Annotated in this window: 51 protein-coding genes and 5 tRNA genes (1 of these 56 only partly in view); 20 read left to right on the top strand and 36 right to left on the bottom strand. The window is 68.1% G+C overall.

The window, feature by feature from the left end; genetic code table 11:
- The 3 genes from IAI58_RS11320 to recG all read right to left on the bottom strand — a co-directional run.
- Positions 1–544: the 5' portion of an ABC transporter permease gene (locus IAI58_RS11320; protein WP_207447451.1), read on the bottom strand. 188 nt of this gene lie to the left of the window's left edge; 544 of the gene's 732 nt are visible here — the first part of the coding sequence; its start codon is at positions 542–544; its stop codon lies beyond the left edge, outside the window.
- The gene (locus IAI58_RS11315) at positions 544–1,272 is read right to left on the bottom strand and encodes an ABC transporter ATP-binding protein (protein ID WP_207447450.1); all 729 of its coding nucleotides are present in this window, start codon (positions 1,270–1,272) and stop codon (positions 544–546) included. Before IAI58_RS11315 ends, IAI58_RS11320 begins: the two co-directional genes overlap by 1 nt.
- A 99-nt stretch (positions 1,273–1,371) precedes the next feature.
- The gene (gene recG, locus IAI58_RS11310; protein WP_207447448.1) at positions 1,372–3,453 is read right to left on the bottom strand and encodes an ATP-dependent DNA helicase RecG; all 2,082 of its coding nucleotides are present in this window, start codon (positions 3,451–3,453) and stop codon (positions 1,372–1,374) included.
- Between the two features lie 34 nt (positions 3,454–3,487).
- Between recG and IAI58_RS11305 the strand changes: the two genes are divergently transcribed.
- Together IAI58_RS11305 and mfd are read left to right on the top strand one after the other, a co-directional pair.
- A complete protein-coding gene (locus IAI58_RS11305; RefSeq protein WP_207447446.1) occupies positions 3,488–3,802 on the top strand; it encodes an FAD assembly factor SdhE in 315 nt (104 codons plus the stop codon).
- Entirely contained in the window at positions 3,799–7,260 is a 3,462-nt protein-coding gene (gene mfd, locus IAI58_RS11300; RefSeq protein ID WP_207447444.1) for a transcription-repair coupling factor, read from the top strand. The genes IAI58_RS11305 and mfd overlap by 4 nt, the downstream gene beginning before the upstream one ends.
- A gap of 208 nt (positions 7,261–7,468) precedes the next feature.
- Here mfd and IAI58_RS11295 read toward each other — a convergent pair whose 3' ends face one another.
- The gene (locus tag IAI58_RS11295) at positions 7,469–8,203 is read right to left on the bottom strand and encodes a DsbA family oxidoreductase (protein ID WP_237182427.1); all 735 of its coding nucleotides are present in this window, start codon (positions 8,201–8,203) and stop codon (positions 7,469–7,471) included.
- A 99-nt stretch (positions 8,204–8,302) separates the two neighbouring features.
- Here IAI58_RS11295 and IAI58_RS11290 point away from each other — a divergent pair, with 99 nt between their 5' ends.
- Positions 8,303–8,929 (top strand): metal-dependent hydrolase, encoded by a 627-nt coding sequence (locus IAI58_RS11290; RefSeq protein ID WP_207447443.1) that lies wholly within the window; start codon positions 8,303–8,305, stop codon positions 8,927–8,929.
- Positions 8,930–8,937: 8 nt separating this feature from the next.
- Here IAI58_RS11290 and IAI58_RS11285 read toward each other — a convergent pair.
- Positions 8,938–9,027: transfer RNA gene (locus tag IAI58_RS11285), tRNA-Ser, on the bottom strand.
- A 129-nt stretch (positions 9,028–9,156) separates the two neighbouring features.
- Between IAI58_RS11285 and IAI58_RS11280 the strand changes: the two genes are divergently transcribed.
- The 10 genes from IAI58_RS11280 to mazG all read left to right on the top strand — a co-directional run bounded on the left by IAI58_RS11280 (position 9,157) and on the right by mazG (position 18,931).
- Positions 9,157–10,167 (top strand): lipid A deacylase LpxR family protein, encoded by a 1,011-nt coding sequence (locus IAI58_RS11280; RefSeq protein ID WP_237182426.1) that lies wholly within the window; start codon positions 9,157–9,159, stop codon positions 10,165–10,167.
- 69 nt (positions 10,168–10,236) lie between these two features.
- Entirely contained in the window at positions 10,237–11,211 is a 975-nt protein-coding gene (locus IAI58_RS11275) for a lytic murein transglycosylase (RefSeq protein ID WP_207447441.1), read from the top strand.
- The gene (locus IAI58_RS11270; RefSeq protein ID WP_207447440.1) at positions 11,208–12,104 is read left to right on the top strand and encodes a septal ring lytic transglycosylase RlpA family protein; all 897 of its coding nucleotides are present in this window, start codon (positions 11,208–11,210) and stop codon (positions 12,102–12,104) included. Before IAI58_RS11275 ends, IAI58_RS11270 begins: the two co-directional genes overlap by 4 nt.
- Before the next feature lie 22 nt (positions 12,105–12,126).
- A complete protein-coding gene (locus IAI58_RS11265) occupies positions 12,127–13,332 on the top strand; it encodes a D-alanyl-D-alanine carboxypeptidase family protein (protein WP_207447439.1) in 1,206 nt (401 codons plus the stop codon).
- A gap of 1 nt (position 13,333) precedes the next feature.
- Positions 13,334–13,969, top strand: coding sequence for a dTMP kinase (gene tmk, locus IAI58_RS11260; RefSeq protein WP_207447438.1), 636 nt, complete (start codon positions 13,334–13,336; stop codon positions 13,967–13,969).
- On the top strand, positions 13,966–14,973 hold the full coding sequence (locus IAI58_RS11255; protein WP_207447437.1) for a DNA polymerase III subunit delta': 1,008 nt from the start codon (positions 13,966–13,968) through the stop codon (positions 14,971–14,973). The genes tmk and IAI58_RS11255 overlap by 4 nt, the downstream gene beginning before the upstream one ends.
- 13 nt (positions 14,974–14,986) lie before the next feature.
- Entirely contained in the window at positions 14,987–16,525 is a 1,539-nt protein-coding gene (metG, locus tag IAI58_RS11250) for a methionine--tRNA ligase (protein ID WP_207447436.1), read from the top strand.
- The gene (locus IAI58_RS11245) at positions 16,525–17,298 is read left to right on the top strand and encodes a TatD family hydrolase (RefSeq protein WP_207447434.1); all 774 of its coding nucleotides are present in this window, start codon (positions 16,525–16,527) and stop codon (positions 17,296–17,298) included. The genes metG and IAI58_RS11245 overlap by 1 nt, the downstream gene beginning before the upstream one ends.
- 55 nt (positions 17,299–17,353) lie before the next feature.
- Entirely contained in the window at positions 17,354–18,100 is a 747-nt protein-coding gene (locus IAI58_RS11240; protein ID WP_207447432.1) for an MBL fold metallo-hydrolase, read from the top strand.
- A gap of 39 nt (positions 18,101–18,139) precedes the next feature.
- Positions 18,140–18,931 (top strand): nucleoside triphosphate pyrophosphohydrolase, encoded by a 792-nt coding sequence (gene mazG, locus IAI58_RS11235; protein ID WP_207447430.1) that lies wholly within the window; start codon positions 18,140–18,142, stop codon positions 18,929–18,931.
- Positions 18,932–18,945: 14 nt separating this feature from the next.
- Here mazG and IAI58_RS11230 read toward each other — a convergent pair whose 3' ends face one another.
- The 10 genes from IAI58_RS11230 to dusB form a co-directional block, all read right to left on the bottom strand.
- A complete protein-coding gene (locus IAI58_RS11230; RefSeq protein WP_207447428.1) occupies positions 18,946–19,773 on the bottom strand; it encodes an inositol monophosphatase family protein in 828 nt (275 codons plus the stop codon).
- Between the two features lie 9 nt (positions 19,774–19,782).
- Positions 19,783–21,087, bottom strand: coding sequence for a GTPase HflX (gene hflX / locus IAI58_RS11225; protein ID WP_237182425.1), 1,305 nt, complete (start codon positions 21,085–21,087; stop codon positions 19,783–19,785).
- Positions 21,088–21,109: 22 nt separating this feature from the next.
- A complete protein-coding gene (hfq, locus tag IAI58_RS11220; protein WP_207447426.1) occupies positions 21,110–21,448 on the bottom strand; it encodes an RNA chaperone Hfq in 339 nt (112 codons plus the stop codon).
- A 121-nt stretch (positions 21,449–21,569) separates the two neighbouring features.
- Positions 21,570–22,235, bottom strand: a complete 666-nt coding sequence (locus IAI58_RS11215) for an HAD family hydrolase (RefSeq protein ID WP_207447424.1) — start codon at positions 22,233–22,235, stop codon at positions 21,570–21,572.
- Positions 22,232–23,104: a D-amino-acid transaminase gene (locus IAI58_RS11210; protein WP_207447422.1), complete on the bottom strand. Its 873-nt coding sequence runs from the start codon at positions 23,102–23,104 to the stop codon at positions 22,232–22,234. The genes IAI58_RS11215 and IAI58_RS11210 overlap by 4 nt, the downstream gene beginning before the upstream one ends.
- Positions 23,105–23,200: 96 nt before the next feature.
- The gene (gene ntrX / locus IAI58_RS11205; protein WP_207447420.1) at positions 23,201–24,601 is read right to left on the bottom strand and encodes a nitrogen assimilation response regulator NtrX; all 1,401 of its coding nucleotides are present in this window, start codon (positions 24,599–24,601) and stop codon (positions 23,201–23,203) included.
- A complete protein-coding gene (locus IAI58_RS11200; protein ID WP_207447638.1) occupies positions 24,591–26,861 on the bottom strand; it encodes a sensor histidine kinase NtrY-like in 2,271 nt (756 codons plus the stop codon). The genes ntrX and IAI58_RS11200 overlap by 11 nt, the downstream gene beginning before the upstream one ends.
- Positions 26,862–26,866: 5 nt before the next feature.
- A complete protein-coding gene (gene ntrC / locus IAI58_RS11195) occupies positions 26,867–28,306 on the bottom strand; it encodes a nitrogen regulation protein NR(I) (RefSeq protein ID WP_207447419.1) in 1,440 nt (479 codons plus the stop codon).
- Complete coding sequence (locus IAI58_RS11190) at positions 28,303–29,439, bottom strand: two-component system sensor histidine kinase NtrB (RefSeq protein WP_207447418.1); 1,137 nt, start codon at positions 29,437–29,439, stop codon at positions 28,303–28,305. Before IAI58_RS11190 ends, ntrC begins: the two co-directional genes overlap by 4 nt.
- The gene (gene dusB, locus IAI58_RS11185; protein WP_207447417.1) at positions 29,436–30,551 is read right to left on the bottom strand and encodes a tRNA dihydrouridine synthase DusB; all 1,116 of its coding nucleotides are present in this window, start codon (positions 30,549–30,551) and stop codon (positions 29,436–29,438) included. Before dusB ends, IAI58_RS11190 begins: the two co-directional genes overlap by 4 nt.
- A 102-nt stretch (positions 30,552–30,653) precedes the next feature.
- Here dusB and IAI58_RS11180 point away from each other — a divergent pair, with 102 nt between their 5' ends.
- On the top strand, positions 30,654–31,802 hold the full coding sequence (locus IAI58_RS11180; protein ID WP_207447416.1) for a bifunctional 2-C-methyl-D-erythritol 4-phosphate cytidylyltransferase/2-C-methyl-D-erythritol 2,4-cyclodiphosphate synthase: 1,149 nt from the start codon (positions 30,654–30,656) through the stop codon (positions 31,800–31,802).
- Here IAI58_RS11180 and trpS read toward each other — a convergent pair.
- Positions 31,799–32,800 (bottom strand): tryptophan--tRNA ligase, encoded by a 1,002-nt coding sequence (trpS, locus tag IAI58_RS11175; protein ID WP_207447415.1) that lies wholly within the window; start codon positions 32,798–32,800, stop codon positions 31,799–31,801. The genes IAI58_RS11180 and trpS overlap by 4 nt on opposite strands.
- A 137-nt stretch (positions 32,801–32,937) precedes the next feature.
- Between trpS and IAI58_RS11170 the strand changes: the two genes are divergently transcribed.
- On the top strand, positions 32,938–35,157 hold the full coding sequence (locus IAI58_RS11170; protein WP_207447414.1) for a VTT domain-containing protein: 2,220 nt from the start codon (positions 32,938–32,940) through the stop codon (positions 35,155–35,157).
- 11 nt (positions 35,158–35,168) lie between these two features.
- The gene (locus IAI58_RS11165; RefSeq protein ID WP_237182424.1) at positions 35,169–35,861 is read left to right on the top strand and encodes an endonuclease/exonuclease/phosphatase family protein; all 693 of its coding nucleotides are present in this window, start codon (positions 35,169–35,171) and stop codon (positions 35,859–35,861) included.
- Here the strand turns inward: IAI58_RS11165 and IAI58_RS11160 are convergent.
- The 13 genes from IAI58_RS11160 to IAI58_RS11100 all read right to left on the bottom strand — a co-directional run bounded on the left by IAI58_RS11160 (position 35,849) and on the right by IAI58_RS11100 (position 46,078).
- Positions 35,849–35,925, bottom strand: a tRNA-Arg gene (locus IAI58_RS11160). The genes IAI58_RS11165 and IAI58_RS11160 overlap by 13 nt on opposite strands.
- A gap of 19 nt (positions 35,926–35,944) precedes the next feature.
- The gene (locus IAI58_RS11155) at positions 35,945–36,268 is read right to left on the bottom strand and encodes an NADH dehydrogenase ubiquinone Fe-S protein 4 (protein WP_207447411.1); all 324 of its coding nucleotides are present in this window, start codon (positions 36,266–36,268) and stop codon (positions 35,945–35,947) included.
- A gap of 30 nt (positions 36,269–36,298) precedes the next feature.
- Positions 36,299–36,375 (bottom strand) — tRNA-Pro (locus tag IAI58_RS11150).
- Between the two features lie 64 nt (positions 36,376–36,439).
- The gene (gene serS / locus IAI58_RS11145) at positions 36,440–37,708 is read right to left on the bottom strand and encodes a serine--tRNA ligase (protein ID WP_207447409.1); all 1,269 of its coding nucleotides are present in this window, start codon (positions 37,706–37,708) and stop codon (positions 36,440–36,442) included.
- Between the two features lie 9 nt (positions 37,709–37,717).
- Complete coding sequence (gene tatC / locus IAI58_RS11140; protein ID WP_237182435.1) at positions 37,718–38,467, bottom strand: twin-arginine translocase subunit TatC; 750 nt, start codon at positions 38,465–38,467, stop codon at positions 37,718–37,720.
- Positions 38,468–38,516: 49 nt separating this feature from the next.
- Entirely contained in the window at positions 38,517–39,080 is a 564-nt protein-coding gene (gene tatB / locus IAI58_RS11135) for a Sec-independent protein translocase protein TatB (RefSeq protein WP_207447405.1), read from the bottom strand.
- Between the two features lie 232 nt (positions 39,081–39,312).
- Positions 39,313–39,903 (bottom strand): SMC-Scp complex subunit ScpB, encoded by a 591-nt coding sequence (scpB, locus tag IAI58_RS11130; protein ID WP_237182423.1) that lies wholly within the window; start codon positions 39,901–39,903, stop codon positions 39,313–39,315.
- Positions 39,890–40,651, bottom strand: coding sequence for a segregation and condensation protein A (locus IAI58_RS11125; RefSeq protein ID WP_207447404.1), 762 nt, complete (start codon positions 40,649–40,651; stop codon positions 39,890–39,892). Before IAI58_RS11125 ends, scpB begins: the two co-directional genes overlap by 14 nt.
- Entirely contained in the window at positions 40,648–41,349 is a 702-nt protein-coding gene (locus IAI58_RS11120) for a site-2 protease family protein (RefSeq protein WP_207447402.1), read from the bottom strand. The genes IAI58_RS11125 and IAI58_RS11120 overlap by 4 nt, the downstream gene beginning before the upstream one ends.
- Positions 41,346–42,350, bottom strand: a complete 1,005-nt coding sequence (gene nagZ / locus IAI58_RS11115; RefSeq protein WP_207447400.1) for a beta-N-acetylhexosaminidase — start codon at positions 42,348–42,350, stop codon at positions 41,346–41,348. Before nagZ ends, IAI58_RS11120 begins: the two co-directional genes overlap by 4 nt.
- A 1-nt stretch (position 42,351) precedes the next feature.
- Positions 42,352–43,137 (bottom strand): SPOR domain-containing protein, encoded by a 786-nt coding sequence (locus IAI58_RS23050; protein ID WP_237182843.1) that lies wholly within the window; start codon positions 43,135–43,137, stop codon positions 42,352–42,354.
- Positions 43,134–44,915 carry an arginine--tRNA ligase gene (gene argS, locus IAI58_RS11105; RefSeq protein ID WP_207447398.1) on the bottom strand — a complete coding sequence of 594 codons (1,782 nt, stop codon included), beginning with the start codon at positions 44,913–44,915 and terminating at the stop codon, positions 43,134–43,136. Before argS ends, IAI58_RS23050 begins: the two co-directional genes overlap by 4 nt.
- A gap of 11 nt (positions 44,916–44,926) precedes the next feature.
- The gene (locus tag IAI58_RS11100) at positions 44,927–46,078 is read right to left on the bottom strand and encodes a deoxyguanosinetriphosphate triphosphohydrolase (RefSeq protein ID WP_207447396.1); all 1,152 of its coding nucleotides are present in this window, start codon (positions 46,076–46,078) and stop codon (positions 44,927–44,929) included.
- 121 nt (positions 46,079–46,199) lie between these two features.
- On the opposite strand from IAI58_RS11100, the gene IAI58_RS11095 reads away from it, so the two are divergent.
- Together IAI58_RS11095 and xth are read left to right on the top strand one after the other, a co-directional pair.
- Positions 46,200–46,553: a HesB/IscA family protein gene (locus tag IAI58_RS11095; protein ID WP_207447394.1), complete on the top strand. Its 354-nt coding sequence runs from the start codon at positions 46,200–46,202 to the stop codon at positions 46,551–46,553.
- 6 nt (positions 46,554–46,559) lie between these two features.
- On the top strand, positions 46,560–47,327 hold the full coding sequence (gene xth / locus IAI58_RS11090; protein WP_207447392.1) for an exodeoxyribonuclease III: 768 nt from the start codon (positions 46,560–46,562) through the stop codon (positions 47,325–47,327).
- A 9-nt stretch (positions 47,328–47,336) separates the two neighbouring features.
- Here xth and IAI58_RS11085 read toward each other — a convergent pair whose 3' ends face one another.
- From IAI58_RS11085 to IAI58_RS11055, 7 genes are all read right to left on the bottom strand, one after another.
- Complete coding sequence (locus IAI58_RS11085) at positions 47,337–47,537, bottom strand: hypothetical protein (protein ID WP_207447390.1); 201 nt, start codon at positions 47,535–47,537, stop codon at positions 47,337–47,339.
- A 35-nt stretch (positions 47,538–47,572) separates the two neighbouring features.
- Entirely contained in the window at positions 47,573–47,869 is a 297-nt protein-coding gene (locus IAI58_RS23465; protein ID WP_408906202.1) for a hypothetical protein, read from the bottom strand.
- A gap of 239 nt (positions 47,870–48,108) precedes the next feature.
- On the bottom strand, positions 48,109–49,833 hold the full coding sequence (gene ilvD, locus IAI58_RS11075) for a dihydroxy-acid dehydratase (protein ID WP_207447386.1): 1,725 nt from the start codon (positions 49,831–49,833) through the stop codon (positions 48,109–48,111).
- A 311-nt stretch (positions 49,834–50,144) separates the two neighbouring features.
- Positions 50,145–52,835 (bottom strand): valine--tRNA ligase, encoded by a 2,691-nt coding sequence (locus IAI58_RS11070; RefSeq protein WP_207447384.1) that lies wholly within the window; start codon positions 52,833–52,835, stop codon positions 50,145–50,147.
- Between the two features lie 58 nt (positions 52,836–52,893).
- Positions 52,894–53,286 (bottom strand): DUF2497 domain-containing protein, encoded by a 393-nt coding sequence (locus tag IAI58_RS11065; RefSeq protein WP_207447375.1) that lies wholly within the window; start codon positions 53,284–53,286, stop codon positions 52,894–52,896.
- A 97-nt stretch (positions 53,287–53,383) separates the two neighbouring features.
- Positions 53,384–54,715, bottom strand: coding sequence for a TolC family outer membrane protein (locus IAI58_RS11060; RefSeq protein WP_237182842.1), 1,332 nt, complete (start codon positions 54,713–54,715; stop codon positions 53,384–53,386).
- Between the two features lie 154 nt (positions 54,716–54,869).
- On the bottom strand, positions 54,870–55,529 hold the full coding sequence (locus IAI58_RS11055) for a protein-L-isoaspartate O-methyltransferase family protein (RefSeq protein WP_207446081.1): 660 nt from the start codon (positions 55,527–55,529) through the stop codon (positions 54,870–54,872).
- Between the two features lie 158 nt (positions 55,530–55,687).
- Here IAI58_RS11055 and IAI58_RS11050 point away from each other — a divergent pair.
- Both IAI58_RS11050 and IAI58_RS11045 read left to right on the top strand, forming a co-directional pair.
- Positions 55,688–55,761: transfer RNA gene (locus IAI58_RS11050), tRNA-Cys, on the top strand.
- 102 nt (positions 55,762–55,863) lie between these two features.
- A tRNA-Asn gene (locus tag IAI58_RS11045) sits at positions 55,864–55,939 on the top strand.
- The last annotated feature ends 408 nt before the right edge of the window (positions 55,940–56,347 follow it).

Raw genomic sequence — 56,347 nt, 5'->3', positions numbered from 1 at the left:
CCACGGGGCTGCCGGCGGCCGTGAAGAGGAAGCAGATGGCGACCGCCAGCACGAAGGCGATGACCTGGTTCTTCGTCAGCGCGGAGATCGCGGCGCCCACCGCCAGGAAGGCGCCGGCCACGAGGAGGCAGCCCGCATAGCCGGCGGCAATGACGCCGTTATCCGGGTTGCCGAGGTAGTTGACGGTGATGACCAGCGGGAAGGTCAGCGCCAGCGCGATGGCGCAGAAGGCCCAGGCCGCCAGGAACTTGCCGACGACCGCCTGCCACTGCGTCAGCGGCAGGGTCAGCAGCAGCTCGATGGTGCCGAGGCGACGTTCCTCCGCCCAGAGCCGCATGGTGATGGCGGGCACCAGGAACAGGAACAGCCATGGCACGAAGCCGAAGAAGGGCGAGAGGTCGGCCGTGCCGCGTGAGAAGAAATTGCCGAGCGTGAAGGTCAGCGCGCCTGACATCACCAGGAAGATGACGATGAACACATAGGCGACGGGCGTGGCGAAATACCCCGCCAGCTCCCGCCGCGCGACGGTGAGGGTGGCGCCCATCACGCACTCTCCTTCGGCATGGTGAGGTCGCGGAAGACCGCATCGAGGGAAGGGCCGCGCCGGGCGAGTTCCACCGGCCTGGCATCGGCCAGCACGCGGCCCCGCGCGATGACGATCGCGCGGGTGCAGATGGCCGAGACTTCCTCGAGGATGTGGGTGGAGATGATGATCGCCTTTTCCGGCGCCATCTGCGCGATCAGCTTCCGCACCTCGTGCTTCTGGTTGGGGTCGAGGCCATCGGTCGGCTCATCCAGCACCAGCACCGGCGGATCGTGCAGCAGTGACTGCGCGAGGCCGACGCGGCGCTTGAAGCCTTTCGACAGGGTTTCGATCGGCTGCAGGCGTACGCCTTCCAGCGTCGTCAACCGCATGGCATGGGCCACGCGGTCCCGCGCTTCCGATCCGCGATAGCCGCGCAGCCGCGCGACGAAGCCCAGGAAGCCGAGGACGGTCATCTCGGGATAGGTGGGCGCGCCCTCCGGCAGGTAACCCAGGTGGCGCTTGGCGGGCACCGGGCGGTCCACCACATCCTCACCGCAGATGCGGGCCGTGCCGCTGCTGGGGGTCACGAAGCCAGCCAGCATCTTCATGGTGGTGGATTTGCCGGCACCATTCGGGCCCAGGAACCCCAGCACCTCTCCCTTGGCCACCTGGAAGGACACATCGTCCACGGCTGTAAAGGCACCGAAACGTTTACTGAGGCGGTCGATCTCGATCAGGGCGGACAAGCGGCAGAACCCCTGCAATGGCGATGAGCCGGAATACGGCACAGGCGGGTTTATACCGGGAAGGGGGCTTTGCAACCCCTTGGCGGGTATCGAACCGTCTCAGCCGGCGGCGAGCGGGGCGAGGGTCAGGTCATGGCTGAAGATTGACAGCAGCAGCCGCGCCGCACGCCCGCGCGGCGTGGCGGACAGCGTCGGGTCCTTCTGCAACAGCAACTCCGCGTCCTTATGCGCCATGCGGATCAGCCCGGCATGGCGCTGCGGGTCCACCAGGCGGCGGCCGATATGGCCGGCCTGGCGCATGCCGAGGGCATCTCCGCCGCCACGGAATTCCAGGTCGGCATCGGCGATGACGAAGCCATCCTCCGTGTCGCGCAGCACAGAGAGCCTGCGCTGCTCGGAGTCGTTCAGTTCGGCGGAGGGCAGCAGCAGGCAGAAGGACTGTGCCGAGCCCCGCCCGACACGCCCACGCAGCTGGTGCAGCGCCGCCAGACCGAATCGTTCCGCCTGTTCGATGATCATGATGGTCGCTTCCGGCACGTCAACGCCGACCTCCACCACCGTCGTCGCCACCAGCAGCTGGGCCCGGCCGGCGGCGAAATCCTGTAGCGCGGCCTCGCGCACCTCCAGCTTCTGCGCGCCATGGGCCAGCCGGACCTTGTCTCCGAAGATGGCCGCGAGTTCGGCATAGGTGGTCTCGGCCGCCACGTTGTCATGGCGCTCGCCTTCCTCCACCGCGCGCACCACCCAATAGGCGCGGTGCCCCGCCGCGAAGGCGGCGCGCAGGCGCGTGGTCAGTTCCCCCCGCCGGTCACGGCTGATGATGCGGGTGACGATCGGCTGCCGCCCGGCGGGGCGGCCGCTGAGGCGGCTGGTGGCCATCTCCCCCCACTGGGTCAGCAAAAGGGTGCGGGGGATCGGCGTGGCGGTCATCACCAGCACATCCGTGGTACCCTTCTCCGTCAGCGCCAGCCGCTGCGCGACGCCAAAGCGGTGCTGCTCGTCCACCACCACCAGGCCGAGGTCACGGAACACCACCCCGTCCTCGATCAGGGCATGCGTGCCGATCACCAGCGGGATGGAGCCATCCGCCAGACCGGCCAGCACCCGCTTGCGCTCCTTCCCCTTCACCGATCCGGCCAGAAGGACGCATTCCACCCCGGCGGCGCCGGCCAGCCGCTGGAAGGTCCGCAGGTGCTGGCGGGCGAGCAGCTCGGTGGGGGCCATGATGGCCGCCTGGGCGCCGCCTTCCACCGCCCGCAGCATGGCCAGCAGAGCCACCAGGGTCTTGCCCGAGCCGACATCGCCCTGCAGCAGGCGCAGCATGCGGGTAGGGGCCGCGAGATCGGCATCGATCTCGGCCACGGCCTTCACCTGTGCCTCGGTGGGAGGAAAGCCGAAGGCGGCGAGGGCGGGCCGGCGGAGATGCCCGTCGCCCAGCAGGCGGCGGCCGGGGCGCCGCATCACGGTCCGCCGCACCAGCCCGATGGCGAGTTGCCCGGCGAGGAGTTCGTCATAGGCCAGCCGGTCACCGGGCGCTTCCTCCGGCAGCTCAGCCGGGGCCTGCAACAGCTGCAGCGCCAGGTCGAAGCTCGGCCAGCGGCGCCGCGCGAGCAGCGGGGCATCATGCCATTCCGGCAATCCGGGCAATTGCTCCAGTGCGGCCGCCATGCCCTTGGCGACGTCCTTCTGCCCCAGCCCCTTGACCAGCGGCCATACCGGCTGGACCTCCGGGATGGTGTCCGGTGGCGATACATAGTCCGGCGCGTCCATCTGCCAGCGGTCACGGAACAGCTTCAGCTTGCCCGAGACGCGACGCTCCGACCCTTCCGGGTAGTGGCGCTCCAGCCAGGGGCCCAGCCAGCGCTGGCGGCCGAAATAGATCAGGTCCAGGGCCCCCGCCCGGGAGTCGCATTGCACGACCCATGGCTGTGAAAGGCCGCGCGGGGCGCAGACCCGGTGGATGCGGACGGGCAGGGTGGCTACCTCCCCCTCGCGAGCCTGGGCGGAACGGCGGTCCTGATAGCGTTCCGGCAAATGGAACAGGAGGTCGAGCAGGCGCTCCCCCTCCACCGCCTGGGCAAGCCGCTTCACCTTTTCCTCGGGGAGCGGCAGGCTGCTCAGGGGTGCGAAAAGCACGAAGTTCCGATCTTGTTCCGCCACTTGGGCTGACACGATTCCCATCGCCCTCTATATGCCAGCCTCCGGAGGCGCCGACATGTCCGATCAAGACAACCCACACCCCGAGCTTTCGCCGCGCCGCCGCCGGCTGCTGTTTCGGGCGCACCACCGCGGCACCAAGGAAGCCGACCTGATGATCGGCCGCTTCGTCGCGCGGCATATCGCCAGCTTCAGCGAAGCGGAACTCGACGAGCTGGAAGGGGTTCTGGAATTGTTGGATGTGGACCTGGCCGAATGGCTCACCGGCCGCAGCCCGATCCCTGCGGAGGTGATGACCCCGATGCTCTCCCGTATGGCCGAGGAATGCTCCCGTTCCGGCGCCGGCCTGCCTGAGGGTGCCCGCCGCGGATGACCGCGCTCACGGTTCATGGGGCACCCGAGGGCTTCGACGCGCTGCTGCTGGCGCGCCGTCGCGCGGAGGCGAAGGGGCATGTGCTGCATGTCTGCCGCGACGACGCCCGCATGGCGCGGATGCAGGATGGCCTGGCCTTCTTCGCCCCCGGCGTCGAGGTCCTGAGTTTCCCCGCCTGGGATAGCCTGCCCTATGACCGTGTCTCCCCGAACGGGGAGCTGGTGGCGGAGCGGGTGGCCACCCTGACCCGGCTGCTGGAGGGCAGCAGCAAGCCGCGCATCGTGCTGACCACCGTCAATGCGCTGGTGCAGCGGGTCCCACCCGCGGAGACCTTCGCCGATGCCACGCTGCACCTGAAGAAGGGCGGGCGCATCGGGCCGGAGAAGCTGGCGGGATTCCTGGAAGCCAATGGCTACGGCCGCACCGCCACGGTGATGGAGCCGGGCGAATACTCCGTGCGCGGCGGGATCGTGGACCTCTATCCGGCGGGCGAGCCGGAACCGGTGCGGCTTGACCTCTTCGGCGATGAGATCGAGAGCCTGCGCCGCTTCTCGCCCGAGACCCAGCGCAGCGGTCAGGAAATCAAGGAGCTATGGCTGCGGCCGGTGGGCGAGGTCGTTCTGGACGAAGCCTCCATCGCCCGTTTCCGCAGTGGCTACCGTGATCTCTTTGGCCCGGCCGCGGGGGATGATCCGCTCTACGTCTCCATCTCCGCCGGCCGGCGCCACCCAGGCATGGAGCACTGGGCCGGGCTGTTCCATGAACGGATGGCGACGCTGCTGGATTATATTCCCGGCGCCTCCGTCAGCCTCGACTACCAAGCCGAGGACGCGCTGGAAGCGCGCCTCGAGATGATCGAGGACCACTACCAAGCCCGCAAGGGGCCCGGACGGGATGGGGAGGTGCCTTATCGGCCGGTGCCACCAGGCCGCCTCTACCTGGACCGGCGCGGCTGGGACGCCATGCTCTCCGGCGGACCCCTGCTGCGCTTCGACCCTTTCCCCAAGGCTGACGGCGCCGAGGGTATCGAGGCCGGCGGCCGGCCCGGACGGCTCTATGCCGAGGTGCGGACGGCGGGAGAGAATGTCTTCGCCGCCTATCGCGAGCAGGCAGAGGCGCAGGCCAAGCAGGGCTTGCGGCCGGTGCTCGCTGCCTGGACCAAAGGGTCGCGTGAGCGTCTGGGCAACCTGCTGCGGGAGAACAAGGTTCCCGCCCAGACCGTGGATGACTGGTCCGCCGCCCGCAAGCTGCCCACCGGTGTGGTGGCGCTGGCGGTGCTGGGCGTGGAGCGCGGCTTCATCGGCCCGGCGGATGAGAAGGCGCTGGCGATCGCCCTGACCGGCGAGCAGGACCTGCTGGGCGACCGCATCGCCCGCCCGCCGCGCCGCCGGAAGCGTGCCGACCAGTTCATCGCCGATGCGACGGAGATCGCCGAGGGCGACCTGGTGGTGCATCAGGACCACGGCATCGGCCGCTATGACGGCCTCTCGACCATCGAGGTCTCAGGCGCGCCGCATGACTGCCTACGGCTGATCTATGACGGCGGGGACAAGCTCTTCCTGCCGGTCGAGAATATCGAGCTGCTCTCCCGCTTCGGCAGCGACAGTGCCGGGGTGGCGCTGGACAAGCTGGGCGGCGCTTCCTGGCAGAACCGCAAGGCCAAGGCCAAGCAGCGTATCGCCGACATGGCCGGGCAGCTGATCCGCGTCGCCGCCGAGCGGCAGATGAAGGAGGCGCCGCTCGCAACGCCGCCTGAAGGAGCCTGGGACGAGTTCTGCGCCCGCTTCCCCTTCGCCGAGACGGAGGACCAGCAGCGCGCCATCGCGGACGTGTTGGAGGATCTGGCCAGCGGCCGGCCCATGGACCGGCTGATCTGCGGCGATGTGGGCTTCGGCAAGACCGAGATCGCCCTGCGTGCCGCCTTCGTCGTCGCCATGACCGGCGCCCAGGTGGCGGTGGTGGTGCCGACTACACTGCTCTCCCGCCAGCATTTCCGCACGTTCTCCGCACGGTTCGCGGGAATGCCCGTCAAGGTGGCGCAGCTCTCCCGCATGGTCACGGCCAAGGAGGCAGCGCAGGTCAAGGCGGGGCTCGCCGATGGCTCGATCAATGTCGTCGTCGGCACCCATGCGCTGCTGGCCAAGGGCATCACCTTCGCCGATCTCGGCTTGGTCATCGTGGATGAGGAGCAGCATTTCGGCGTCTCCCACAAGGAGCGGCTGAAATCGCTAAAGGCCGATGTCCATGTGCTGACGCTCACGGCCACGCCGATCCCGCGCACCCTGCAACTGGCCCTGACGGGCGTGCGAGAAATGAGCGTCATCGCCACGCCGCCGGTGGACCGCCTGGCCGTGCGCACCTTCATCATGCCCTTTGATGCCGTGGTGGTGCGGGAGGCCATCCAGCGCGAGCGCTTCCGCGGCGGGCAGATCTTCTGCGTGGTGCCGCGGCTGGAGGACCTGCCGAAGATGGCCTCCCGCCTGGCCGAGATCGTGCCGGAGGCGCGGACCGTGCAGGCCCATGGCCGCCTCTCGCCTACCGAACTCGAGCGGGTGATGACCGAGTTCGGCGACGGCAAATACGACATCCTGCTGGCAACCAATATCGTCGAGAGCGGGCTGGACATGCCGGCAGTGAATACGCTGATCATCTACCGCGCCGACATGTTCGGGCTCGCGCAGCTCTATCAGCTTCGTGGGCGCGTCGGGCGTGGCAAGCAACGTGGCTATGCCTACCTGACCTGGCCTGCCACCCAGCGGCTGTCGGTTGCCGCCGAGAAGCGGCTGGCGGTGATGCAGACCCTGGATAACCTCGGCGCCGGCTTCACCCTGGCCAGTCATGACCTGGACATCCGTGGCGCCGGCAATCTGCTGGGTGACGAGCAGTCCGGCCATGTACGGGAGGTCGGGATCGAACTCTACCAGCAGATGCTGGAGGAGGCGGTCGCCAACCTGAAAGCCGGCCAGGGCAGGCGTGGCGAGATTGAGGACCGCGACTGGACCCCGCAGATCAACCTGGGCCTGCCCGTGCTGATCCCGGAGACCTACGTTTCCGACCTGCCTGTCCGGCTGGGCCTGTACCGCCGCATCGGCGGCCTCGCCGGCGATGCGGAAGTGGAAGCCATGGCCGCTGAACTGGCGGACCGCTTCGGCCCGCTGCCGCCGGAGGTGGAGAACCTGTTGCAGGTGGTTTCCATCAAGCACCATTGCCGCCAGGCGGGCGTGGAGAAGCTGGATGCCGGCCCCAAGGGCATCGTTATCACCTTCCGCCGCAACAACTTCGCCAACCCGGCAGGGCTGGTGGAATGGGTGACGGCGCAGAAGGGGCTGGTGAAGCTGCGGCCGGACCATAAGCTGGCCATGGTGCGGGAGATGGATCTGCCCACACGCGTCCGGGCGAGCAGGGACATGTTGGCGTCGCTGGCGAAGGTCGCGCGGCAGGTGAGGAAGGCCGCCTGAACGCGGCCTTCGCCGCGACCGCTTTTGGTGGTCGGCTCTACCGGCCAGAGGCGGGGCGTTCCTGGCCGCCACGCCGGCTGCCCATCCACTGAATTCCTCCAGGGCCGAGGCGGGGTTGAAATTGCGGTGGAGCGAGGAGGTAATCGGCAGAGGAGGCGGACAGATTGACCGGTGGGAAACACGAGGCCGCCTGAGTTGAGAGGTCGACTTAGAATTCCGCCGCCTCCGCCAGGGCCACATCCATCAGCCGCTCCAGCACCTCCGGCTCCTGTGCCCCGGCGATGGCATGGCCACCTGCGGCGCCATGGCGACCGGACATGACGAAGCAGGGCACGCCGTTGATGCCGAGGCGGTGGGCCCGCAGGTTCTCGGCATGCACCGCATCGGCGTCCAGCCCGCTGACCAGGAAGCGCCATGCGGCTTCCCGCTCCAGCCCCACCAGCACCGCCAGCCGCGCCAGCACCGAGGGATCGGCGATATCCTGGCCCTGGGTGAAATGCGCCTCGAAGAGCAGGTCCACTGTCGGGGCAGCCATCCCATGCTGCGCGGCGAAGCGTACGAGGCGATGTGCATCCACCGATGGCGGCACGCGGCGCATCAGGTCGAAGCGGAAGCTGATGCCTTCCGCCTTGCCCAGTTCGGCCAGAGTAGCATTCAGGCGCCGAGCCCGCTCCTCCCCGCCGAACTTCCGCAGCATGGACTCCTGCCTCTGGGGCCCGTTGCCGCCATTGTCGGGATTGAGCAGGAATGGCCGCCAGCGGAGTTCCGCATGGATATCGGGCCGGCGTTGCAGCGCGCGCCGCAGCCTGCGGATGCCCAGGAAGCACCAGGGGCAGACGAGGTCGAAGACCACCTCAATCTCGAGCTGGCCGGTGGGAGGGGAGAGCAGGTTCACGCCGCCATCATAGAGCGGCGGCGCCCTGCGGCGGGAGTCTGCATGCAAAGTTTTGTCCGCTGAGCGAAAAGGCGGTTTTTCAGCCTTGTAGTAAAGATTCCTGACTCCTAATTTGAACGATCTTGAGCAGGATCTTGGCAACACCGCATGATGGCGGGCTCGCATATCGCCTTGGGGGCGGCCGCCTGGTTCGTTGCCGCGCCACGCTTCGGCATGCCGGCGCTGGACCCTGTCTCGATCGGGCTGGCGGTCTTCGGATCGCTTCTGCCGGATATCGATCACCCCAAGTCCTGGGTGGGCAAGCGGGTCTGGCCGATCTCGTTGATCTGCGGGCGGATCTTTGGCCACAGGGGCATGACCCATTCGCTCATCGCGATCAGCGGCTGCATTGCCCTGCTGCTCAGTGAGCAGCTCTCGGTAGCTTTCACGGCACCGCTGGTCGTGGGCTATCTCTCGCACCTGGCGGCGGACCTGCTGACACCGGGAGGGCTGCGCCTCGCCTGGCCGCTGAGAGGCGTCTGGTCCTTGCCCCTCTGCCGCACCGGCTCACCCTTCGAGCCGCTGGTGGTGGCGCTGGTGCTCTCCTGGGCCTGGGGCAACACCGCCGAGAAATTCGATCTGAAGGACGGGCTGCGCGCCGCCGGCGTCTGCCGCCTGCTGGCGCCCGAACTGCCCTCGCTCTGCGAGGCGGAAGCCGTTGCCAAGACCCCCCGTTCCGGCTGGCAGGGCCTGGCCTGGGTAGGAGAGACCGCGCCGGCCGTGATCCGCCGCTAGGGGCGTGCTGGCGGATGGGGTGGGATTCGAACCCACGGTAGAGTTGCCCCTACGGCGGTTTTCAAGACCGCTGCCTTAAACCACTCGGCCACCCATCCGGAGGCTGGTATGTGATCGCGCCTTGCCCGCAACCAAGCGGGGCCTTGTGCGTAACGCCCTTGCGGTCAGAAGGAAAGTCTATGCGCGCAAAAGTCTCGGTCCTGCTCTCATTTATGATGGCGGGCGGCATGCCCCTCGCGGCCTCCGCCCAGGACCTCGTCGCGCCGGTCGGGGGAGCGGTCGCTATCGCGCCCTCCATCGCCCCGGACCAGGCACCACCGCCCGATCCACATGGCACCTTCAACTTCTCCGTCGAGAATGACGTCTTCGGGGGCGGCACCGACCGCTATTACACCAACGGCTTCCAGTTTGCCTGGCGCTCTCCCTCGGCCGATCTGCCGCGGCCGCTCGCCTGGCTGAATGACCAGCTTGAATGGGTGCTGGGCCCGGGCACGCTGCGCTGGGGCGCCGCCTTCGGCCAGGCGATCTATACGCCTCAGGACACGCAGAGGCGAAATCCTGACCCGAGGGACCGGCCCTATGCCGGCTATCTCTATGGTGCCGTCGCCCTGAACCGCACGACGGAATTGACCTCCCGCGCCCTGGAGTTGCAGCTCGGCGTGGTCGGACCCTCGGCTCTGGGCGAATTCGTGCAGAACAACTACCACGACCTGCTGAACATCCGGAACACGGAGGGTTGGGACTACCAGCTCAAGGACGAACCGGCCTTCACCGCCATCTATGACCAGAAGCGTCGCTTGCCGATGGGCAGCCTCGGCGGCGTGGATTTCGAGTTCATTCCCTCCGCCACGGTCAGCCTGGGCAATGTGCAGACCTATGGCGCGCTGGGAGGGCTGGTGCGCCTGGGCCAGGGGCTGGATACGGATTTCGGGCCGCCGCGCATCCGTCCGGCCCTGAGCGGCAGCAACTGGGTCCAGCCGCGCGGCCGCTTCGAGTGGTATCTCTTCGCCGGTGTCGAGGGCCGTGCCGTGCTCCGGGACATCTTCCTGGATGGCAATACCTGGCGCGACAGCCGCAGCGTCGACAAGCGGCCTCTGGTGGGGGATTTCCAGGTGGGCGCGGCGGTCGTCTGGCATGGCGTCCGCTTCGCCCTGACCCAGGTCTGGCGAACCGAGGAATTTTATGGCCAGAATGGCAGGCAGCGCTTCGGTTCCCTGAGCGTTTCCTTCCGCTTCTGAGCCGTTGCCGATGTGCGATGTGAAAAGCCAAGGTTGTCCTGCCGGCGGCAGGCGTGGCATTGCTGCGCCATGCTGAACCGCCGTAGCCTGATCGCCCGATTCGGAGTCGTCCCCTTGCTGCTGGTAGGGGGCGCGGCAGAAGCGCAAGCTGCCAGCTTCCAGGAATTCCTGGGCGGCGTCGCCGCCGAGGCGCGTGGGAAGGGGGTTTCGCAAGCCACGCTTCAGCGCGCGCTCGGCTCCATCCGGCCCAACGACAAGGTGCTGGAGCTGGACCGCCGGCAGCCGGAATTCACCCTCACCTGGGATCAGTACCGGGATGGCCGCGTCTCCGCCCAGCGGGTGGAACGGGGCCGTAAGGCCTTCATGGACAACCAGGGGCTGCTGGAGGCGATCGGCGCCCGCTATCAGGTCAGCCCGCGCGTTATCGTGGCCGTGTGGGGGCTCGAGACGAATTACGGCGGCTTCACCGGCAACTTCAATGTCGTCGAGGCGCTGGCGACGCTGGCCTGGGAAGGCCGCCGCGCCAGCTTCTTCCGCGCCGAGCTGATGGCGGCGCTCCGCATCCTGGAGAAGGGCGACGTCACGCCGGAACGGATGCGCGGCAGCTATGCCGGCGCCATGGGCCACCCGCAGTTCATGCCGACCAGCTTCGAGCGGCTGGCGGTAGACTTCAATGGAGATGGGCGCCGGGACATCTGGGATGACCGGGCCGACGCGCTCGCTTCCATCGCCAACTACCTGGCCCGCAGCGGCTGGCGCAGCGATGAGCGGTGGGGCAGGGAGGTGCGGCTGCCCGGCAGCTTCAACCCCAGCATCGCCGGCCGCACCAACCGGCGCCCGCTCCGGGACTGGGTGCGGATGGGCGTGACCGCTTCCGATGGCTCGCCCCTGCCTCCACTGGATATGGACACGGCGATTTTGCTGCCCGGCGGTGCCGGCGGCCAGGCATTCGCGGTGTATCAGAACTTCAATGTCATCCGGCGCTATAATCCCTCGGATTACTATGCACTGGTGATCGGGCTGCTCTCCGACCTCGTGGCATGACGACTTGCCCTCGCCGGCTCGCGCTGTTGCTGCCGCTGCTCGCGGCCTGCACGCCCAGGCCGCCAGGGCAGCAGTCCCAGCCACGCTATACGGTTGGCGGCCCCTATGAGATGGGTGGCACCTGGTCTTATCCGCAGGAGGATTTCGCCCTGCGGGAGACCGGGCTGGCAACGGTGATCCCGGATACGGGCACCGGGCGGGTCACCGCGAATGGGGAGGTCTATGACCCCACGCTGCTGACCGCAGCGCACCGGACGCTGCAGCTTCCGGCCGTTCTGGCGGTCACCAACCTGGAGAACGGCCTGACGCTGCGCGTGCGGGTCAACGACCGTGGGCCGGCCCAGGCCGGACGTGTCGTGGCACTGTCCCGCCGGGCGGCCGACCTGCTGCGCGTGTCGCCTGCTGGCACGCAGGTTTCGGTCGCCGTCGATGCCGAGTCCTCGCGGGCGCTGGCGGCGGGGCTGCCGCAGCCGGAATCCTCCCGCATCGCCATCGACACCGCGCCGCGCGAGGCATTGCAGACGGAGATCCTGGCCCCACCACCCGGTGCACGCATCGCGGAGCAGGTACGCCAGGGCCGCGATGTCATGCCCGCCGCCGCCGCGACGGCCGAGCCGGTTGCCGTAGTGCCGGAGCGCCTGCCGGAACGACTTGTCCAGGGCCACGCGCGGCCAGGGCAGCTTTTTGTGCAGGCCAGCAGCTTCACGACCAGGGACGCGGCACAGCGGCAGGCCGCGCGTCTGCCGGGGGCACGCGTCGAGGCGCTCGGGGCCGGGCGCTCCGCGGAGTATCGCGTGCGCCTCGGCCCCTATGGATCTGTGGCGCAGGCCGATGCAGCACTTGAGATGACACGCCGGTCGGGCGTATCCGGGGCACGCATTCTGGTCGACTGAGTTCAGGGGGAGTTCTTTAGCCATGCCGCATCGCCGCGAACTGTTAGGCGGCACCGCCGCGTTGCTGGCTGCCGGGGCGCTGGGCGGGCCGGCGGTCGCGCAGCGGCGCGCGCCGGCCCGAGCAGCCGCCGCTCCGCCGCCGAGCTCGCCGGCCAGCACGCCGCTGGGGCCAGTCGATACCCAGGCGAAGCAGGCTATGCTGGTGGATTGCGACACCGGAGCCGTGCTGCTGGAGAAGAACGCGGACGAGAGGATGCATCCCTCTTCCATGTCGAAGCTGATGACGATGTATGTCGTCTTCGACCTGCTCAAGCAGGGGCGGCTGCAGATGGAGCAGACCTTCCCCGTCAGCGAGAGGGCCTGGCGGATGGGGGGCTCCAAGATGTTCGTGGAGCTCGGCAGCGAGATCAGCGTCAGCGACCTGTCGCATGGCGTGATCGTGCAGTCCGGCAACGATGCCTGCGTCGTGCTGGCAGAGGGGATCAGCGGCAGCGAGCAACAGTTCGCCGAGTTGCTGAACGAATACGGCAAGCGCATCGGGCTGAAGGACAGCACCTTCCGCAATGCGACCGGCTGGCCGGACCCCGAGCATATGATGACCTGCCGCGACCTCTCCATCCTGGCCCGGCGGCTGATCAACGACTTCCCTGAATATTACTCCCTGTACAACGTCCGCTCCTTCCAGTGGCATGGCATCAGCCAGGAGAACCGGAATCCGCTGCTGGGCCGGGTGCCGGGCGCCGATGGCCTGAAGACCGGCCATACCGAGAATGCCGGCTATGGCCTGACGGGCACCGCAAAGCGCGGCGACCGGCGGTTGATCCTGGTGGTGAACGGCCTGGCCTCCATGCGGATGCGTGGCGAGGAATCCGAGCGCCTGATCGAATGGGGCTTCCGGGAATTCGAGAACGTCACGCTGTTCCGCGCCTCCGACACCGTGGAGGAAGCGCCGGTTTATCTGGGCGACCGCGCCACCGTGCCGCTGGTGGGCGGACGTGACCTGGTGATGACGCTGCCACGGCAGTGGCGCCGCAACCTGACAGTCAAGCTGCGCTATGACAGCCCCGTTCCGGCGCCGATCGCCAAGGGGCAGGAACTCGGCCAGATCGAGATCTCCGGTCAGGGCGTGCCGCCGATGGCACTGCCGCTCTATGCCGGAGCGGATATCGGGCGCCTCGGCGTGATCTCCCGCATCCCGGCGGTTATCGGCCGCTGGGTCTCGGGCTGACGTGGCGACTTCCAAGGCGCGCTTCATCACGCTGGAAGGCGGGGAAGGCGCTGGCAAGACAACCCTGGCGCGCCGGCTGGCCGGGGCGCTCGCCTCGCTCGGCCTGCCTGTGCTTCGCACGCGCGAGCCGGGCGGGGCGCCGGGCGCCGAGGCGCTGCGCGGATTGTTGCTGCATGGCGGCGTTGCCTGGGACCCGGTTGCCGAGGCCATGCTGATGTTCGCCGCCCGGCGGGAGCATCTGGCCAAAACCATCCAGCCGGCCCTGGAGGCCGGGATCTGGGTGATCTGCGATCGCTTCGCTGATTCCACGCTGGCCTATCAGTGCCACGGTCATGGGCTCGATCCGCAGGTGTGGCACAAGCTGGCCGAGGTGGCGCTCGGTCCCTTCGCGCCGGACCTGACGCTGGTGCTGGACCTGCCGCCGGAGCAGGGGATGGCACGCGCCCAGGCTCGCGGCACGCCGGACCGCTTCGAACGTCTTGGCGCGGAATATCATGCACGGGTGCGCGAAGGGTTCCGCGCCATCGCCGCCGCCAACCCTGAGCGCTGCACGATCATGGATGCCACGCAGGGGCCGGACGAGGTCTTCGCAGCTGCAAGTCTGGCGCTGCGGGAGCGGCTGGGGCTGGCGCTATGAATCTGCCGCCGGAACCCCGGTCCAATCCCGACCTGGCTGGTCATGACCATGCGGCCCGGGCCCTGGCGGATGTCGCCAATTCCGGGCGGATGCACCACGCATGGCTGCTGACCGGCCCCAGGGGCGTGGGCAAGGCGACGCTCGCCTTCCGCTTCGCGCGCTGGCTGCTGGCAGGCCGGCCGGAGACCGAGCCGCCGCTTTATCTGCCGCCGGAGCACGCCACCTTCCGCCGCGTCGCGGCCGGCGGGCATGCCGATCTGCGTAACCTGGCGCCGAATGCGGGTGAGCGCGGCGTGAAGATGATGATCCGCGTTGACGAAGTGCGTCAGGTTCCGCGCTTCCTGTCGCTGACCGCGGCCGAGGGCGGCTGGCGCATCGTGCTGATCGAGCAGGCGGAGGCCATGAATGCCGAGGCACAGAATGCCCTGCTGAAAACGCTGGAGGAACCGCCTCCGCGCGCGCTGCTGCTGCTGACCACCGCTGCCCCGGACCGGCTGCTGCCGACCATTCGCAGCCGCTGCCGCCGGGTGGACCTGTTCCCGCTCGTGCCGTCGCAGATGGATCTGCTGCTGGGCCGTTGGCTGCCGGAACTGGACGCCGGGCAGCGCGCTGCCCTGGCACGGATCTCCGGTGGTGCCCCGGGGCGCGCCCTGGAGCTGGCGGAAGGCGAGGGGCTTGCCCTGCAGGCGGAGGTGGACAACTTCCTTGGCAGCCTGCCGCGGCCGGACCCCCGCGCGCTGCACCAGCTTGGCGACCGGCTGGCGGCGAAGCGGGACGGGAGCGCCCTGGTGATGTTCTTCGACCTGCTGCGCGCCACCCTGGCCGCGGCCATCCGGGAAGCGGGGCGGGGCGGTGAGATGGCGCCTTATCTGGCGGCACGGCCGCTTGCCGATTGGGCCTCGCTGTGGGACATCCTGGGCCGGCTGGCCGACGAGACCGAAACCCTGAACCTGGACCGCAAACAGGCGGTACTGAGTGGTCTGTCCCGACTGGCCTCGCGCTGAGGACCTGAAGATCATGACGAGCGAGCGGCGCTTCTATCTGACGACGCCCATTTATTACGTGAACGACAGGCCGCATATCGGCCATGCCTATACTTCCCTGGCCGCCGATGTGCTGGCGCGGTGGAAGCGGCTGAACGGACATCAGGTCTTCTTCCTGACGGGCACGGACGAGCACGGGCAGAAGGTGGAGAAGGCGGCCGAGGCGCGCGGGATGGACCCGCAGAGCTTCACCGACGAGGTCAGCCAGGCCTTCCGCACCCTGACGGCGCGGATGAACTTCTCCAACGACGACTTCATCCGCACGACCGAGGAGCGGCACAGGCTGGCCTGCACGGCGCTCTGGAAGCGGCTGGAGGAGCGGGGCGAGATCTATCTCGGCCATTACGAGGGCTGGTATGCCGTGCGGGACGAGGCCTTCTATGGCCCCGACGAGATCACGGAGAAGGAGGGCCAGAAATTCGCCCCGACCGGCGCGCCGGTCGAGTGGGTGAGGGAGCCATCCTACTTCTTCCGCCTTTCCGCCTGGCAGGACCGGCTGCTGGCCTTCTACGATGAGCATCCCGACTTCATCGCGCCGCCCAGCCGGCGGAACGAGGTGATCAGCTTCGTCAAAAGCGGACTGACCGACCTCTCCATCTCCCGCACCTCGTTCAAGTGGGGTGTGAAGGTGCCGGGAGATGAGTCCCATGTGATGTACGTCTGGCTGGATGCGCTGACAAACTACATCACTGCGCTTGGCTATCCCGATGAAAATTCGGCTCTTTGGCCGTTCTGGCCGGCTGATGTGCATTTCGTCGGCAAGGACATCCTGCGCTTCCATGCCATCTACTGGCCCGCATTCCTGATGGCGGCCGGCCTGCCGGTGCCGCGCCGCGTCTTCGCGCATGGCTGGTGGACCAATGAAGGCCAGAAGATCTCCAAATCGCTGGGCAATGTCATCGACCCGCTGGCGCTGGTGGAGCAGTACGGGCTCGACCCCGTGCGGTTCTTCCTGCTGCGGGAGGTGCCCTTCGGCAATGATGGCGACTTCAGCCGCAGGTCGCTCGTTCAGCGCCTGAACAGTGAGTTAGCGAACGATCTTGGCAACCTGGCACAGCGGACGCTCTCGCTGATCCAGCGGAACTGCGATGGCCTGCTGCCGCCCGCCGGCGAGCCGCACCCCGCGGATGCCGAGTTGCTGGATGCCGCAGCGGCACTGGCAGAGCGCGTCGATGAAGCCTTGCAGCGTCAGGCCTTCCATGAGGCGCTGGAGCGTATCCAGTCTGTGTCTCGCCTGGGTAATTCCTGGATCGACGCGCAGAAGCCCTGGGCCTTGAAGAAGACGGATACTGTCCGCATGGCCAGCGTGCTGCGCCATCTGCATACCGCCCTTCGCAGCTTGGCGACTGTGCTGCAGCCTTTCATGCCCGATACTATGGCGCGGATGCTGGACCAACTCGGTGTGCCGGCCGAGGCACGCAGTCTCTCCGCGCTGGCCGCGCCGCTGGCGGACGGCACGCCGCTGCCGCCGCCCAGCCCCTTGTTCCAGAAGATCCAGGACGACGCTGCCTGATGCTGGTCGATAGTCACTGCCACCTCGACTACTATAGCGAGGATGAAATCGGCGAGATCCTCTCCCGCGCCGAGGAGGCCGGGGTAGGTCAGATGGTTTCCATCGGCGTCCGCATGAGCCAGGCGTCTACCGTAAAGGCCCTGGCGGAACGCTTCCCCCAGGTCTGGGGTACCGTGGGGGTGCATCCTCAGAATGTGGGCGAGGGGCCTCTGCCGGAGGTCGATGAGATCGTCGCGGCTGCCGAGCACCCGCGTATCATCGGGATCGGCGAAAGCGGGCTGGATTACTTCTATGACAAGGCCCCGCGCGAGGTTCAGCAGGACGGCTTCCGCCGCCATATCCGCGCGGCGCAGTTGAGCCAGTTGCCGCTGGTCATCCATGCGCGGGATGCCGACGAGGATATCGCAGCCATTCTGCGGGAGGAGCGGCAGCGGGGCGGGTCTTTCCCATTCCTTCTTCACTGCTTTAGCTCAGGGCGCGATCTTGCTGAAAATGCTGTTGAAATGGGTGGATATGTGTCCTTCTCGGGCATTCTGACCTTCCCGAAATCGACTGAAATTCGGGAGATCGCGAAGGCCGTGCCGGAAGACCGTCTGCTGGTGGAAACGGACGCGCCCTACCTTGCGCCTGTGCCGTTTCGTGGCAAACGGAACGAGCCTTCATACGTTGCCCATACAGCGCGCGTCCTGGCCGAAGTGAAGCAGATGGAGCCTTCAGCCCTGGCTGATCTGACCACCAGAAACTTCCATTCCTTGTTCAAGAAGGCCGTCTGACGCCTTGTCTTTGAAGGTTACTATACTCGGCTGCGGGGGTTCTGCCGGGGTGCCCATGCTCGGTGGCCCTGATGGCAGCGGCGACTGGGGCCGCTGTGACCCGAACGAGCCCCGGAACCGGCGCTCGCGCTCATCAGCCCTGATCGAAAGCGAGGATGGGCGGGCGCTGCTGGTGGATGCGGGGCCTGACCTGCGCCAACAGTTGCTGGCGAGCCGGGTCCAGCGGGTGGATGCGCTGGTCGTGACCCACGGGCATGCCGACCACATCATGGGTCTGGATGAGTTCCGGCCACTCAACCGGATCATGGGCCGGGCTATCCCGGCTTTCGGCACGTCCGACACCCTGGACGAGTTACGCAGGCGCTTCGACTACGTCTTCCTCGAACCCACACCACCGGCTTTCTACCGGCCAGCTCTGACGCAGCAGGCGATCGAGCCAAGCGGGGTTTGGGAGATGGCCGGCTTCCCGGTCCAGGTCTTCATACAGGACCATAAGGTCATGGAGACACTGGGGCTCCGGATCGGTGCCTTTGCCTATTCCACGGATGTGGTGGCGATGCCCGAGGATAGCTTCGCTCAACTGGAGGGGCTCGACACCTGGGTTGTCGGCTGTTTCCAGCGCAAGCCGCATCCGGTCCACGCGCATCTGGACCTGGTAATGAGTTGGGTGGAACGGCTGAAGCCAAGGCGCACAGTGCTGACCCATATGGGCACCGATCTGGACTGGGCCTGGATGCGGGAGCATCTGCCAGAAGGGATCGAAGCCGCCCATGATGGCTTGGTCCTCAACGTGCCCGGCTGAAATTTTACATAATATATATTATCCGTCGTTAGGACTGCCATGACCGCTGCCCCCTCTGACGCCCTTCTTCGCCTTCTCGGCATCATGGCGCGGCTGCGGGCCCCGGATGGCTGCCCCTGGGACCGCGTGCAGGATTTTGCTTCCATCGCGCCCTACACCATTGAAGAAGCCTATGAAGTCGCGGATGCCATCGCCCGACGGGATATGCCGGCTCTGAAGGACGAGTTGGGCGACCTGCTGTTCCAGGTCGTCTACCACGCCCGCATGGCCGAGGAAGCCGGCGACTTCGACTTCACAGCGGTAGCCACCGCCATCGCCGACAAGATGATCCGCCGCCACCCGCATGTCTTCGGCGAGGCCGCGGCCCGCGATGCTGAAGCGCACACAACGGCATGGGAGGTTCAGAAGCAGGCCGAGCGGGAAGCACGGCGGGAAACCGGCACCCTGGCGGGCATTCCCGTCGCCCTGCCCGCCCTGACCCGCGCCAATAAGCTGGCGCGCCGCGCTGCCCGGGTAGGCTTCGACTGGCCGCATCCCGAGGCGGTGCTGGAGAAGCTGGCTGAGGAAACGGCCGAGTTGCGTGCTGAAATCCCCGAGGCATCCAAGTCTCGGTTGCAGGACGAACTGGGCGACATGCTGTTTGTCATGGTGAATCTGGCCCGCAAGCTGGACCTCGACCCCGAAACCTGCCTGCATGCCGCCAATGCCAAGTTCGAGCGCCGCTTCAATGCCGTCGAAGCGCTTCTTGCCGAGCGTGGCCTGTCGCCCGCCGATGCCGGGCTGGAGGCCATGGAAGAGGCTTGGCAGGATGTGAAAAGACGCGAAAGTTAATCGCGCCTTTTCTTTCATTCGTCCAGCAAGGCCGATTTGATCGCCTGCCAGCTCGCTTTGTCCGGCGCGGCGATCAGCCCGCCGCCCGTATGCGTCGGCAGATACTCGCTGCCGTCGAAACGGGCGCTGTAACCACCGGCCTCCCGGTGCAGCAGCCAGCCCGGCAGATGGTCCCAGGGCATGAGCTTGTTGTAGATGGTGAAGTGGGCACCGCCCGAAGCCACCAGCCGATACTCATGTGCCGCGCAGCGGAACTGCACGCCTGATGCCAGCCGCGACAGGCGTGAGGTCACCCGGCTGCGTACCGGCTCTGTCATCCAGGTCCAGGAGACGGCGCCGGTCATCCTCTCCACCGGCACGGGCGCAGCCACCTTCAACTCGGTGCGGCCATACTGAGGGTGTTCGATCCAGGCCCCCTCGCCCCGCAGCGCGACGGCCGTATCGTCGCCCAAGGGGTCGTGGATCCAGGAGGCCACCACCTCCCCCTTCACGACCGCCGCCGCCATGCAGCCGAAGAGTGGGACCCCGGCGGCAAAATTGGCGGTGCCATCCACCGGGTCCACCACGAAGGTGAGATCCACCCCGGCCAGCCGTGCCAGCAGGCCAGGATCGGCGGCCTGGGCCTCCTCGCCCACCACCACGCAGCCGGGAAAGCGCGCCAGCAGGTCACGCGTGATCTGCCGTTCCGCCGCCTCGTCGGCGTCAGTCACCAAGTCCGTGGGGCCGGACTTGGTGCGGATGGCGCCGGCCGGAAGTCGACGGAAGCGTGGCAATATCTCGGCCCGCGTCGCGTCGCGCAGGATCGTGGCAACATCCCCCGCCATGCGGTGATCGAAGCGCATCTTGGTCCTTCAGCTCTGCTCGAAGCGGGCGCGGTCGGCCGGCGAAAGCCGGACTTTCAGGTGAATGCTCTCATCGGCATCCTCGCGGGAGAGCACTTCGCCGTGCTGGTAGAGCCAGGCGATACGTGCCCCATCCGCGGGGGCAAGAAGATATTCCACCGTCTCCATCCCCGCCGCCAGGCGCGTGTCCAGCGCTCGCCGCAAGACGTCCAGCCCCTCCCCCGTCAGCGCCGAGACAGCGACGGCCGAGCCATCAGTGCCCGGTACATCGGCGATGCCGCCCAAGAGATCCGCCTTGTTCAGTACCTCGATGGTGCGGCCGGACCAGTGTTCATCCAGTGCGGGATCGGGACCGGAGGCCATCTCCGACAGCACACCCAGCACATCGGCGCGCTGCGAGGCGGTATCGGGATGCGCCACATCCCGCACATGCAGGATGATATCCGCCGCCGCCACCTCTTCGAGCGTGGCGCGGAAAGCCTCGATCAACTGGGTCGGCAGGTCGCTGATGAAGCCCACGGTATCGGACAGGATCACCGTCCGGCCGCTGGGCAGGCGGATCGCCCGCATGGTCGGGTCCAGCGTGGCGAACAGCTGGTCCTGGGCATAGACGCCGGCGCCGGTCAGGGCATTGAACAGCGTCGACTTGCCAGCATTGGTATAGCCCACCAGCGCCACCACCGGGAAAGGCACGCGGGTGCGCGCGGTCCGGTGCAGGCCACGGGTGCGCCGCACCTGCTCCAGCTCCTTCTTCAGCTTCACGATCCGGTCGCCGATCAGCCGGCGGTCGATCTCGATCTGACTCTCACCCGGGCCGCCCAGGAACCCGAAGCCGCCACGCTGCCGCTCAAGATGGGTCCAGGACCGCACGAGGCGGGTGCGCTGATATTCCAGATGCGCCAGCTCGACCTGCAGGGAACCCTCGCGCGTGCGGGCCCGCTCGCCGAAAATCTCCAGGATCAGGCCGGTCCGGTCGATGACCTTGCAGCCCCAGGCGCGCTCCAGGTTCCGCTGCTGCACAGGCGTCAGCGCGGCATCGACGACGACGACGCCCACCTGGTGTTCTTCGATCTCGTGCTTGGCTGCCTCCACCTGCCCCTCACCCAGCAGGGTCGAAGGCCGGCGCGTACGCAGCGGGAAGGCCGCGCTATGCACGATGGTCAGGCCGATCGAGGCAGCCAGCCCTACGGCTTCAGCCAGTCGTGCCTCGGCGGCCCGGCTGGCGCTGCGCTGATCGGGAAAAGCGAGAACGCCTGCCTCGGTTCCTGGCAGGCGCGCGGGCCGCTCATGCGGCAGCAGGACGGCGGCAAGCATCGGCTTGCCGCCCGTGCCCGTCTCAGTCGGAGGAGCCGACAGGGTTGACCTCACGTTGCAATGTCATGGTACCCTCACGGGTCACGGTTGCGGTAGCGCCCTGGGCAGAGCCCGCGCCAGCGCCGGCGGCGGCAGCATCGAACAGCATGATCGGCGCGCCCGGCATCACGGTGCTGATGGCGTGCTTATAGACCAGTTGCGTATGCCCGTCCCGACGCAGCAGGACGGAAAAGTTGTCAAACCAGGTGATGATGCCCTGGAGCTTGACGCCATTGACCAAAAAAATCGTCACGGGCGTTTTGCTTTTACGAACATGGTTCAGGAACACGTCCTGCACGTTCTGGGACTTCTCGGCGGCCATTGGCTCGGTCCTTCTTCTTCTTGGCGAGCCGCCATTTCTGTCATTCCGTCTTGGGTAGACCCACATCGGGATGCGCGACTTCGCCCCGGTTCGCGGAGTGCAAACCGGTTCGCGCGCAAGATCATGCGAAGTGGGGTGTCTTGGCAAGACCAAGCAATCGCTCCGCCAGCACATGGCCGTTGGCAAAAGCCAGGTCTGGTGCCGCGGCTGCCATGCCGCCATCATGGCCCGCATCTCCCAGCAGCACCGCCGAGCAGCCTGCCATCCGCGCGGCCTGCATGTCCACCCCGGTATCGCCGATGAACCAGACCTCCGGCCCAGGGGCAATGCCCAGCATCTTCAGGGCCAGTATGACCGGCGCGGCGGAGGGCTTATCCGCCTCCGCGTCGCCTGCTCCGACCAGGGCACCGAAGCGGGATGCCCAACCCAGATGCGTGGCCTCGGCCCGCAGGATCGGCCCCTGCTTGTTGGAGACAATGCCCTGAGGCCAGGCCGCGGCGGCGGCCAGTGCCGCCGGAATACCCGGCATCGGCGTGATCAACTCCAGGTGCCTGGCCCGCACCTCGGCGTAGAAGATATCCCGCGCCCTCTCCCACTCGTCGCCGAAGAGAGAGGGAAAGGATTCGCGCAGGGAAAGGCGGGCGCGGGCCCGCACCTCCTCAACCGACCACTCCGGCATACTGAAGGCTCGCAGCGCCGCGTTCATGCCGGCCTGCACTCCGGCCCAGGCGTCGACCAGGGTGTTGTCCCAGTCCCAGAGGATGGCGCGCGGGCCCGGCAGGCTCATGCCGCGTTCCGGACCCCGCCCTTCACATGCCGGGCAAAGATCTCGAAGAGCCTGGTCGTCACCGGGCCGGGCGTGCCGTCGCCGACGGGTGCGCCGTCGATCTTCAGGATCGGCTTCACGAAGGAGGTGGCGGAAGTGATGAAGGCCTCGCGCGCGCGCTTCATCTCATCGACGGTGAATTCCCGTTCGTCGAAGGCAATGCCTTCCTGCTGCATCTCAGCCATCAGCGCGCTGCGCGTACATCCCGGCAGGATGGCATGCGACAGGCCGCGGGTGCGGATGGCGCCAGTCTCGTCCACGATCCAGAAGCTGGTGGCCGCGCCCTCGGTCACGATTCCCGTCGCTTCCTCGTAGAGGATGGCCTCGACGGCTCCCTGCTCCTTGGCCGCCTGCCGGGCCAGCACATTGGGCAGGAGGTTGATGCTCTTGATATCCCGGTGCTTCCAGCGGAGGTCGGGCAGCGTGATCGCGTTGCCGCCCCAGTTGGCGATGCTGGTGGGATAGGGCTTGATGCGCTTGACCGTCACGACCAGCGCGGGCTGCACTGGCTGGGTCGGGAAAGGATGGTCCCGGTGGGCGACGCCACGCGTCACCTGCATGTAGAGCAGCCCTTCCGTGACGCGGTTCTTGCGGGCGACTTCCTTCAGCACGTGGGAGAGCGCCGCGCGGGTCAGCGGCATCGGCAGCCGGATTGCCTTCAGGGAGCGCTCAAGCCGGTCCAGATGCCGGTCCTCATCGATAAAGCGGCCGTCATAGAGGTGCACGACCTCGTAGATGCCATCGCCGAACTGGTAGCCGCGATCCTCGACATTCACGCTGGCCTCCCGTTGCGGCAGGTAGCGGCCATTCACATAGGCGATGCGGGACATAGGCGGGTCTCTATCCAGTGAAGCTATGCCGCCAGCTTCGCGCCAAGCCGGGGCTGAGGCAATGGCACCAGGGCAGCTTCCAGCATGGCGCCGGCGTCATACCGTGGCACTGCGGTCCTCGGCCTGAACGCCCAGGAACTTCAGCTTCCGGTGCAATGCGCTGCGTTCCATGCCGACGAAATTGGCCGTGCGGCTGATATTGCCGCCGAAGCGCAGCAGCTGGGCCTCCAGATACTGCTTCTCGAACAGTTCCCGCGCGTCGCGCAGCGGCAGGGTCATGATCTCGCTGGAGCGGTCCAGCTTCAGCGCGGCAGGTGCGGCGGAGCCCACCTCGGGCGGCAGCATCTCCGGCCGAATCGGCTCACCAGGGCCGCCCGGCGCCATGATCAGCAGCCAGTCCACCAGGTTGCGGAGCTGCCGGACATTGCCGGGCCAGTCATAGGCCTGCATGGCCGCCAGCACATCTTCCGAGAGTTCCCGCGCCGGGACTCCGGAGGTCTCGGCCGAGCGCGCCATGAAGTGGCGGGCCAGCAGCGGCACATCCTCCCGCCGTTCCCGCAGCGCGGGAACCCGGAGCGGCACCACCGCCAGGCGGTAGAACAGATCCTCCCGGAAACGCCCGGCCGCGATCTCGGCTGTCAGGTCGCGGTTGGTGGTGGCGATGACGCGCACATCCACCTTCACGCGGGTGGCGCCGCCGACGCGCTCGAAGCCCTGTTCCTGCAGGGCGCGCACGATCTTGCCCTGCGTTTCCAGCGGCATATCCGCCACCTCGTCCAGCAGCAGGGTGCCGCCATGGGCGCGCTCCAGCACCCCCGCGCGGCGCCCGCCGCTGGTGCCGTCGAGCGGCGTCTCCACGCCGAACAACTCCTCCTCGAAACGGGCGGGGTTCAGGGTGGCGCAGTTCAGGGCCACGAAAGGTTCGCCCGAGCGGCGGGAGCGGGCATGGATCATCCGCGCGGCCACTTCCTTGCCGGCGCCGGCGGGGCCTGAGATCAGCACGCGACTGCCCGTCGGCGCCACGCGCTCGATGGCGTTCCGCAGTTGCCCGATGGCCGAGGAAGTGCCGAGAAGCTCCGTCTCCGCGCCCGCGCGGAGACGCAGTTCGCTGACCTCCCGCTTCAGGCGCGCCGCTTCCAGCGCCCGCTCCGCGATCAGGATGAGCCGGTCGGACTTGAAGGGCTTCTCGATGAAGTCATAGGCACCCTGCTGGATGGCCTGCACCGCCGTCTCGATCGTGCCGTGGCCGGAAATCATGACCACCGGCACCTGCGGTTCCTCCCGCTGCATGGCCTCCAGAATGCCGAGGCCGTCCAACCGAGAGTTCTGCAGCCAGATATCCAGGATCACCAGACTCGGCCGCCGGGCCCGAAAGGCAGCCAGGGCCGTATCGGAATTCTGGGCGACGCGGGTCTCGTAGCCCTCATCCGAGAGGATGCCCTCGATCAGCGCGCGGATATCCGGCTCGTCATCGACGATCAGGATCTCATGCGCCATGCTGCTGCACCTCCGTCATTTTTGTCCCGGCCGCGGGTACGGCCTGCTCGTGGCGTAGCGGGAAGACGAGCGCCGCACGCGTGCCCTGCTCGCCCCCCTGCCGGTCGGTCAGGACCAACCTGCCGCCGTGGTCCTCCATGATCTTCTTGACGATGGCAAGACCAAGGCCGGTTCCTTTCGGCTTGTGCGTGACATAGGGCTCCGTCAGCCGCTCCCGCTCCTCCCCCTGAGGCAGGCCGGTGCCGTCATCCTCGACGGCGATGCTCAGCCAGTCCCCGTCCGGCTGCACCAGAATACGGATATGGCCGGGCGCAGCAGCCTCTCCGGCATCCAGCTGCGCCTGCTGGCGGCTGCGCACGGCATCGGCCGCATTGGCCAGCAGGTTGGTCAAAGCCTGTCCCGTCAGGCGCCGGTCGCACTGGATGCGTGGAGCCCCGGCCGGGATCTTCGTCGAGAAAACGATGTCGTGATGCGCGTTCTGCTGCAGCACCAGCGCCTCCCGGGCCAGTTGTGCGGGGTCCTCCGACCGGATGACCGGCTGCGGCATCCGGGCGAAGGCGGAGAATTCGTCTACCATCCGCCCGATATCCTCCACCTGCCGCACGATGGTGTCCGTGCAGGCTTTGAAGGTCTCGGGGTCGGACTGGATTTCCTTCAGATAGCGCCGCTTCAGCCTTTCGGCCGAAAGCTGGATCGGGGTCAGCGGGTTCTTGATCTCATGCGCGATACGCCGCGCCACGTCCGACCACGCGGCCTTCCGCTGCGCCGAGAGCAATTCGGTGATGTCATCGAAGGTCAGCACAAAGCCCACGACCTGGCCGGGCTGCATCTCCGCACCGATCTGCGCGAGCAAGGTTCGGCGGGAGGAAGGCGGGCCGATGCGGATCTCGCCCGTGCGGGTCCGCTCCGGCGCGGCCATGGCCGCCTGAAGCAGGGCATCGAACTCCGGCACCACCTGCGCCAGCGGCGTGCCGAGGTCGGCATCCAGGTCGCGGCCCAGCAACTCGCTGGCGCGGCGGTTGGGCAGGTTGATCCGTCCCTCCGCATCCAGGCCCACGACGCCGGCCGAGACGCCGGAGAGCACCGTCTCCGTGAAGCGTCGCCGTTCGTCGATCTGCCGGTAGGCTTCCATCAACTCGCTGCGCTGCGCCGCAAGCTGGTTGGTCATGCGGTTGAAAGCCCGCGACAGGCTACCGACCTCGTCATCCGCCTCGCCTTCCGTCACCCGCACCGTCAGGTCGCCGCTCCGCACGCGGTCCGCGGCCACGATGAGGCGGGAGAGCGGGCGCGCGATCTGGTTAGCGATGACCAGGCCGACCGACACCGCCGCCAGCAGCACCAGCAGGGACGCAATGGCGAAGATCATCGCGAAGGTGATCTGCAGGCCGGACCGGTTGCGGTCCAGCCGGTCATACTGCTGGAAGGCCAGTTCGGTACGGCGCATGTGCTCGATGACGCTGGGGTCCACCGGCCGGCCGATCAGCAGCATCAACCCGGGCTGGATATCCAGCTCCACCAGGGCGCGCACCCGCCCCTCCTCGGATTCTCCGGGCAAAACGGCCACGTCGCCGTTGCGCGCCTGCTCCGTCGCCCAGGCCGGCAGCGGGTCGAGAATGGTGATGGTGGTCAGGCCCGCATGCGCCACTACCTGGTTCAGGGTGGGCTCGAAGACCACGGAGTCCGTCAGGCCGCGCAGCGCCGTATGCGTCGCCAGGATGCGCGCGAAGGCATACTGGTTGGTCTCCAGCAGGTGCCTGTTGCGGTTCAGGTCGGCGGCCATTGCCAGGGCATCGGCGCGAATGGTGTTGCGATGCTCGTCCAGATAGGCGCGGGACGCGACGAGGCTGGCTTCCAGCGTGCTGCGCACGCGGTCGCTGAACCAGGCCTGGATGCCCAGGTTGAAGAAGACCGCCGCGAAGATGGCGACGAGGAGGGCCGGCAGCACCGCAGTGACGCTGAAGAGGAGCACCAGCCGCACATGCAGCCGTGACCCCGCCGATCCGCGCCGACGTTCCGCCCAGACCCGCACCAGCCGGCCGACGACCGAGCCCAGCAGCAGCAGCAGGAACAGGGCGTTGACCAGCACCATGGCCACGACCTGGCCGGGTTTGGTGGGCCCGAAGGGACTCCCGCCCGACAGCAGGGTGAAGGTGCCGATCGCCAGCAGCAGCGCCACGGCGGCCAGCGCCAGCGTGACGAAACGGCCCAGGAGCCAGTCCGCCAGGCTGCGGCCGAAGCGGGGTGGCTTGCTGCCGGCCATCCGGCTCACGACAGACCGCGCACCACCGGCAGGTCCAACTCGCGGATCTTCTTGCGGAGCGTGTTCCGGTTCAGGCCAAGCATGGCCGCGGCCTTGATCTGGTTGCCGCGCGTGGCGGCCAGCGCCAGCCGCAGCAATGGCCGTTCCACCTCCGCCAGCACGCGCTCATAGAGGTCGCGCACGGGCAGCCCGTCCTTCTGCGCGGCGACGAAGGTCGTCAGGTGGCGCTCCACCGCCTGCTCCAGCGTCTCGGGCGCCCGCGACTCGGTATCCGCCATGGGCTCAGCCTCTGCCAGCTCGTTGGAAACGGCGTCGGCGCCGATCACCTCCTGCGGATAGAGGGCGGCCAACCGGCGCATCAGGTTCTCCAGCTCCCGCGCATTGCCTGGCCAGGAGTGGCGGCGCAGGCGCTCAACCGCCTCCTGGTCCAGCTGCTTCGCGGGCAGTCCCGCGTTCTTCGCCCGCTCAAGGAAGTGCCGGGCAAGGAGGGGAATGTCCTCCGCCCTCTCCCGCAGCGGCGGCAGGCGGATGGGCACGACATTGAGGCGGTAGAAGAGATCCTCACGGAACATGCCCTGGCGGATGGCCTGCCGCAGGTCACGATGCGTTGCCGCGACGATACGCACATTGGCCTTGATCGGGTTACGCCCGCCAACCGTGGTGAACTCGCCCTCCTGCAGCACGCGCAGCAGGCGGGTCTGCGCCTCCGGCGGCATGTCGCCGATCTCGTCCAGGAAGAGGGTGCCGCCGGCCGCCTGCTCGAAGCGCCCGATGCCACGGGCCAGAGCCCCGGTAAAGGCGCCGCGCTCATGCCCGAAGAGCTCACTCTCGATCAGCTCCCGCGGAATCGCCGCCATGTTGATGGCCACGAAAGGCCCGGTGCGGCGGCGGCCATAATCGTGCAGGGCGCGGGCGATCAGCTCCTTGCCGGTGCCGCTCTCCCCCGTGATCATCACGGTCAGGTCCGTGGTCGTGAGCCGCGCGACGGTGCGATAGATTTCCTGCATCGCCGTGCTGCGGCCGACCAGCGGCAGGCGCTCGCCCTCCGTCTCCTCCGTCTGTGGCTCGGGCTTGGCCGGCATCATCAGCGCGCGGGCGACAACGGCAAGCAGCTCCTTCAGGTCGAAGGGCTTGGGCAGATACTCGAAGGCGCCGCGCTGCGCCGCCTTCACCGCCGTCATGAAGGTGGACTGGGCCGACATGACCACCACGCGCAGGTCGGGCCGCACGCGCCTGATGCGCGGCACGAGGTCCAGCCCGTTCTCGTCCGGCATGATGACATCGGTGATCACCAGATCGCCGCTGCCTTCCTCCACCCAGCGCCAGAGCGTGGCGGCGGAGGATGTGGCGCGCACGGTGTAGCCGGCGCGCCCCAGTGCCTGCGACAGCACGGTACGGATGGCGCGGTCGTCGTCGGCGATCAGGATGGTGCGGCTGTCGGTCATTCGGTCGGGGTCTCGAGGCGGGCTTGAAGGTCGGCGGGCGGCATGGGCAGGGAGAGGCGGAAGATGGTGCGGCCGGGACGGCTGTCGCACTCGATCAGCGCCCCCTGATCGGCGACCAGCTTGGCGACCATGGCGAGGCCGAGCCCCTGCCCGCCCCGCTTCGTGGTCACGAACGGCTCCCAGATATTGACGCGCACCTCCTCATCGATCCCGGGTCCGTTGTCCCGGACGCTGACCTGCAACGGCAGATGCACCCGCTCCCGCGAGCCGGGAACGGCGATGCGGACGCCGTGATGATAGGCGGTGGAGAGCTGGATCTCTCCGCCCTGGGGGGCCACCGCCTCGGCGGCATTCTTGACCAGGTTCAGCAGGATCTGCACCAGGAAGTCCCGGTTGCCCCAGACCGGCGGCAGGGAAGGATCGTAATCCTCCACGATGCGCAGGTGGCTGGCGAAGCCCCGGCTGGCGATGCGCCGGACATGGTCCAGCACCTCATGGATATTGACCACACCGCATTCGATCGGCCGCTCGGAAAACATCTCCATCCGCTCGACCAGGTTGCGGATGCGGTCGACTTCGTCCTGGATCAGCTCGCAGAGCTCACGGTCGGCCTCGCTGGCGGATTGTTCCAGCAACTGCGCCGCGCCCCGGATGCCGGAGAGCGGGTTCTTCACCTCATGCGCCAGCATGGCGGCCATGGCGGAAGCACCGCGGGCGGCGCCCCGGAAGTTCAGCTGCCGGTCCAGCTTCTGCGCCTTGCTGCCATCCTGCAGCGTCAGCACCACCGCGCCCCGCAGTTCCGGCAGCGGCGCCCCATGGGCGGCGACGCCGGTGCGGTGGAGGCGCGGGCTCTCCAGCGTCAGGTCATAGTCCGAGACCGGGGCATCCTGGTTCCGCACCTGATCCACCAACGCGAAGAGCCGCGTATCCGGCGGGATCAGATCAGCCAGCGAATGCTGGGCCAGGGAACTGGCCGAGAGCTGGAAGAACTGCTCTGCCGCCGGATTGGCGGCGCAGAAGCGGTTGGCGCCATCCAGCACCACCACCGGCACCGGCAGGGCCGAGAGCACCGCGACGCTGTCGGGCAGCACCGCCTGATCCAAGGTGAGGTTGCGGCGTGTGACCAGGTTCATGCGGCCATGGCATCCTCGTCGCGGCCGGCGGCGGAATAGGCGTCGCGGACCACGGTCACCCCCTGCTCGATCAGCGGGCGGTAGAACTCCTCCAGCACCGCCTCGGCGGCTTCCGGCGTATCGGCCCGGTTCACCCGCACGCGGAACTCGGCGGAGCCGGGCAGCCCCTTGGAGTACCAGGCCAGGTGCTTGCGGGCCAGCCGGACGCCCGGGTCGCGCCCGTGATGCTCCAGCATGGAGCGGTAGTGGCGCAACAGGATGTCGTAATGGGTTGCGAGGTCGGGCTCGGGCAGAAGAGTGCCTGTAGTCAGGTATTCCGCAACCTGCGCCAGCAGCCAGGGGCGGCCATAGCAGCCCCGCCCGATCATCACGCCATCCGCGCCGGATTGCCGCAGCGCCTCCGCGGCATGTTCGGGCGCCAGGATGTCGCCATTGACGATGACGGGGATCGAGACCGCCTGCTTCACATTGGCCACGAAGGCCCAGTCGGCGGTGCCGGTGTAGAACATCTGCCGGGTGCGGCCATGCACCGTCACCATGCGGATGCCGCATTCCTCGGCGATCTTGGCCAAGCGCGGGGCATTCAGGCTGTTATGGTCCCAGCCCATCCGCATCTTCAGCGTGACCGGGACGGAGACGGCCTTCACCGTCGCCTCCAGGATGCGTGCGGCGCCGATCTCGTCGCGCATCAGGGCGCTGCCGGCCTGCTGGCCGATGGCGACCTTCTTCACGGGGCAGCCGAAGTTGATGTCGATGATGGCGGCGCCACGGTCCGCCGCCAGCCGGGCGGCCTCACCCATCACGGCGGGGTCGCAGCCCGCCAGCTGCACGCTGGCCGGACCACCGAAGCCATCCACCTCGGCCATTTTCAGCGTCGTGCGGTTCTCCCGCACCATGGCCTGACTGGCAATCATCTCGCTCACCACCATCGGGGCGCGCAGCTCGCGGCAGAGACGGCGGAATGGCAGGTCCGTCACGCCCGACATGGGCGCCAGGATCACCGGCGCGTCGATGCGTATGGGCCCCACCATGATCGGGCGCAGGCGCGGCGTCGTGGCGCCCTCGGCCACTGAAGGCGGGGCGCCGGTGTCGTGCTGGATCGCGATGCTCATGATTTGGGCAATCTAAGGCGGCTTGTCGTCGGCGTCCATGCTCATCCGCCCAAGCTGCGGGCGGCACTGGTCAGTCTTGTGGCGCGCGGATAGGTTCCCCTCATGCGTGTCGTCGCCCTGTTGATGGCCGCCGGAAGCGGAACCCGCTTCGGCGCCGCCGAGCCAAAGCAGTATCTCCCTCTCCTGGGCCGCCCCATCCTGCGCCACGCCGCCGAGGCGCTGTTGGCCGGCGGCCATGTGCAGGCACTGCTGCCCGTTGTCGCCCCCGGCGAGGAAGGGCGTGTCGCCGCGATGCTGGAGGGGCTTTCCTGCCTGCCGCCGGTGTGCGGCGGCGCCAGCCGGCAGGCCAGCGTCCGCGCGGGACTGGAAGCCCTGGCGGGGGATGCCCCGGATGTGGTGCTGGTGCATGACGCGGCCCGGCCGATCCTGGCGCCCGGCACCGTCCCGGCCCTGCTGGAAGCCCTGAAGATCCATCCCGGCGCCATCCCGGCCCAGCCGGTTTCAGATACGCTGAAGGCTGCCGAGGGCGGCACCATCCGGCACACCGTGCCACGCGCCGGGCTGTTCCGCGCCCAGACCCCCCAGGCCTTCCGCTTCCCCGTCCTGCTGCGGGCACATCGTGCCGCCACCGGGGAAGCCACGGACGATGCCGCGCTGCTGGAGGCGCAGGGCCTTCCCGTGGCCCTTCTGCCCGGTTCGGAGAACAACCTGAAAGTGACCTACCCCGAGGATCTGGCCCGCGCCGAGGCCGCCCTGCTGCCCCGCTTCCTGCCCGCCATGGGTACGGGTTTCGACGTCCACCGGCTGGTGGAGGGGCGCCCGCTGATCCTCTGCGGCATCACCGTCCCGCATCCGCTCGGGCTCGATGGCCATTCCGACGCCGATGTGGGCCTGCACGCGCTTTGCGACGCCATCTACGGCGCCCTGGCGGAAGGCGATATCGGCCGCCACTTCCCGCCCAGCGACATGAAATGGAAGGACGCCGACAGCGCCCGCTTCCTGCGCCATGCCGCGGGCCGGGTGGCGGCACGAGGCGGCATGATCACCCATGCCGACGTGACCCTGATCTGCGAGCGGCCGAAGATCGGCCCGCATGCCGGGGCCATGCGGGCGCGGCTGGCGGAGCTGATGGGCATCCCGCTCTCCCGCGTCTCGGTCAAGGCGACCACGACGGAGCGGCTGGGCTTCACCGGCCGCGGCGAAGGCATCGCCGCCCAGGCGGCGGCGACGCTTCTCCTGCCTTCGGCTTAGCGCCGGGGCAGGAAGCCGACGATCTCCTCCGCCTTCGTCACGATCGGCTCGGCGATGGCGGAGGCGCGGTCGGCCCCCTTCCGCAAGGCGGCGTCCACGGCGGCGGGGTCGGCGAGCAGGCGGGTCATCTCGGCCTGAATGGGGCTCAGATGCGCCACCAGCGCCTCGGTCAGCACTTCCTTGAATGCGCCGAAGCCCTTGCCCGCATGGTCCCGCAGCACATCGGCCGGCGTGGCGTTGGTCACGGCGGCCAGGATGCCCACCAGATTCCGCGCCTCGGGCCGCGCTTCCAGGCCAGCCAGTTCGGAGGGCAGCGGCTCCGGGTCGGTCTTGGCGCGGCGGATCTTCAGGGCGATGGCGTCGGCATCGTCCGTCAGGTTGATGCGCGACTGGTCCGAAGGGTCGGACTTCGACATCTTCTTGGTGCCGTCACGCAGCGACATGACGCGCGCGGCCACGCCCTGGATCATCGGCTCGATGTTCGGGAAGAACTCCACGCCAAAGTCATGGTTGAACTTCTGCGCGATATCATTCGCCAGTTCCAGATGCTGCTTCTGGTCCTCGCCCACCGGCACGCGGGTGGCGTGATAGGCGTGGATGTCGGCGGCCATCAGGTTGGGGTAGACATAGAGGCCCGCCCCCGCATTCTCCCGGTCCTTGCCGGCCTTGTCCTTGAACTGGGTCATGCGGTTCAGCCAGCCGATGCGGGCCACGCAGTTGAAGATCCAGGCCAGGCGGGTATGGGCATGGACATGGCTCTGCACAAAGAGAGTGCAGCGGTCCGGGTCCACGCCGCAGGCGATCAGCGCGGCCGCCATTTCGCGCGTGGCGCGCGCCAGTTCCCGGTGATCGAAGGGCTGGGTGATCGCGTGCAGGTCCACCACGCAATAGACGCACTCATGATCATCCATCATGGGCACCCAGTTGCGGATGGCGCCCAGATAGTTACCGAGAGTCGGAATACCGGAGGGCTGGATCCCGGAAAACACGCGCTGCATCACGAAATACCTCTTGCGCCAAGTCCAGGGGGTGATCCCGCGCGGGGCAGCCGTCGTCAAGCGGGGCAGCCCTGGCCATACAATTTTTACGGCAGCCAGGCGTGACTTTCGCCGGATAAGTGCGTTGCACAACGGCCATGCAGCACATCCTCGCGCCCGTCGCGTCACGCCAGCCGGATGACCGCCTGCCCTCCGCCGGAAGCGCCTTACCGGGCGTGCTGAAGGAGGGGAAGAATGTCTGGCGGCTGGAGCAGGCCGGGCGTGCCGGCGTGCTGGTGGATGCCGCGACCTACTACGGCGCCCTGCGCGAGGCGCTGCTGAAGGCTGAGAAGAGCGTCCTGATCGCGGGCTGGGACATCGACAGCCGCACTCCCCTCTTTGGTGCGGGCGGCAAGCCGAAGGATGAGCTGCCATCCACGCTCGGTCCCTTTCTGGCGGCCCTGGTGGCGCGCCGCCCGGATCTCCGGATCAAGCTTCTGCTCTGGGATTATTCGGTGCTTTACGCGCTGGAGCGGGAGTTGCTTCCCGCCCTGGCGCTGCACTGGAATACCCCGTCACAGATCGAGCTCTGCCTCGATGACGAGGTGCCTCTCGGCGCCTCCCACCACCAGAAGATCGTCGTCGTTGATGACCGGCTGGCCTTCAGCGGCGGGCTGGATCTGACGATCCGGCGCTGGGATACCCCGGCGCACGCACCCCATAACCCCCACCGGATAGACCCGCGTGAGGTGCCGTACGCCCCGTTCCACGATGTGCAGATGGTGGTCGATGGAGAGGCCGCCGGGGCCCTGGCCGATTTGTTCCGGGCGCGCTGGGCCCGTTCCGCGTGCGAGGAGCTGCCGGCGCGGCAGCCGCCCCGCCCAGGGGCACGGGATCTGTGGCCCCGCGCCGTCAATCCGGATCTGCGCGACCTGCAGGTAGGCATCGCCCGTACCCAGGCGGCCTATGAGGGCGAGCCGGAGATCCGCGAGGTCGAACATCTATTCGAGGCGATGATCGACGCGGCCGAAGACTGCATCTACGCGGAGAACCAATTCTATACCAATCTCAGACTGGCGGCCCGACTGGCCGAGCGAATGCTGCTCACCCCCCGTCTGGAGGTCGTGTTGCTGGGTCCCCGCACCCACCATACCTGGCTGGAGCACCGCACGATGCTCGCCGGGCGCATTCGCTTCATGGCACTGCTGCGGGAGGCCGGGGTGGCCGACCGGATACGCATGCTCTACCCGCATGTGGGGGAACGGCACAGCCCGCAGGCCGATGTGATGGTGCATTCCAAGGTCATGATCGTCGATGACCGGCTGCTGCGCGTCGGCTCGGCCAATCTCTGCAATCGCTCCATGGCCACGGATACCGAATGCGACCTGGTGGTGGAGGGGCATGACGAGCAAACCCGCGGCGGTATCCGCCAGATCCGCGACCGTATGCTGGCCGAGCATCTGGGCGTGCGGCCGGAGCAGGTCGCGGCGCTGACCCGGGGCGGGTCGCTGTTCCGGGCCTTGGATCATTTGCACAGCCGGAAGCGTCGGCTGCTGCCGATCGAGGATGGCGAACTGGCGGAGGGCGAAGGCGTGCCGCAGATCGAAGCCGTCGCTGACCCGCGGCGTCCTTTCGGCCCGGGGACCGTTCTGGCTGATTTCGAAACCGAGGACGCGGCGTCGAGCAGCGGCATGGCACTCTGGCTGCGGATCGGGCTGGTGGTCGCGCCCATGGTCATCCTGAGCGCCGCGTGGCGCTACACGCCCCTCTCCGACCTGATGAATCCCACGACCTTCAGCAGCTCGATGGAGGCGGGCGGCCACTGGGGGCCGCTGCTGGCGCTGGGCCTCTTCATGCTGCTGGGGCTGCTGGCTTTCCCCGTGAATGTGTTGATCGTGGCGACGGCGGCCGCCTTCGGCCTCTGGCCAGGCCTGCTCTATGCCGCGGCGGGTGCCATGATCAGTGCCGTGCTGACCTATCTGGTCGGCCGCCGCATGGGGCCCGGGCTGCTGCGAAAGCTCATCGGCCCCCGGATCAACAAGGTCAGCCGCAGCATCGCCGTGAACGGCATCCTGGCCGTCACCATGGTCCGGCTGATGCCGATCGCGCCCTTCACCCTGGTCAACTTGGTGGCCGGCGCCATCCGCATCCCGCTGCTGGACTATGTGGTCGGCACGGCGCTGGGGCTCGCGCCAGGGCTGCTGCTGATGACGGCGCTGGGCGACCGGCTGCTGCGTATCGTCACCGACCCTTCCCTGACCGATGTCCTGGGCTTCGTCGTGGTGCTGATCTGCTGGGGCGCGTTGACCTGGGGGCTGCAGAGCCTGATCAAGCGCCTGCGCCGCATGATGGACCGGAAGCGAGACGCCGCGGCGTGATACTGCGTGTGATGACCTGGAATATTCATGGCGGCATCGGCACGGACGGGGTTTGCGACATGCACCGGGTGCTCGGGCTGATCCGGCGGCAGGCGCCCGATATCCTCGCGGTGCAGGAAGTCGACAGCCGCGGCCGGGGGGCGGAGCTCTGCGGCTTTACGGCGCTGCGCGGGCACCTTCCCGGCCATACCATGGCCGAGACCATCAGGGCCCATGACGGCGCCTATGGACACATGCTGCTCAGCCGATGGCCCATCGAGCACAGCGCCCTGCACGACCTTTCCCATCCCGGGCGGGAGCCGCGGGTCGCCATCGAGGCACGCATCGCAACCCCGGCGGGGTCGCTCGGGGTGGTCGCCACGCATCTCGGCCTGCGGCAGCGGGAGCGGCATCAGCAGGCGACCCGGATCGCCGCCCTGGTGCGGAAGCTGCAGGGGCCACTGGTCGTTCTGGGGGATTTCAACGAATGGGGTTGGCGGGGCCCGGTCTTCCAGGCCCTGGCGGCGCATATGCCGGCCCGTACCCGGCACCGGACCTTCCCCTCCCGCCTGCCGGCCCTGAAGCTGGACCGTATCTTCTGCCGCCCCGCTTCCCTGCTGGGGCGCAGCTGGCGGGACATGACTGGGAAGGTGGCGTCCGATCATCTGCCGGTGGTGGCGGAGTTGCACCTGCCCGGACCGGTGGCGGAAGCTGGCGCGCCCTGAGGGACTTGAACCCCCAACCAACCGGGTAGAAGCCGGTTGCTCTATCCAGTTGAGCTAAGGACGCGGAAACCGGTGGCTGGACCTCAGTGAGTCCAGTTCTCCGACCGGCCGTAGCGGAAATTCTCGGCGTAGGTTTTTGGCTTGATCGCGGTGGAGGAGGCCTGCTCCTCCACCTCATAGGCGATGCCGTTGGCGCGGGCATAAGCCTCGGCTGCCTCACGCGTGGAAAAGCTGAGGCGGAGCTGTGTGCGCGTATCGCCCGATCCATACCAGCCCATCAGCGGGTCCAGCTTACGGCTTTCAGCGGGCGCGAATTCCAGAACCCAGCCCCGCAGCTTGCCCTTACCGGACTGCATGGCCGAGCCTCCCGGATAGTGGATGCGGGCGAGGGCAAGGTCGCGGCTCATGGCAATGCTGTATCCCGGCCATTGATACGATGGTCGGGGCGAGAGGATTCGAACCTCCGGCCCTTTGGTCCCAAACCAAATGCGCTACCAGGCTGCGCCACGCCCCGACTGAATTGCAAATTATGTGCGATCGGGCCGTAACGCAACCGGCCCAGACCCCTTTGATGTCGCTTAGCCGATATGCGTCAGACCGCCCATGAACGGCACCAGAACCGGCGGGACGGCGACTCGGCCGTCCTGCTGCTGATGTGTCTCCAGAACGGCGATCAGCGCCCGCCCCGTCGCCACCCCGGACCCGTTGAGGGTATGCAGGAAAGCCGTGCCCTTCGCGTCCCGCGGGCGATAACGGGCACCCATGCGGCGGGCCTGGAAGTCGCGGCAGTTGGAGCAGGAGGAAATTTCCCGCCATGCCCCCTGCCCCGGCAGCCAGACCTCCAGGTCATAGGTCTTGCTGGAAGCGAAGCCTGTATCGCCGGCGCAGAGCACGACCCGCCGCCAGACCAGCCCAAGCTCCGTCAGCACTCGCTCGGCGCACTGCGTCATCCGCTCATGCTCGGCGGCTGACTGCTCGGGGGTGGTGATGCTGACCATCTCCACCTTGTTGAACTGGTGCTGGCGCAGCATGCCGCGCGTGTCCCGCCCGGCGCTGCCGGCCTCCGACCGGAAACAGGGGGAGAGAGAGGCAAAGCGCAGTGGCAGCGCCTCTTCCGCCAGGATCTCGCCGGCCACGAGGTTGGTCAGCGGAACCTCGGCCGTCGGGATCAGCCAGCGGCCGTCATCAGTGTGGAAGAGATCTTCCTTGAACTTCGGCAACTGGCCGGTGCCATACATCGTGGCGTCGTTGACCAGCAGGGGCACCGAGGTCTCGCTGAAGCCATGCTCGTCCACATGCAGCGAGAGCATGTACTGGCCCAGCGCACGTTCCAGCCTGGCGAGCTGACCCTTGAGCACGGTGAAGCGCGCGCCGGCCAGCTTCGCCGCCCCAGCAAAATCCATCAGCCCCAGCGCCTCGCCGATCTCGAAATGCTGCCTCGGCGTGAAGGAAAGTTCCGGCGGGGTGCCGTGCTGGTGCAGAACCACGTTGCTGGTCTCGTCGCGGCCTTCCGGCACGTCCTCGGCCAGCAGGTTGGGCAGGCTTTCCAGGACCTCGGTCTGGGCCGTATCGGCAGCCCTGGCCTCGGCCTCCAGCGCCTCCATCCGTCCCCGCAGGGCTGTGGCCTCCGCCTCCAGCGCGGCGGTGTCGGCCCCCTGGCGCTTGCCGATGCCGATCTCCTTGGAGATCTGATTGCGGCGGGACTGGAGTTCCTGCAGCGCCGTCTGGGCGCTGCGGCGGATGCCATCCTGCGTCAGGATGGCATCCGCCATGGGCGGCAGACCGCGGCGCGCCAGGGCGGCGTCGAAGGCCGCGGGGTCGGCGCGAACGATGCGGATATCATGCATGGCTGAGGCTCAGTTGTTGTCTTCGTCGCGCTTCGGGGCCATCCAGCCGGCGGCCAGAATCGAGAGCTCGTAGAGAGCGATCAGCGGTACAGCGAGACCGATCTGGCTGATAATGTCCGGTGGCGTGATGACGGCGGCGACGACGAACATGCCGACAATGGCATAGCGCCGCCCCTTCCGGAGCCCGTCCACCGAGACAATGCCCACCTTTGCCAGCAGCGTCAGCGCAACCGGAAGCTGGAAGGCCGCGCCGAAGGCCAGGATCATGTGCATGACGAGGCTGAGATACTCGCTGACCTTCGCCTCCAGCTGCACGGGCAGCGCACCACCACCCGGCGGGGTCTCGAAGGAGATGAAGAACCTCCAGGCGAGCGGGAAGATGAAGTAGTAGGCCAGCGCCGCGCCCATCAGGAACAGGACGGGCGAGGCCAGCAGAAAGGGCATCAGCGCCCGCTTCTCGCTCCGGTAAAGGCCCGGCGCGATGAAGAGCCAGAGCTGAGTTGCCCATACCGGGAAGCTGATGAAGACCGCGCCGAAGAAGGCCACCTTCAGATAGGTGAAGAAGGCTTCGTAGAGGGCGGTAAAGATCATCCGCCGCTCGCCGCCACTCTGCTCGTGCAGGATCTGAGCCAGCGGGCGCGCCAGGAAGCCATAGATCTGCGTCGAGAAGTAATAGCAGACGGCAAAGGCGATGATGAAAGCGCCGAGTGACCACAGCAACCGTGTCCGCAATTCGAGCAAATGCTCGATCAGCGGCATCGGCTTGTCGTCGATCTGATCTTCTTGGTCCCGGGACACGGATGGATACTCAGGCGGTCGGAGTTGCGGGCGGGTTAGCAGGCTTCTCCGGCGCTTCGGCACCATCGATCTGCGGCGGGATCATCGCGGGCTTCTGCTCCGGCGCTGGCGCGTCGCGCTGGGCATCGGCGTTGAAGGCGGCGACAGTAGGCGGAATGAAGGCCGGCGCAGCCGGAGACTCCGGCGTGACGGAGGGTTCCGGAGCGGAGTCGAGGCCACCGGCGGGCGGCGCGGGCTGGTCCAGCGCCGGCTTGCTCTCCGGCGTCGGCTTCCAGGCATCCTTCAGCGGGTCATCGTTGAAGGTGCGGCGGATCTCGCCGTCATTGTCCACCGCGCGCTCGATGGTGCCCTTCAGGTCGAAGTGGCGGATCTCCTGGATCTGCTGACGCACATCCTCCAGCTGGGCTTCCTTCACCAGCTCATCGGCGTGGCTCTGGAACTCGGCGGCCATGCTGCGGAGCTTCTTGACGCCCTTGGCGACATTGCGGATGGCATCCGGCAGGTCCTTTGGGCCGATCACCACCACCGCCACGACGGCGATCAGGGCAAGCTCGGACCAGGCGAGATCTAACATGTGCTTCCCACTCCCCCCGTAGGCCGGGGGCCGCTTCCGTTAGCAGGAACCGGAGGCAGCGCCAATCCGGCAGCCTGCCCCTCACGTTCCATGCATCACTTTAATCTAAGGGCACCCGCCATGCTCCGCATCGCGCGGCACGTGAAATCGCGTCCAGCCATGCGGCGCGGTGACGCGCTGAGCCAATCTAGCCCGCCTTCACCGGAAATACTAAGCCTGCATCCAGCCGTCGTCATGACCCCTGGCCAGAGACCGGCAAAGGCGCGGCCTCGGCAGCCAGCAGCTCGTCGCGCCGGGGCAGGTCCGTCAGCGCCCGCAGGCCGAACTGCTCCAGGAAACGGGGTGTCGTGCCCCACAGCACAGGCCGCCCAGGTACTTCCTTTCGGCCACGCGGGGCGATCAGGCCATGTTCGAGCAGCGCCTCCAGCGTGCTCTGCGCCAGGCTGGCACCGCGGATCTCCTCAATCTCCGTGCGCGTTACCGGCTGGTGGTAGGCGATGATGGCCAGCGCCTCCATCGCGGCGCGCGGCAGGCGGCGCGGCGCTTCCACCACCTTGGTCAGCATCGGCGCCAGGTCCGGCGCGGTGCGGAAGGCATAGCCGCCGCCCACCTCGGCCAGTTCCACGCCCCGCCCCGCGTAACGGGCGGTCAGCAGGGTCAGCACAGCCTCGGCCCGCAGGCCTTCCGGTAGGAAAGCCTGAAGCCGCTCCAGCGGCACAGGACGGTCGGCAGCGAAGATCAGGGCCTCCGCCAGCCGCAATGCATGCTCCACCGGGGCCATGCCGGCGGCGGGCCCCGCGGCGTCATCCTCAAGCGGCGACATGCTGTTTCTCCTGCGCCCGGCCACCGTTGCGGCGCAGCAGGATCGGGCCGAAGGCCGCCTCCTGCCGTAGCTCGATCCCACCGCCGCGTGCCAGTTCCAGCCCGGCCACCAGGGTGCTGGCCATGGCCGCGCGGCGCTCCACCGGGTCCAATACCTGTTCCGGCATGAACTGCCGTAGATCGCCCCAGTCCGGCAGGCCGCCGACCAGCCGGGCAAGCCGGTCCAGGGCGTCCTGCACCGTCCAGAGCTTGCGCTGCTTGGGGCGGTAAGGCCGCTTGGCCGCTGCCCGGCGCAGCGCATCGACATATCCGCGCAACAAGGCCGGCAACTCGGTGGAAAGGCCGCTGCGGTCGGTCATGGTGAAGCTCTCCGGCGCCCCGCGCGGAAAGACCTCCTGCCCCAGCTGTGGCTGCCGCCCTAGCCAGACCGCGGCGGCGCGCATCCGCTCCAGCTCCGCGAGCCGCTCCGCCAGCTGCCCGGCCAAGGCCTCGGCATCCTCCTCCTGCCGCGGGTCATCCGGCAGCAGGAGGCGGGACTTCAGCCAGGCCAGCCAGGCCGCCATCACCAGCCAGTCCGCCGCCAGCTCCAGGCGCACGCGCCGGGCGCCTTCGATCACCGCGAGATACTGGTCCACAAGTGCCAGGATCGAGATGCGGGCGATATCCACCTTCTGCGCCCGCGCCAGATCCAGCAGCAGGTCGAGGGGGCCCTCGAACCCCTCGAGCTGCAGATGCAGCGTCTCGCTCATACGGGGTGCCCCGCCAGCCAGAGGACCAGCTGGAAGGCAGGCCCCGTGACAACGCCCGAGAGCCAGCCAATCAGGTCGTAATCCGGCCCCAGCCGGGGCAGCAGCAGGATCATCAGCATCACCAACAGCACGCCGAACCGCTCCACGCGGGCCAGCGGCTCGGCGATGGCGCGGGGCAGCAGGCCGACGGCGATGCGTCCGCCGTCCAACGGCGGGATCGGCAGCAGGTTGAAGAGGCCCAGCAGCAGATTGGCCATGATCGAAAGGGCGATGAACCGCACGCCCATCACGACGACATCACGCGGCAGCGAGCCGGCCATGGCTTCCAGCGGATGCAGCAACAGTGCCGCCACCCAGGCCAGGGTGAAATTCATCACCGGACCCGCGGCGGCCACCAGCACCATGCCGAAGCGCGGGTTACGCAACCGCCATGGATTGACGGGCACCGGCTTGGCCCAGCCGAACATGGCCACGACCCGGCCGATGGTCAGCAGCTGCGTGATCAGCAGGATGCCCGGAAGGATGATGGTGCCGACCCGGTCCACATGCCGGATCGGGTTCAGGCTCAGCCGCCCGGCCCGCTTAGCGGTGTCGTCGCCAAGCGCCAGCGCGGCATAGCCATGCGCGGCTTCATGCAGGGTGATGGCGATCACCGTCGCGACGATGGCGACGATGAGTTCGGGGAGCCAGTCGATCACGCCACATCCCGCAAAAGGGCATCCCGGCGGCCCGCCAGAGCGATCGGGTCAGGGAAGACGCCGTTGCAGGCGGCGTCGCGCGCCGCCCGGGCCGCGGCCATCCGTGCCTCGGCCTTCTCGGTCAGCGGCCCGGCGGCGGCCAGGGCGGCGGCGCTGTCCTCCAGCCGGCCGGAGCACTGCAGCGCCAGGTCGCAGCCGGCGGCCAGGGCCGCCGCCACCAGCTCTCCCGGGCTGCCCGAGAGGGCCTTCATGTCCAGGTCATCCGACACCAGCACGCCATCGAAGCCGATCTCACCGCGCATGACCTCCTGGATGACGCGCGGCGAAAGGGTGGCAGGATGCTCCGGGTCCAGGTCGGTGTAGAGAAGATGCGCCGTCATGGCCCAGGCGCCACAGCGCGCCAGGGCGGCAAAGGGAGCGAAGTCCGCCGCCAGCATCAACCTCTCGGCCGTGACTCGCGGCAGTTCCAGGTGACTGTCGACCATGGCCCGGCCATGGCCAGGCATGTGCTTCATCACGGGGATGGCGCCGCCGGATTGCAGCCCCCTCACCCAGGCTTCCGCCACCCGGATCACCTCGCGCGGATCGGCGGAAAAGCCGCGATCGCCGATGACGTCGTGGCTCCCGGGCAACCGCAGGTCCAGCACCGGGGAGCAGACCACATCCAGGCCCGCCGCCACGCATTCCATCGCCAGCAAGGTGGCATTGGCCTCGGCCGCCGCAGGATTGCGACCCTCGAAGGCGGCCGGCGGCGGAAAGCCGGGCCAGTGCGGCGGGCGCAGGCGCGCGACCCGGCCGCCCTCCTGATCCACCAGGATCGGCGCACTCTCCCCCAGCTCCTCGCGGATCGCGGCGGTCAGGCCGGCGAGCTGCGCGGGGCTTTCGACGTTGCGGGCGAACAGGATGGCGCCCACCGGCCGGAAACGGCGCAACAGCGCCACTTCCTCGGCCAGCAGCGCAGGGCCCGAGAATCCGATGATGACGGCGCGGGCGCGGTCCATCTCAGCCGCCGATGACAGCGCAGGCGCCGCCCTTGGCGCGAAGCTCCTGGCAGAATCCACGCGCCGCCTCGGCCGAGAAGCCGCCGGTACGCAGGCGCCACATGGTCGGCCTGTCCGGCCGGTCGAAGCGGATGATCTGCGGCGAGCGCCCGTTCAGCAGCTCCGGCGCGCGGCGCGCAAGACGCTCCCACTCGGCGCGGGCCCCGGCCTCCGAGTCCAGGGCGCCAAGCTGCACCACAACGGCACCACCGGCCGCGCGCGGCGTGGCGGGAGCGGCCGGTGTCGCCGGCACCGGGGCGGGGCCGACGGGCGCAGCAGGCACGGGCACAGCAGCCTGCGGCGCCGGGACGGCCGGTTCCACCGGCTCAGGCGCAGGAGGCGCGAGCGCGGCCAAGCCTGGCTCCGGCTGAGGCTCCACCAAGCGGGGCGGGGCCGGAGGCGGGGCGGTGGCGGCACGCAGAGCATCGAGGTTCGGCGCCTCGGCGGCCGGGGCCAGGCGGCCCGAGGGCTCGTAGCTGCCGCTGGCCGAGCGCCGCTCGAAGATGATCTCGTCCTGGTTGGGCACGCGCAGCCCACCCGGATCGTCCGGGCGGATCTTCACCGGGCGCGAATCGGGCTCGATCACAGGGATCGGTCGATCGGCGGTCAACCGGGTGATGCCCCAGCCGACCAGCGCCCCCACGCTGACAACCGCGGCCAGGCCACCGGCCATGGCGAAGATGCGCGCGACCGAACCCTCATTCGCCGCACTGCGAACCCGATAGGACGGGACTTGAGCTTCCCTCACCGCATCTCCTCAACAGGCGTCACGCCCATGACAGCGAGGCCGGAGCGGATCACGGTCGCGGTCGCGGCCACCAGAGCCAGTCGCGCCCGCGTTGCTTCCGGCTGCTCGGCCAGGATGAAGCGCAGTGTCGCATCCTCTCGCCCACGGTTCCACAGGATATGAAAGTCGCTGGCCAAGTCGTGGAGATAAAAGGCAATCCGGTGTGGCTCCCGCGCCGCAGCAGCAGCCTCGACAGTGCGCGGCCACGTGGTCAGGCGGCGGAGCAGAGCCAGTTCGGCGGGGTCTTTCAGTGCCTCCAGCGGCGCTTCGGCCAGAAGCTCGGCCGCCGGGTCCCCTGCCTGCCGCAGAACCGAGCGGCAGCGGGCATGGGCGTATTGCACGTAGAAGACCGGGTTCTCACGCGACTGCTCGACCACCTTGGTCAGGTCGAACTCCATCTGCGCGTCGGACTTGCGCGTCAGCATGGTGAAGCGGACGGCGTCGCGCCCCACCTCGTCGATCAGGTCGCGCAGCGTGATGTAGCTGCCGGCGCGCTTGGACATGCGGACGGGCTCGCCGTCCTTCAGCACTTTGACGATCTGGCAGAGCACCACATCCAGCGGCACCCTGCCGTCGGACAGAGCCTTGGTGGCCGCCTTCATGCGCGAGACATAGCCGCCATGGTCCGCGCCCCAGACCTGCACCAGCTGCTGCATGCCGCGGGCGATCTTGTCGGCATGGTTGCCGATGTCGTTGGCGAAATAGGTGTTGGAACCATCGCTCTTGCGGAGAGGGCGGTCCACGTCGTCGCCGAAGCGGGTGGAGGCGAAGAGGGTCTGGGGGCGCGGCTCCCAGTCATCGGGCAGCTTGCCCTTCGGCGGCTCCAGCACGCCCTCATAGACCAGCCCCTTGGCCGCCAGCTCGGCGATGGCCCGGTCGGCCACGCCGTTCTGCACCAGCTCCAGCTCGCTGATGAAGACGTCATGCACGACACCGAGCGCGGCCAGGTCCTCACGGATCTCGGCCATCATCATGGCCACGGCGGTCTTCTGGATCAGCGCCAGGCGCTCTTCCGTGAATTCGGGCCTGGCGCCGGGTGCCAGGGCGTCCCCGTATTCAGCCTTCAGGGCCTCGCCCACGGGGATAAGGTAGTCGCCACGATACTGGAGGCCACCGGGCACCAGGGCGGAGTATTCCTCCTCCGTCAGCGCCGTGCCGATGGCCTGCAGATAGCGCCAGTAGGCCGCATAGGCGAGCGCCCTCACCTGCGCGCCGGCGTCGTTGATGTAGTACTCCTTGGTGACGTCATAGCCAGCCTTGCCCAGCAGGTTGGCCAGCGCATCGCCCACCACGGCGCCACGGCAATGGCCGACATGCATCGGCCCGGTCGGGTTGGCCGAGACATATTCGACATTGACCCGGACGCCGCCGCCCACGGCCGAGGTGCCATAGTCCTCGCCAGCCCGCAGGAGCACAGGGATCTGGGCGAGAACGAAATCCTCCCGCAGCCGCAGGTTCACGAAGCCGGGGCCGGCCGGGGTCGCCTCCGCCACCATGGGCAGGGATGAAAGCGCCTCGGCCAGCTGGGCGGCCAGCTTGGGCGGCGGCAGCTTGGCCAGCTTGGCCACGACCATGGCGGCATTGGTGGCCATATCGCCGTGGCTGGCATCGCGGGGCGGCTCGACCAGCACGCGGGCGAAGGCGTCCTCCGGCAGCTCGGGCAGCAGGCGTCGCAGGCAGCCCACGACCTCGGCGCGCAGGACGGCGAAGATGTCGGAGGAAGTCGGGTCGTGGGGCATGGAAGTCCGTATCAGCCGGGAAGGTGTGGGTCGGTCAGGCGCCGGTGTTCCTCCAGCGCGAAGCGGTCGGTCATGCCGGCGATGTAGTCGCAGACGGCGGCGGCGCATTGCGCGCTGCCGGCGGTGCCGGCACGGGCGCGCCATTCGGGCGGCAGCATCTCCGGCCCGCCATGCAGCAGGCTGAACAGCACCTGCACCACCCGCTTTGATTTCTGCGTCGTGCGGTTCACCCGCCAGTGACGATACATGCGGTCGAAGAGGAAATTCCGCACCGTCTGGTTGGCGGCGATCATGCGGTCGCTGAAATAGACCATGGAATGGCCGGCGGCGCGGATATCGTCCACCGTCCGGGGCGCCAGAGCCTCAAGGCGCCGCCCGGCCTCCTCCACCACATCCTGGATCATGGCATTGATGACGCGGCGGATGGCCTCGGAAATCAGGCGCCCGTCCTCGACACTGGGATAAGCCCCCCGCGCCGTGGCCACGGCGTCTCCGATCAGGGGAAGCTGCGAGGCCTCTTCCAGCGAGAAGAGCCCGGCGCGCAGGCCATCGTCCAGGTCGTGGTTGTTATAGGCGATATCGTCGGCCAGGGCGGCCACCTGCGCCTCGGCCGAGGCGTGGGTGGTGAGGTCGAGCGGGTGCCTGGCATTGTATTCAACGAAATAAGGTGTCGGCCGGCGGATCGGGCCATTGTGCTTGGCCAACCCCTCCAGCGTCTCCCAGGTCAGGTTCAGCCCGTCGAAGCTGGCATAGCGGGCTTCCAGCAGCGTGACGGCCTTGAGGCTCTGGGCATTGTGGTCGAAGCCGCCATAGGGGCGCATGACGCCGTTCAGCGCCTCCTCCCCCGCATGGCCAAAAGGCGGGTGCCCCAGGTCGTGTGCCAGGGCCAGAGCCTCCGCCAGATCCTCGTCCAGCCGCAGGCGGCGGGCGATGGAGCGGGCGATCTGCGCTACCTCGATGCTGTGGGTCAGCCGCGTGCGGAACTCGTCGCCCTCATGATAAATGAAGACCTGGGTCTTGTACTGCAGGCGGCGGAAGGCCTTGCTATGGATGATCCGGTCACGGTCCCGCTGGAACGGCGAACGCGAGTCGCCGCCGGGCTCCAGATACAGCCGGCCACGCGAGGTTTCCGGCCGCACGGCATAAGGTGCAAGACCATCCATGGCGCGCGGCTTACCAGCCACCCTGGCCTGCCGCAACGGTGTGTGCCTTCCCGCGAGGCCGGAATGGTTGGAATCCGGCCCCGCTCCATCCTATATGCCGAGCCTGAGGAGTTTTCCGGCCATGCCCGACGGCACCATCTCGCCCCCCACCTTTCAGGTTACCCCCCGCGCCTTCGCCCAGGTCGCGGAGATTTCGGCACGTGAAGGCCGCCCCGGGGCCGGGTTGCGCGTGGCGGTGCAGGCCGGCGGCTGCTCCGGCTTCCAGTATTCCTTCGGGATGGAGGATGCGCCGGCCGATGACGACCTGGTGCTGGAAGGCCCGGCCGCCCGCGTCTTCATCGACCCAGTCAGCCTGGACCTGCTGGCCGGTGCGCAGCTGGACTGGACGGACGAACTGATCGGGGCTCATTTCGCCATCAGCAATCCGCAGGCCGTTTCCGGCTGCGGCTGCGGCGCTTCCTTCTCGATCGGCTGACCTGTCTTGCGGCTCGCCACCCTGAATGTGAACTCGGCACGCCGGCGCGTGCCGCATGTGCAACGCTTCCTCCAGTCGGCACAGCCCGACCTGCTGTTCCTGCAGGAGTTGAAGTGCAAGGCGGAGGAATTCCCGGCGGCCGAGTTCGAGCCGCTGGGCTATCGCGCCCACGCCGTGGGCCAGAGCGGCGGGCGCAACGGCGTGGCGGTGCTGTCCCGAATTCCCTTCCAGGTGGTGGCCGAGGCGCTTCCCGGTGAGGAAGAGGATACGCAGGCGCGCTATATCGAGATCGCGGCCGCTGGCGGGCGCTTTGCCGGCATCTACCTGCCCAATGGCAATTCCGGTGGCCCCGAAGGCTATGCCTACAAGCTGCGCTGGATGGAGCGCCTGCGGCAGGTGGCCGCCGACCGGCTGGACAGCTTCACGCCCTTCGCCATCCTCGGCGACTTCAATGTCTGCCCGACGCCTCTCGACCTCGCCCCTGGTGCCCTTCCGGCCACGGATGCGCTGGTGCGGCCGGAGAGCCGGGCGGCGTTCCGGGCCCTTATCAACCTCGGTCTGACGGATGCGCTGCGGGCGCTGCATCCGAGAGAAAGGCTTTATACCTACTGGGATTATGGCGCGGCCTTCGATGCCAACCGGGGCCTGCGGATAGACCACGCTCTGCTCTCATCCGACCTCGCGGAGCGTCTGGAGAAAGCGGAGATCGACCTGTCCCTGCGTTCGATGGAACAACCTTCCGACCATACCGCCGTCACCATAACGCTCCGCTAAGCCCCTGCTTCAGCGCCAGGGCACCGGGCCGGGCGGATCAGCTGGCCCGGTCCAGGGCGGTGGCGGTGCTGCAGGCGGAACCGGCAGCGGCACCACCACCGGCGGCGGTGGTGCGTAGTAGCCATAGGGAGGTTCCAGCGGGCCGTAGTAGCTCACCGGATAGACCACACATCCCGAGAGCCCGGCGCCGGCCGCCGCCAGGAGCAACATTCTCAGAAGTCCTGGCTTGTTCACGGCTCTTCTCCTCAGCGCCAGCCGGGCTCGATCCAGGTCCAGCGGCCACCACGCATCACCCACTGGCCTTCACGCCAGTTGCCATGGCGGCGGCGCTCCACCCAGCGGCCGGGAACCCATTCATACCGGCCACCGCGCCAGTTCCAATAACCCGGCTGCCAGGCGGCCTGGCGACTCGGAGCGCGGCCACGTGGCCCATCACGGCGTGGCGGCGGTGGCGGCGGCGGACGGCGTGACCCTCCAGGCCCAGGCCCAGGTCCGGGGCCTGGGCCGCCGGGGCCACGGCCCGGGGGGCCGGGCGGTGGCATATGCGGTTGAGCCTGCGCCGGACTGGTCAGTGATACGGCGCCGGCGAGCGCGGCCAGCGCGCCTCCCAACAGGTAACGGCGATTCAGCATCTCTTCCTCCTGTTCCGGGCGGAGCCGCCCGGAGCTGCGTGGATACCGGTGCGTTTAAGACACCGGCCCCTGGAAAAGATGCTTACGCCTCAGCATGGCGAAGCTGGGGCAGAATAGTGACCAATCGTGCCGAAGTTAAACCACGGGATTCAAATGTCGGCGTAGCAATGCGTCTCTGCCGCGCCTCCCGGATGCGTCACGGCGCCAAGATACGCTGGCCCCACCAGTTGCGCGTATTTCCAGAGCGCGCCTGAGTTATAATCGGTTGCACGTGGCTTCCATGCAGCGCGGCGCCTGTTCATTTCCTCATAAGAAATATCGACATCGATCGTGCCTTTTTCGGCATCGATGATAATCCTGTCGCCATTCTCCAACAGGCCGATCGGCCCGCCCACCGCTGCCTCCGGCCCGACATGGCCGATGCAGAAGCCGCGGGTCGCGCCGGAGAATCGGCCGTCGGTGATCAGCGCCACGGCCTCGCCCATGCCCTGGCCATAGATGGCGGCCGTGGTGGAAAGCATCTCCCGCATGCCGGGGCCGCCCTTCGGGCCTTCGTAGCGGATGATGATAACATCCCCTGCCTTATAGGCGCGCTGGTCGACGGCGGCGAAGGCATCCTCCTCGCAGTCGAAGCAGAGTGCCCTGCCCTCGAATCGCTGGTTCTTCATCCCGGCGACCTTCACGATCGCGCCTTCGGGGGCGAGATTGCCCTTCAGCCCGACCACGCCGCCTGTGGGCGAGATAGGGTCCGACACCGGGCGGATGACGTCCTGGTCCCTGGGGAAGATCACCTCGCGGTGGTTCTCGGCCAGGGTGCCGCCGGTGACGGTCATGCAGTCGCCATGCAGGAGGCCGGCATCGAGCAGCGCCTTCACGATCACGGGGATGCCGCCGATCTTATAGACGTCGAAGGCCACATAGCGGCCGCCGGGCTTCAGGTCGCCGATATAAGGCGCCTTCCGCATGATCTCGGCCACGTCCTGCAAGGTGAAGCTGATGCCGGCCTCATGCGCCATGGCCGGCAGATGCAGGGCGGCATTGGTGGAACCGCCCGTGGCACCGACGATCAGCGCCGCGTTGTAGAGCGCCTCCCGGGTGACAATGTCGCGCGGGCGGATGTTCTTCCGCAGCAGGTCCATCACCGCGCGGCCGGATTCGACGGCCCATTTGTCGCGGTCCTCATAGGGTGCCGGGGCACCGGCCGAGCCGGGCAGCGCCAGGCCGATCGCCTCGGAGACGGTGGCCATGGTATTGGCGGTGAACTGGCCGCCGCAAGCACCGGCCGAGGGGCAGGCCACGCATTCCAGGGCGTGCAGATCGTCATCGGACATGTTGCCGGCGGCGTGCTGGCCCACCGCCTCGAACACGTCGACGACCGTCACGTCCCGCCCCTGGAACTTCCCGGGCAGAATGGAGCCGCCATACATGAAGACGCTGGGCACGTTCAGCCGCAGCATGGCCATCATCATGCCCGGCAGCGACTTGTCGCAGCCCGCCAGTGTGACCATCGCGTCGTAGGAATGCCCGCGCATCGTCAGCTCGACCGTGTCGGCGATGGCGTCGCGGCTGGCCAGGGAGGACTTCATGCCCTGGTGGCCCATGGCGATACCATCGGTCACGGTGATGGTGGTGAACTCGCGCGGCGTGCCGGAGCCTTGCTTCACGCCCAGCTTCACGCTCTGCGCCTGCCGGCTGAGCGCGATGTTACAGGGCGCGGCCTCGTTCCAGCAGGTGGCGACGCCGACCAGGGGGCGGGCGATCTCCTCCTCCGTTAGCCCCATGGCATAATAGTAGGAGCGGTGCGGCGCACGCTCCGGGCCGACACTCACATGGCGGCTCGGAAGGCGTGACTTGTCCCAGTACTGCTCAGCCATGTGCGCGACCTTTCTTTCTGGCGTTCCACGGCTGGTATCGCCCGACCTTCTTCCCGCACGCAACCATCCAGGCCACCTTTGGGCAGGGGGCGCGCTCTCCGGCCAGCGCCGCGAACCGGGCCGAGCCCCCGATGGGTCCGGATCAACACCCTGGCCCAGGACATGCGTTGGTCCGCGGCAGGAAAGGCGCCGCCTTCCGCGCCTCTCCAGGCTTCACTGGCGCGATGTCCGTGACCGGCGGAGTGTGATGGCACGGCTGTTCCACACGTGCCCTCACGGCGCGCGTGGAACAACCGGCGGTCGCGCTGGTCTCAGCCGATACGGGAGATCGCCGCGGCGAGCCTCGCGATCTCCGCCTGAAGCGCCGCGAGACGCTCCCGGTTCTCCTCCACCACCTCCGGCTTGGCACGGGAGACGAAGTCGGGATTCGCGAGCTTGGCCTCGACCTTGGCGGCTTCCGCCTCGGCCTTGGCCTTGTCCTTCTCCAGGCGCACCCGCTCGGCCTCTAGGTCGATCACCTCGGCCAGCGGCAGCAGCACCGTTGCCTCGTCCACCACGACCTGGGCACCCTTGGGGGGCGTACCCTCCAGCGGCAGCACCTCCGTCGCGCGGCCCAGACGGCGGATGGCATCAATCCAGCGCCCGGCCCGCGCCATTGTCTCAGGCGTCGCGCCGGAAAAGAGCAGCGGCACCATGACGGAGGGCGGTACATTCATCTCGGAGCGCACGCCGCGCACCTCCGTGACCAGCCGCACGAGCCAGTCGAGTTCCGCCCGCGCTTCCTCAGCGCCCGGCACCACGACCGGAGTGGGCCAGGCAGTACCGATCAGGCTGAATTCAGGGCCGTAGCCGAAGCGGTCCCAGAGTTCCTCCGTCACATAGGGCATGACGGGGTGCAGCAGGCGCAGAATGGTGCCGAGGACATGCTGTGCTGCCCCCTTCACTTCCGTCTTCTCCGCCCCATCCGGCCCGTTCAGCGCCGGCTTGGCGAATTCCAGGAACCAGTCGCAGAAGCTGTTCCAGACGAAGCGGTAGCAGGCGGATGCGTAATCATCCATCCGGTAGGCTTCGAGGGCGGCCGTCGCTTCGGCGATCGCGCCGTTGGCCGCGTCCAGGATCCAGCGCGCCAGCGGGGTCTGCACGGCTGAGGGGTCGAAGGCGGCGTCGGGCGCGATGCCGTTCATCTCGCAGAAGCGGGCGGCGTTCCAGAGCTTGGTGCCGAAGCTGCGGTAGTCCTCCACCCGCTTGCGGCCCAGCTTCACGTCGCGCCCCGGCGTAGCCAGGGAGGCGATGGTGAAACGCAGCGCATCCGCGCCGAAGCTGTCGACCAGTTCCAGCGGGTCGATGACGTTGCCCTTCGACTTCGACATCTTCTGGCCCTTCTCGTCCCGGACGAGGCCATGGATGTAGACGGTCTTGAAGGGGACATCGCCCATGAAGTGGTGGCCCATCATCATCATCCGGGCGACCCAGAAGAAGATGATGTCCCAACCCGTCACCAGCACGTCGCCGGGGTAATACTTCTCCAGCTCCGGCGTCTTCTGCGGCCAGCCGAGGGTGGAGAAGGGCCAGAGGGCGGAGCTGAACCAGGTGTCCAGCACATCCTCGTCCCGCTTCAGCGTGACATTCTCGCCCAGCTTGGCGCGGGCCTGGGCCAGCGCCTCCTCCTCCGTGCGGGCGACGAAGACGCCGCCATCGGGCGCGTACCAGGCGGGGATCTGATGGCCCCACCAGAGCTGGCGGCTGATGCACCAGGGCTGGATGTCGCGCATCCAGGAGAAGAACACGTTCTCGAAATGCTTCGGCACGAACTGGGTACGACCGGTCTCCACCGCCTCGATGGCCGGCTTGGCCAGGGTCGCGGCGTCGCAATACCACTGCATGGTCAGCCGTGGCTCGATCGGCACGCCCGAGCGGTCGCCATGCGGCACCGCGTTATTGTGCGGCTCGGTCTTCTCCAGCAGCTCCAGCCGCTCCAGTTCGGCGATGATCGCTTTCCGGGCGGCGAAGCGGTCCTGCCCGGCCAGGGAGCGCACAAAGGCCGGGTCGGCGATGCCTTCGACCGCCTTCAGATCGGCCTCGATCTCATCCAGCCAGATGGCACCATGGGCGTCCAGCACGGAAGGCATATCGAGGCCATGCCGCTTGCCGACCTCAAAGTCGTTGAAATCATGTGCCGGCGTGATCTTCACGGCACCCGACCCCTTCTCGGGGTCCGAATAGGCATCGGCCACCACCGGGACGCGCCGTCCCGTCAGCGGCAGAATGACGTGCTTGCCGATAAGGTCGCTGAAACGCTCATCCTCCGGATGCACGGCGACCGCGGTATCGCCCAGCATGGTTTCCGGGCGCGTGGTGGCGACCACGAGGAAGCGCCCCGCCTCCCCCTCCACGGGGTAGCGCAGGTGCCAGAGGCTGCCCTTCATCTCCTTGCTCTCGACCTCGAGGTCGGAGATGGCGGTCTGGAACTTCGGATCCCAGTTCACCAGGCGGCGGTCCCGGTAGATCAGCCCCTGCTCGTGCAGGGTGACGAAGACTTCCCGCACGGCCTCGGACAGGCCGGCATCCATGGTGAAGCGCTCGCGCGGCCAGTCCAGGCTGGCGCCGAGGCGGCGAAGCTGGCGGGTGATACTGCCGCCGGACTGCGCCTTCCATTCCCAGACATGTTCCAGGAACTTCTCGCGCCCGATTTCGCGCCGGTCGATGCCCTCGGCCGCCAGCAGGCGCTCCACGACCATCTGGGTGGCGATACCGGCATGATCCGTGCCGGGCTGCCACAGGGCGTCCCGGCCCTGCATGCGGCGCCAGCGGACCAGCGTGTCCTGGATCGTGAAGGTCAGCGCATGGCCGATATGCAGGCTGCCCGTGACGTTGGGCGGCGGGATCATGATGGTGAAGGGTTCGGCAGCACTGTCGGGCCGGGCGCCGAAGCTTCCGGCGGCCTCCCACCCTTCATAGATGCGTTGTTCGAAGCTGGCGGGCGAGAGGGTCTTGTCGAGCATGGCGAACGCTTGAGGGGGCGGCGTCATAACGTCAAGAGGCGACAGCGATTCCGCTGCCCTAGCGCTCGCCCTGCCCCATCAGGCGGGCAATCTCGGCCTTCACGATATGCTCCACCATCGCTGGCAGATGCTGGTCCAGCCAGGCTTTCAGCAGGGGGCGGAGTTCCTCCCGCACCACATCCTCGATACTCGCGCCGCCCCGGCTGACCGGTGCGGACCGGTTGCCCGAAACCGCCTTGGCCAGCTCGCCCAGCGCCGCCGCGGTCGCGGCGGCGACAGCAGGGGCCAGCAACGGCACGGGCCGCGCTGCAGGTTCCTCGACGGCCGGCGCAGGTGGAGCCTCGGGCGCGGCAGGCGCCGGTCCCGGCTCCGCGCGGAGCTGCGCTTCCGGCTCCGGCGGTTGGGGGCGCGCGACCAGCATGGCTTCGGTCAGCTCGAGCGGCTTGGCCAACTGAGGTTCCTTCTCATCTTCATTGAGGATATCCCGAATCGACGCCAGGATATCCGCCATGGAGGGATCAGGGCCGCCGGAAGCGTGAGAGGTCATCTCAGCGAGGCGCTCCCGCGCCAGCATAGTCTCCGGTGCCGAACCACTTGGATCGGACGGTGCGGTAGTAGGCTTCCATGTCGTAGAGGGGCACGGGGAGGGCGAGGTCGCGGGCGGTGAGGCGGCCGACGGCGCCGGCCAGGCTGTAGCTGTTGTTCACCACATTCGCCAGCGCCTGCACCAGGCTCACCCGCGCGTTCAGCAGCTCCTGCTCGGCGTTCAGCACGTCGAGCGTGGTGCGGCTGCCCACCACTGCCTCGCGCTGCACCCCGTCCAGCGCGATCTCGGCGGCGCGGATCTGCGCGCGCACGCTCTCCACCTGCGCCCGCGCCGCCGTCAGCGTCTCCCAGGCCTGCGCCGCCTGCTGCATCGCGGCGCGCCGCTGGTCATCGACCACCTGCCGCGCCTGCTGCGCCTGCTGCCGCGCCTGCCGCACCGCCGCATACTCGGCGCCGCCCTGATACAGCGGCACCGACAGCGTCGCCGTGATCTGCTCGCCCGTCGCCCGCGTATGCGGCTGCTGCGCATTGTCCGAGCGGAAGGTCTGCGCCTGCAGCGACACCTGCGGCAGCAGCGCCGCCGCCTGCACGTCGATCGCCTCCCGCGCCGCCGCCTCGTCGAACAGCGCCGCCACCACCCCCGGCGCGTTCACCGAGGCCATCTCCACCGCCTGCTGCGCCGTCGTCACCGGCGCGCGCAGCGGCTGCGGCGCCACCAGCCGCTCCGGCGCCACTCCCACCAGCCGCGCGAAGGTCGCCCGGCTGGTCTGCAGCGTCCCCTCCGCATTCGCCCGCGACGCCCGCGCCCCCGCCAGCCGGCTCTCCGCCTGCGCCACATCCGTGCGGGTGATCTCGCCCACCCGGAAGCGCTCGTTCGTCGCGTCCAGCTGACGCTGCAGCACCTGCACGTTGTTGACGTTCAGCCGCAGCGTCTCCTGGTCGCGGATCACCGCCACATAGGCCGAGACCACGTCCGACAGCACCTGCTGCTCCGTCGCCAGCAGCCGCGCCCGCTGCGCCAGCACCTGCTGCTCCGCCCGCCGCGTCCCCGCCGCCGTCCGCCCGCCGCTATACAAGGGCTGCGACACCGTCGCCTGCACCGAGCCGATCGGCCGGTCCGTGTCCGCATAGATGCCGCGCGAGCGCGCCGTGCCCTGGTTGTAGCCGGCACTGCCGGCAACCGTCACGCTCGGGCGCCATCCCGACAGCGCCAGCGGCACATTCTCATCCACCACCCGCAGCTGCGCCCGCGCCGACTGCAAGGTCGGGTTGTTCGCATAGGCCCGGCTCAGCGCCTCCTCCAGCGTCTGGCCCCGCGCCACACCCCCAAACATCACGCACAGCATCACCGACGCCGATAACAGATGCCTCATCGACATCGTCTCCCTCCCCGCTAATGCCGGGGGCTGCCCGGGCGGGCCGAGATTAGACGAGGCCGCCCGGTCCGGCCAGCGTCCTGGAGTCCGGCATGGAAGGCGCCCTCGTGGCTCAGAAGACGAAGCTCGGCTCCTGCGAGAAGCCGGGGAGCGGCGCCGTGGTGCAATCGAAAGCTTCCGTCACGCTGAACGCGCCGCCGATGCGGCGGCCGATGACAGCGGCACCGGCGCGGCCGGGATGGCGATAGACAGTGACCAGGCGCCCGCCCTCGGCCAAACGGTCGGAGATGCTGGTGGGGATGACGGATACCTCACCCTCCAGCAGCACGACATCGAAAGGCCCGGCGGGTCCGCCGCTGGCCGGCGCGGCCTCCACGAGCTGCAGCGAGCCTGGCGCCACCACGCCAGCCTCCGCCAGCGCGTGACGGCCGATCTTCAGCAGATCGGCGTCGTCTTCCACCGCTGTCACACGTGCACCGAGGCGGGCCAGCAATGCCGCGCCGTAGCCCGTGCCGGCGCCGAGAACGAGCGCCGTCTCACCCGCCCGTACATCGGCCAGTTGCACCAGTCGCGCCAGCATCATCGGCTGCATCAGCACGCGGCCGTTACCGAGCGGCACGTCCTCATCGGCATGCGCGCGGGCAACGCAGCTCTGCGGCACGAAGAGATGACGCGGCAGCTCCAGCATGGCTTCGATGATCCGCGGGTCGGTCACCTTGTTGGGCCTGACCTGCCCGTCCACCATCCACTTGCGCGCATCGGCGAAGTTCATCAGCCGCTCATCCTCGTCCTTCGCGCGGACCGTCCACCACGCGTCGCGCGTTTATAGAGGCCCCTCGCCCTAGGGCCAAGCCGGAGGCCCGGACATCGGATCGGATTGGCACTCCCCCTCTTGACCCTGCGCCTCCGGCACCCGATACACCCCCTCGCGGCCTGATGGCAGAATGGTGATGCAACGGACTGCAAATCCGTGAATGTGGGTTCGATTCCCGCTCAGGCCTCCAAACTATGACTAAAGACTAAGACTACGGCGTTACGGCGAAAATGATTTCAAATGCCTCTTGCAGGCCACGAAATGCCCCGCTATAGCGCCGCACACAAGCTGATCCCCGATAGCTCAGCTGGTAGAGCACGCGACTGTTAATCGCTAGGTCGTTGGTTCGAGTCCAACTCGGGGAGCCAATCAAGAAGACCCCGGGATGCTTCGGCATCCCGGGGTTTTTCTTTGGGTCGCGCCATCCAGGTGGGTCGTTCTTCAACCGTCCCGCTCGGGCCGGGCGCTCTTGGCGGGAGCTTCTGCCTCCACCTTCAGGACGGCATGCGTGTCACGGTTCCGGCGGGGGCAGGCTTCTCCGCCTTGCCCGGGCGAGTCGGTGGCGCCGGTCATCCCATTTCATGCTCATGCGCCCTGTCTCTGCGGCAGCTACGGCGCCGGGCCCGGGCATGTCCACCTGCTTCACCAGGGCCAGCCTATAGGTCTCACAAGGACCGCCAAGCGACTGGTGCAGGAAATCCGGCGGCGGGCCCGGCATCATGTCTCGCAGTCCGGCGCGCCATTCCCGTATCGGGCGGATGGGTGTCGTGTCGGAG

Source organism: Roseomonas marmotae (genome assembly GCF_017654485.1).
In the GTDB taxonomy this organism is placed as follows: Bacteria; Pseudomonadota; Alphaproteobacteria; order Acetobacterales; family Acetobacteraceae; genus Pseudoroseomonas; species Pseudoroseomonas marmotae.
The sequence above is the reverse complement of the archived record's forward strand: the minus strand, read 5'-3'. Positions and strand labels throughout refer to the sequence as shown.

Bases quoted from the DNA above. Each gene is read 5' to 3' on its own strand.
- recG (WP_207447448.1), bottom strand. From the start codon at position 3,453: ATGGGAATCGTGTCAGCCCAAGTGGCGGAACAAGATCGGAACTTCGTG.
- IAI58_RS11305 (WP_207447446.1), top strand. From the start codon at position 3,488: ATGTCCGATCAAGACAACCCACACCCCGAGCTTTCGCCGCGCCGCCGC.
- mfd (WP_207447444.1), top strand. From the start codon at position 3,799: ATGACCGCGCTCACGGTTCATGGGGCACCCGAGGGCTTCGACGCGCTG.
- IAI58_RS11290 (WP_207447443.1), top strand. From the start codon at position 8,303: ATGATGGCGGGCTCGCATATCGCCTTGGGGGCGGCCGCCTGGTTCGTT.
- IAI58_RS11280 (WP_237182426.1), top strand. From the start codon at position 9,157: ATGCCCCTCGCGGCCTCCGCCCAGGACCTCGTCGCGCCGGTCGGGGGA.
- IAI58_RS11275 (WP_207447441.1), top strand. From the start codon at position 10,237: ATGCTGAACCGCCGTAGCCTGATCGCCCGATTCGGAGTCGTCCCCTTG.
- IAI58_RS11270 (WP_207447440.1), top strand. From the start codon at position 11,208: ATGACGACTTGCCCTCGCCGGCTCGCGCTGTTGCTGCCGCTGCTCGCG.
- IAI58_RS11265 (WP_207447439.1), top strand. From the start codon at position 12,127: ATGCCGCATCGCCGCGAACTGTTAGGCGGCACCGCCGCGTTGCTGGCT.
- IAI58_RS11255 (WP_207447437.1), top strand. From the start codon at position 13,966: ATGAATCTGCCGCCGGAACCCCGGTCCAATCCCGACCTGGCTGGTCAT.
- metG (WP_207447436.1), top strand. From the start codon at position 14,987: ATGACGAGCGAGCGGCGCTTCTATCTGACGACGCCCATTTATTACGTG.
- IAI58_RS11245 (WP_207447434.1), top strand. From the start codon at position 16,525: ATGCTGGTCGATAGTCACTGCCACCTCGACTACTATAGCGAGGATGAA.
- IAI58_RS11240 (WP_207447432.1), top strand. From the start codon at position 17,354: ATGCTCGGTGGCCCTGATGGCAGCGGCGACTGGGGCCGCTGTGACCCG.
- mazG (WP_207447430.1), top strand. From the start codon at position 18,140: ATGACCGCTGCCCCCTCTGACGCCCTTCTTCGCCTTCTCGGCATCATG.
- IAI58_RS11230 (WP_207447428.1), bottom strand. From the start codon at position 19,773: ATGCGCTTCGATCACCGCATGGCGGGGGATGTTGCCACGATCCTGCGC.
- hflX (WP_237182425.1), bottom strand. From the start codon at position 21,087: ATGCTTGCCGCCGTCCTGCTGCCGCATGAGCGGCCCGCGCGCCTGCCA.
- hfq (WP_207447426.1), bottom strand. From the start codon at position 21,448: ATGGCCGCCGAGAAGTCCCAGAACGTGCAGGACGTGTTCCTGAACCAT.
- IAI58_RS11215 (WP_207447424.1), bottom strand. From the start codon at position 22,235: ATGAGCCTGCCGGGCCCGCGCGCCATCCTCTGGGACTGGGACAACACC.
- IAI58_RS11210 (WP_207447422.1), bottom strand. From the start codon at position 23,104: ATGTCCCGCATCGCCTATGTGAATGGCCGCTACCTGCCGCAACGGGAG.
- ntrX (WP_207447420.1), bottom strand. From the start codon at position 24,601: ATGGCGCATGAGATCCTGATCGTCGATGACGAGCCGGATATCCGCGCG.
- IAI58_RS11200 (WP_207447638.1), bottom strand. From the start codon at position 26,861: ATGGCCGGCAGCAAGCCACCCCGCTTCGGCCGCAGCCTGGCGGACTGG.
- ntrC (WP_207447419.1), bottom strand. From the start codon at position 28,306: ATGACCGACAGCCGCACCATCCTGATCGCCGACGACGACCGCGCCATC.
- IAI58_RS11190 (WP_207447418.1), bottom strand. From the start codon at position 29,439: ATGAACCTGGTCACACGCCGCAACCTCACCTTGGATCAGGCGGTGCTG.
- dusB (WP_207447417.1), bottom strand. From the start codon at position 30,551: ATGAGCATCGCGATCCAGCACGACACCGGCGCCCCGCCTTCAGTGGCC.
- IAI58_RS11180 (WP_207447416.1), top strand. From the start codon at position 30,654: ATGCGTGTCGTCGCCCTGTTGATGGCCGCCGGAAGCGGAACCCGCTTC.
- trpS (WP_207447415.1), bottom strand. From the start codon at position 32,800: ATGCAGCGCGTGTTTTCCGGGATCCAGCCCTCCGGTATTCCGACTCTC.
- IAI58_RS11170 (WP_207447414.1), top strand. From the start codon at position 32,938: ATGCAGCACATCCTCGCGCCCGTCGCGTCACGCCAGCCGGATGACCGC.
- IAI58_RS11165 (WP_237182424.1), top strand. From the start codon at position 35,169: ATGACCTGGAATATTCATGGCGGCATCGGCACGGACGGGGTTTGCGAC.
- IAI58_RS11155 (WP_207447411.1), bottom strand. From the start codon at position 36,268: ATGAGCCGCGACCTTGCCCTCGCCCGCATCCACTATCCGGGAGGCTCG.
- serS (WP_207447409.1), bottom strand. From the start codon at position 37,708: ATGCATGATATCCGCATCGTTCGCGCCGACCCCGCGGCCTTCGACGCC.
- tatC (WP_237182435.1), bottom strand. From the start codon at position 38,467: ATGCCGCTGATCGAGCATTTGCTCGAATTGCGGACACGGTTGCTGTGG.
- tatB (WP_207447405.1), bottom strand. From the start codon at position 39,080: ATGTTAGATCTCGCCTGGTCCGAGCTTGCCCTGATCGCCGTCGTGGCG.
- scpB (WP_237182423.1), bottom strand. From the start codon at position 39,903: ATGTCGCCGCTTGAGGATGACGCCGCGGGGCCCGCCGCCGGCATGGCC.
- IAI58_RS11125 (WP_207447404.1), bottom strand. From the start codon at position 40,651: ATGAGCGAGACGCTGCATCTGCAGCTCGAGGGGTTCGAGGGCCCCCTC.
- nagZ (WP_207447400.1), bottom strand. From the start codon at position 42,350: ATGGACCGCGCCCGCGCCGTCATCATCGGATTCTCGGGCCCTGCGCTG.
- argS (WP_207447398.1), bottom strand. From the start codon at position 44,915: ATGCCCCACGACCCGACTTCCTCCGACATCTTCGCCGTCCTGCGCGCC.
- IAI58_RS11100 (WP_207447396.1), bottom strand. From the start codon at position 46,078: ATGGATGGTCTTGCACCTTATGCCGTGCGGCCGGAAACCTCGCGTGGC.
- IAI58_RS11095 (WP_207447394.1), top strand. From the start codon at position 46,200: ATGCCCGACGGCACCATCTCGCCCCCCACCTTTCAGGTTACCCCCCGC.
- IAI58_RS11085 (WP_207447390.1), bottom strand. From the start codon at position 47,537: ATGTTGCTCCTGGCGGCGGCCGGCGCCGGGCTCTCGGGATGTGTGGTC.
- IAI58_RS23465 (WP_408906202.1), bottom strand. From the start codon at position 47,869: ATGCCACCGCCCGGCCCCCCGGGCCGTGGCCCCGGCGGCCCAGGCCCC.
- ilvD (WP_207447386.1), bottom strand. From the start codon at position 49,833: ATGGCTGAGCAGTACTGGGACAAGTCACGCCTTCCGAGCCGCCATGTG.
- IAI58_RS11070 (WP_207447384.1), bottom strand. From the start codon at position 52,835: ATGCTCGACAAGACCCTCTCGCCCGCCAGCTTCGAACAACGCATCTAT.
- IAI58_RS11060 (WP_237182842.1), bottom strand. From the start codon at position 54,715: ATGTTTGGGGGTGTGGCGCGGGGCCAGACGCTGGAGGAGGCGCTGAGC.
- IAI58_RS11055 (WP_207446081.1), bottom strand. From the start codon at position 55,529: ATGAACTTCGCCGATGCGCGCAAGTGGATGGTGGACGGGCAGGTCAGG.